The 57,671-nt window shown below is 44.9% G+C and carries 44 protein-coding genes, 2 tRNA genes and 1 other annotated feature (2 of these 47 cut by a window edge); of the genes, 30 read left to right on the forward strand and 16 right to left on the reverse strand.

Annotated elements, in window-relative coordinates:
- Positions 1-173 carry the final stretch of a CYTH and CHAD domain-containing protein gene (locus tag GVO60_RS13635; protein WP_159654940.1) on the forward strand. Its footprint begins 1,345 nt before the window's first position, so only the last 173 of its 1,518 coding nucleotides appear in the window; its start codon lies off the left edge, out of view; its stop codon occupies positions 171-173.
- 22 nt (positions 174-195) lie between these two features.
- Here GVO60_RS13635 and GVO60_RS13640 read toward each other — a convergent pair whose 3' ends face one another.
- On the reverse strand, positions 196-954 hold the full coding sequence (locus tag GVO60_RS13640) for a potassium channel family protein (protein WP_159654942.1): 759 nt from the start codon (positions 952-954) through the stop codon (positions 196-198).
- Between the two features lie 110 nt (positions 955-1,064).
- On the opposite strand from GVO60_RS13640, the gene GVO60_RS13645 reads away from it, so the two are divergent.
- The 3 genes from GVO60_RS13645 (at position 1,065) to hldE (ending at position 6,804) form a co-directional block, all read left to right on the forward strand.
- Positions 1,065-2,321 (forward strand): methyl-accepting chemotaxis protein, encoded by a 1,257-nt coding sequence (locus GVO60_RS13645; protein WP_159655379.1) that lies wholly within the window; start codon positions 1,065-1,067, stop codon positions 2,319-2,321.
- A gap of 110 nt (positions 2,322-2,431) precedes the next feature.
- Positions 2,432-5,281, forward strand: a complete 2,850-nt coding sequence (gene glnE / locus GVO60_RS13650) for a bifunctional [glutamate--ammonia ligase]-adenylyl-L-tyrosine phosphorylase/[glutamate--ammonia-ligase] adenylyltransferase (RefSeq protein WP_159654944.1) — start codon at positions 2,432-2,434, stop codon at positions 5,279-5,281.
- A gap of 92 nt (positions 5,282-5,373) precedes the next feature.
- Positions 5,374-6,804: a bifunctional D-glycero-beta-D-manno-heptose-7-phosphate kinase/D-glycero-beta-D-manno-heptose 1-phosphate adenylyltransferase HldE gene (hldE, locus tag GVO60_RS13655; RefSeq protein WP_159654946.1), complete on the forward strand. Its 1,431-nt coding sequence runs from the start codon at positions 5,374-5,376 to the stop codon at positions 6,802-6,804.
- Positions 6,805-6,918: 114 nt separating this feature from the next.
- Here hldE and arcA read toward each other — a convergent pair whose 3' ends face one another.
- On the reverse strand, positions 6,919-7,635 hold the full coding sequence (arcA, locus tag GVO60_RS13660) for a two-component system response regulator ArcA (RefSeq protein ID WP_159654948.1): 717 nt from the start codon (positions 7,633-7,635) through the stop codon (positions 6,919-6,921).
- Between the two features lie 326 nt (positions 7,636-7,961).
- Here arcA and GVO60_RS13665 point away from each other — a divergent pair, with 326 nt between their 5' ends.
- A complete protein-coding gene (locus tag GVO60_RS13665; protein WP_159654950.1) occupies positions 7,962-8,351 on the forward strand; it encodes a DUF3293 domain-containing protein in 390 nt (129 codons plus the stop codon).
- A gap of 30 nt (positions 8,352-8,381) precedes the next feature.
- Positions 8,382-8,867 (forward strand): putative 4-hydroxy-4-methyl-2-oxoglutarate aldolase, encoded by a 486-nt coding sequence (locus GVO60_RS13670; RefSeq protein WP_159654952.1) that lies wholly within the window; start codon positions 8,382-8,384, stop codon positions 8,865-8,867.
- A gap of 7 nt (positions 8,868-8,874) precedes the next feature.
- Here GVO60_RS13670 and GVO60_RS13675 read toward each other — a convergent pair whose 3' ends face one another.
- Positions 8,875-9,336 carry a hypothetical protein gene (locus GVO60_RS13675; protein WP_159654954.1) on the reverse strand — a complete coding sequence of 154 codons (462 nt, stop codon included), beginning with the start codon at positions 9,334-9,336 and terminating at the stop codon, positions 8,875-8,877.
- 255 nt (positions 9,337-9,591) lie between these two features.
- Here GVO60_RS13675 and GVO60_RS13680 point away from each other — a divergent pair, with 255 nt between their 5' ends.
- The 4 genes from GVO60_RS13680 (at position 9,592) to thrC (ending at position 14,481) form a co-directional block, all read left to right on the forward strand.
- Positions 9,592-9,687: a thr operon leader peptide gene (locus GVO60_RS13680; protein ID WP_159654956.1), complete on the forward strand. Its 96-nt coding sequence runs from the start codon at positions 9,592-9,594 to the stop codon at positions 9,685-9,687.
- Positions 9,623-9,741: a sequence feature (Thr leader region), on the forward strand. (Overlaps the previous gene by 65 nt.)
- Before the next feature lie 28 nt (positions 9,742-9,769).
- Complete coding sequence (thrA, locus tag GVO60_RS13685) at positions 9,770-12,229, forward strand: bifunctional aspartate kinase/homoserine dehydrogenase I (protein WP_159654958.1); 2,460 nt, start codon at positions 9,770-9,772, stop codon at positions 12,227-12,229.
- 15 nt (positions 12,230-12,244) lie between these two features.
- Complete coding sequence (gene thrB, locus GVO60_RS13690) at positions 12,245-13,201, forward strand: homoserine kinase (protein WP_159655381.1); 957 nt, start codon at positions 12,245-12,247, stop codon at positions 13,199-13,201.
- On the forward strand, positions 13,198-14,481 hold the full coding sequence (gene thrC, locus GVO60_RS13695; RefSeq protein ID WP_159654960.1) for a threonine synthase: 1,284 nt from the start codon (positions 13,198-13,200) through the stop codon (positions 14,479-14,481). Before thrB ends, thrC begins: the two co-directional genes overlap by 4 nt.
- 142 nt (positions 14,482-14,623) lie before the next feature.
- On the opposite strand, the gene GVO60_RS13700 is transcribed toward thrC, so the two are convergent.
- The 4 genes from GVO60_RS13700 to mtnN all read right to left on the reverse strand — a co-directional run bounded on the left by GVO60_RS13700 (position 14,624) and on the right by mtnN (position 17,816).
- Positions 14,624-15,244, reverse strand: coding sequence for a TRIC cation channel family protein (locus GVO60_RS13700; protein ID WP_159654962.1), 621 nt, complete (start codon positions 15,242-15,244; stop codon positions 14,624-14,626).
- Between the two features lie 73 nt (positions 15,245-15,317).
- Positions 15,318-16,139, reverse strand: coding sequence for a vitamin B12 ABC transporter substrate-binding protein BtuF (gene btuF / locus GVO60_RS13705; protein WP_159654964.1), 822 nt, complete (start codon positions 16,137-16,139; stop codon positions 15,318-15,320).
- Positions 16,140-17,093 (reverse strand): cobalamin biosynthesis family protein, encoded by a 954-nt coding sequence (locus GVO60_RS13710; protein WP_159654966.1) that lies wholly within the window; start codon positions 17,091-17,093, stop codon positions 16,140-16,142.
- A gap of 27 nt (positions 17,094-17,120) precedes the next feature.
- Positions 17,121-17,816 carry a 5'-methylthioadenosine/S-adenosylhomocysteine nucleosidase gene (mtnN, locus tag GVO60_RS13715; RefSeq protein ID WP_159654968.1) on the reverse strand — a complete coding sequence of 232 codons (696 nt, stop codon included), beginning with the start codon at positions 17,814-17,816 and terminating at the stop codon, positions 17,121-17,123.
- 247 nt (positions 17,817-18,063) lie between these two features.
- Between mtnN and rpsO the strand changes: the two genes are divergently transcribed.
- The 5 genes from rpsO to GVO60_RS13740 all read left to right on the forward strand — a co-directional run bounded on the left by rpsO (position 18,064) and on the right by GVO60_RS13740 (position 23,730).
- Complete coding sequence (rpsO, locus tag GVO60_RS13720) at positions 18,064-18,333, forward strand: 30S ribosomal protein S15 (RefSeq protein ID WP_005472830.1); 270 nt, start codon at positions 18,064-18,066, stop codon at positions 18,331-18,333.
- Between the two features lie 335 nt (positions 18,334-18,668).
- On the forward strand, positions 18,669-20,789 hold the full coding sequence (gene pnp, locus GVO60_RS13725; RefSeq protein WP_159654970.1) for a polyribonucleotide nucleotidyltransferase: 2,121 nt from the start codon (positions 18,669-18,671) through the stop codon (positions 20,787-20,789).
- Positions 20,790-20,919: 130 nt separating this feature from the next.
- On the forward strand, positions 20,920-21,837 hold the full coding sequence (gene nlpI, locus GVO60_RS13730; protein ID WP_159654972.1) for a lipoprotein NlpI: 918 nt from the start codon (positions 20,920-20,922) through the stop codon (positions 21,835-21,837).
- 101 nt (positions 21,838-21,938) lie between these two features.
- The gene (locus GVO60_RS13735) at positions 21,939-22,352 is read left to right on the forward strand and encodes a MarR family winged helix-turn-helix transcriptional regulator (RefSeq protein WP_159654974.1); all 414 of its coding nucleotides are present in this window, start codon (positions 21,939-21,941) and stop codon (positions 22,350-22,352) included.
- Between the two features lie 40 nt (positions 22,353-22,392).
- Positions 22,393-23,730 (forward strand): MATE family efflux transporter, encoded by a 1,338-nt coding sequence (locus GVO60_RS13740; protein ID WP_159654976.1) that lies wholly within the window; start codon positions 22,393-22,395, stop codon positions 23,728-23,730.
- 44 nt (positions 23,731-23,774) lie between these two features.
- On the opposite strand, the gene GVO60_RS13745 is transcribed toward GVO60_RS13740, so the two are convergent.
- The 3 genes from GVO60_RS13745 to GVO60_RS13755 all read right to left on the reverse strand — a co-directional run bounded on the left by GVO60_RS13745 (position 23,775) and on the right by GVO60_RS13755 (position 27,859).
- Positions 23,775-24,653, reverse strand: coding sequence for a U32 family peptidase (locus tag GVO60_RS13745; RefSeq protein WP_162596547.1), 879 nt, complete (start codon positions 24,651-24,653; stop codon positions 23,775-23,777).
- Between the two features lie 35 nt (positions 24,654-24,688).
- Positions 24,689-25,702 (reverse strand): ubiquinone anaerobic biosynthesis protein UbiU, encoded by a 1,014-nt coding sequence (gene ubiU, locus GVO60_RS13750; protein ID WP_159654980.1) that lies wholly within the window; start codon positions 25,700-25,702, stop codon positions 24,689-24,691.
- Between the two features lie 117 nt (positions 25,703-25,819).
- Entirely contained in the window at positions 25,820-27,859 is a 2,040-nt protein-coding gene (locus tag GVO60_RS13755) for a sensor domain-containing protein (RefSeq protein WP_159654982.1), read from the reverse strand.
- A gap of 198 nt (positions 27,860-28,057) precedes the next feature.
- On the opposite strand from GVO60_RS13755, the gene ubiT reads away from it, so the two are divergent.
- The 10 genes from ubiT to truB all read left to right on the forward strand — a co-directional run bounded on the left by ubiT (position 28,058) and on the right by truB (position 36,299).
- Positions 28,058-28,585 carry a ubiquinone anaerobic biosynthesis accessory factor UbiT gene (gene ubiT / locus GVO60_RS13760; protein ID WP_159654984.1) on the forward strand — a complete coding sequence of 176 codons (528 nt, stop codon included), beginning with the start codon at positions 28,058-28,060 and terminating at the stop codon, positions 28,583-28,585.
- The gene (locus GVO60_RS13765) at positions 28,569-29,072 is read left to right on the forward strand and encodes a GNAT family N-acetyltransferase (protein ID WP_159654986.1); all 504 of its coding nucleotides are present in this window, start codon (positions 28,569-28,571) and stop codon (positions 29,070-29,072) included. The genes ubiT and GVO60_RS13765 overlap by 17 nt, the downstream gene beginning before the upstream one ends.
- A gap of 282 nt (positions 29,073-29,354) precedes the next feature.
- A complete protein-coding gene (gene secG / locus GVO60_RS13770; protein ID WP_159654988.1) occupies positions 29,355-29,690 on the forward strand; it encodes a preprotein translocase subunit SecG in 336 nt (111 codons plus the stop codon).
- A 31-nt stretch (positions 29,691-29,721) separates the two neighbouring features.
- A tRNA-Leu gene (locus GVO60_RS13775) sits at positions 29,722-29,806 on the forward strand.
- A gap of 56 nt (positions 29,807-29,862) precedes the next feature.
- Positions 29,863-29,939: transfer RNA gene (locus GVO60_RS13780), tRNA-Met, on the forward strand.
- A gap of 210 nt (positions 29,940-30,149) precedes the next feature.
- Positions 30,150-30,605, forward strand: a complete 456-nt coding sequence (gene rimP, locus GVO60_RS13785; protein ID WP_159654990.1) for a ribosome maturation factor RimP — start codon at positions 30,150-30,152, stop codon at positions 30,603-30,605.
- Between the two features lie 24 nt (positions 30,606-30,629).
- On the forward strand, positions 30,630-32,117 hold the full coding sequence (gene nusA, locus GVO60_RS13790; protein WP_159654992.1) for a transcription termination factor NusA: 1,488 nt from the start codon (positions 30,630-30,632) through the stop codon (positions 32,115-32,117).
- 22 nt (positions 32,118-32,139) lie between these two features.
- On the forward strand, positions 32,140-34,830 hold the full coding sequence (infB, locus tag GVO60_RS13795) for a translation initiation factor IF-2 (protein WP_159654994.1): 2,691 nt from the start codon (positions 32,140-32,142) through the stop codon (positions 34,828-34,830).
- 111 nt (positions 34,831-34,941) lie between these two features.
- Positions 34,942-35,352 (forward strand): 30S ribosome-binding factor RbfA, encoded by a 411-nt coding sequence (gene rbfA, locus GVO60_RS13800; protein ID WP_159654996.1) that lies wholly within the window; start codon positions 34,942-34,944, stop codon positions 35,350-35,352.
- The gene (gene truB / locus GVO60_RS13805; protein ID WP_159654998.1) at positions 35,352-36,299 is read left to right on the forward strand and encodes a tRNA pseudouridine(55) synthase TruB; all 948 of its coding nucleotides are present in this window, start codon (positions 35,352-35,354) and stop codon (positions 36,297-36,299) included. The genes rbfA and truB overlap by 1 nt, the downstream gene beginning before the upstream one ends.
- 51 nt (positions 36,300-36,350) lie before the next feature.
- On the opposite strand, the gene GVO60_RS13810 is transcribed toward truB, so the two are convergent.
- The 5 genes from GVO60_RS13810 to gltB (GVO60_RS13830) all read right to left on the reverse strand — a co-directional run bounded on the left by GVO60_RS13810 (position 36,351) and on the right by gltB (GVO60_RS13830) (position 49,228).
- Positions 36,351-36,779 (reverse strand): DUF1499 domain-containing protein, encoded by a 429-nt coding sequence (locus GVO60_RS13810; protein WP_159655000.1) that lies wholly within the window; start codon positions 36,777-36,779, stop codon positions 36,351-36,353.
- 102 nt (positions 36,780-36,881) lie between these two features.
- On the reverse strand, positions 36,882-38,294 hold the full coding sequence (locus GVO60_RS13815) for a glutamate synthase small subunit GltD family protein (RefSeq protein ID WP_159655002.1): 1,413 nt from the start codon (positions 38,292-38,294) through the stop codon (positions 36,882-36,884).
- Positions 38,295-38,315: 21 nt separating this feature from the next.
- Complete coding sequence (gene gltB / locus GVO60_RS13820; protein WP_159655004.1) at positions 38,316-42,779, reverse strand: glutamate synthase large subunit; 4,464 nt, start codon at positions 42,777-42,779, stop codon at positions 38,316-38,318.
- Positions 42,780-43,211: 432 nt separating this feature from the next.
- The gene (locus GVO60_RS13825) at positions 43,212-44,681 is read right to left on the reverse strand and encodes a glutamate synthase subunit beta (RefSeq protein WP_159655006.1); all 1,470 of its coding nucleotides are present in this window, start codon (positions 44,679-44,681) and stop codon (positions 43,212-43,214) included.
- The gene (gene gltB / locus GVO60_RS13830; protein WP_159655008.1) at positions 44,681-49,228 is read right to left on the reverse strand and encodes a glutamate synthase large subunit; all 4,548 of its coding nucleotides are present in this window, start codon (positions 49,226-49,228) and stop codon (positions 44,681-44,683) included. Before gltB (GVO60_RS13830) ends, GVO60_RS13825 begins: the two co-directional genes overlap by 1 nt.
- Before the next feature lie 529 nt (positions 49,229-49,757).
- Between gltB (GVO60_RS13830) and mnmL the strand changes: the two genes are divergently transcribed.
- From mnmL to GVO60_RS13850, 4 genes are all read left to right on the forward strand, one after another.
- Positions 49,758-50,702 (forward strand): tRNA modification radical SAM protein MnmL/YtqA, encoded by a 945-nt coding sequence (gene mnmL / locus GVO60_RS13835; RefSeq protein WP_159655010.1) that lies wholly within the window; start codon positions 49,758-49,760, stop codon positions 50,700-50,702.
- Positions 50,703-50,767: 65 nt separating this feature from the next.
- Positions 50,768-52,516, forward strand: a complete 1,749-nt coding sequence (locus GVO60_RS13840; RefSeq protein ID WP_159655012.1) for a GGDEF domain-containing protein — start codon at positions 50,768-50,770, stop codon at positions 52,514-52,516.
- A gap of 117 nt (positions 52,517-52,633) precedes the next feature.
- On the forward strand, positions 52,634-55,000 hold the full coding sequence (gene arcB, locus GVO60_RS13845; RefSeq protein WP_159655014.1) for an aerobic respiration two-component sensor histidine kinase ArcB: 2,367 nt from the start codon (positions 52,634-52,636) through the stop codon (positions 54,998-55,000).
- A gap of 4 nt (positions 55,001-55,004) precedes the next feature.
- Positions 55,005-55,451, forward strand: a complete 447-nt coding sequence (locus GVO60_RS13850) for a hypothetical protein (RefSeq protein WP_159655383.1) — start codon at positions 55,005-55,007, stop codon at positions 55,449-55,451.
- Between the two features lie 82 nt (positions 55,452-55,533).
- Here GVO60_RS13850 and tolC read toward each other — a convergent pair whose 3' ends face one another.
- Positions 55,534-56,844 (reverse strand): outer membrane channel protein TolC, encoded by a 1,311-nt coding sequence (gene tolC, locus GVO60_RS13855; protein WP_159655016.1) that lies wholly within the window; start codon positions 56,842-56,844, stop codon positions 55,534-55,536.
- Between the two features lie 233 nt (positions 56,845-57,077).
- Here tolC and nudF point away from each other — a divergent pair, with 233 nt between their 5' ends.
- Positions 57,078-57,671: the 5' portion of an ADP-ribose diphosphatase gene (nudF, locus tag GVO60_RS13860; protein WP_159655018.1), read on the forward strand. 36 nt of this gene lie beyond the right edge of the window; only the first 594 of its 630 coding nucleotides appear in the window; its start codon is at positions 57,078-57,080; its stop codon lies beyond the right edge, outside the window.

Raw genomic sequence — 57,671 nt, forward strand, 5'->3', positions numbered from 1 at the left:
GCATTGATGACTTATTAAAGCTACGTACTTTGCAAAAGTTAGTGGAAAAACTTGAAGGCGAAGAGCGCGAGCAGCTAGAGCGTTGGTTATCTCGCCAAGAAAGTTCCATTCTACATGCGATGGAACAGACGAGAGTGATCTGCATTGAAGCCGAACCTTATTGGCAAGATTAATAAGCGATGTAAAACGGGAGCCTTAAGGTTCCCGTTTTTGTTGCTGCTCTATTTTATCCAAACGTCTAAGTATCTCATCTTGCTTTTCGACCAACTCAAGCAGCAAGCGTTCTTTGTTGACTGAGCGAGAGGTTTGCGATTTGGATGGCGAGGTGATCATTGAAGTGACTAAGCCTGAGATCATACCGAATAAGCCAACACCACAGACAATCAAACCTGCTGCAAGAATTCTTCCGCCATCGGTCACTGGGTAATGATCACCGTAACCTACGGTTGAGATTGTTACTAACGCCCACCACATGGCGTCTCCGCCGTCTTTGATATTAGCGTTCGGTGAGTGGCCTTCAATAAATAGCATCATACTGGAACCAATGGTTATGAGGATCACCATTAACAGCAATATCGAAGCCAGCGTCGTTTCGTGTTTGTTCTTCAATAACTGTTTGAAAACGCTACGACTGGAACGGATCACTAAGATGACTCTGAGAATTGAAAACAGTCGCGCATAACGCAGAGGTTCGATCATTGGCAAGCTAGCGAGAAAATCGATCCAGTGCCGTTTCATAAATTGCACTCTATTTGTCGACCGGATCAAATCTACACTCAGTTGCAGGATAAAAATGCTACAGATTAGAAAGTCTAAGCCGATAAGAACCTGTCGAGTTTCTGGCTTCAAGGGAAAAAACAGCAGGCCCGAGATCACAAATAACGCCATGAATGACAAGATTAGTGATAACAAGCTCATCGGTTTAGTATCGTCTTTGGTATTATCTCTATTCATACGAGGCTCGAAATAAATATCAGTGCAATCAGGGAGGGTGAGCGATCAATTTCAATCACTCTATTATAAAGCACTGAAAATACAAAATTAGACTTAGTGGAGAACCAATGATGACCAAAATGGCATTTAAACCTTGGGAACGTGTGATCACCGATGTTCGCCTTGTTCCTAAGATGGTCATGCTAATGGTGTTCAGTACCTTACTGATTATCAGCAAGCAGCTTTGGGATGCGAGTACTTTTTACGACTCTCTTCTCGCCGCGACTCAAAGCGTTGAAATTGCCCAAGAACATTATGAAAGCTACCTCGTCCAGGTGGTATGGCAAACCGGTATATTAATCGTTGTGTTTGTTGCACTGCTGATGTTCGCTGCACGCGTGATGTTACGCCAAACACAATACTTAAGTGACTCTATTAAGCTAATGGCGGACAAGAACCTGTCGATGCCAATTGAAATGCAGTGTAAAGATGAATATGGCGATGTGGCGCGTGAACTAGAGAAAACGCGAAAGCAGCTACAAGATATGATCAAGCTGCAAATCAGTGCATCTCAAGAACTGGCGGGCTTAACGGAAGTGATGACCATCAGCATGTCAGAGACGAAAGAGTCCGCGCAAGAAGAGTTCAATGAGATCGATCAGCTTGCGACAGCGATGAGTGAGATGACCTCGACGGTTCAAACTGTTGCTGGCCACGCACAAAGCGCCTCTTCACTGACAGAAAACGCTTCAAACCAAGCCGAAACTGGCCAACGTTTCGTACAAGATACCGTGCTTAAGATCAGTGAGCTTTCTAAAGACATCGCTGCTTCTGCGCAAGCGGTGAATGATGTGGAAGACAGTGTTGGGTCTATTGGTAGTGTGGTTGGAACGATTCAAGGTATCTCTGAACAGACTAACTTACTAGCTCTGAATGCGGCGATTGAAGCGGCGCGTGCCGGAGAGGCAGGCCGAGGTTTTGCGGTGGTTGCCGATGAAGTTCGTAACCTTGCTCAACGCACCCAACAAGCAACAGTCGAGATTCAAGAAATGATCTCTCAGCTACAATCGAGTGCGAACTCTGCAGTTGAGCTTATGGAAAAGAGTGTTGTGGAGGCCGCAGAAGGGGTTGATTTGGTAACTAATGCCGGCAGTGAACTGGATGGTATTGTGGGTCAAGTGAATCAAATCAATGATATGAACTTCCAAATCGCAACGGCGGCAGGCCAACAAAGCAGCGTGGCGGAAGAGATGAACCAGAACCTGACTAATGTTCGAGAGCTCGTCGAAGCCTCAGTAACCGTGGTGTCTGAACTTCTCGAAACCTCTGAGATGATGCAGCAAAACGCAGAGGAGCTCGATCAAAAGATCACTTCTTTTAAGGTCTAGCTTCTCAACTTACTGTTAATAAACGCCCACTCGCTACTAGTGGGCGTTTTTTATTGGTATAAATAGAGCATTACCGTTTCTAGACTGGTATTTCTATACAAGGAAGAATCATGCAACTGCCAGAAAGTCTTGCCCCAATTTCCCAATCTGCCCTCGACTCCCTTTCGCAAACTGATGCTTTAGAACATTGGCCGCAGCCTCTACGTGAACAGCTTAACTATGTGGCTGGCTTAAGTAAGTTTATCAGCGAGACGATCAATACTGACGAAAAACTGCAAGAAGTATTGCCGGAAATGTTGCTTGAAAACTCTCGTCATGAACAGTATCGAGAGCGTTTAGCGGGCCTATTGGAAGAATGCAGCGATGAAATGCAAGGCCACCGAGTGCTCAGACAGTTCCGCAATCGTGAGATGGTGTATATCGCTTGGCGAGACTTCACTGCTTCATGGGATTTGAAACAGAGTTTAGAGCATGTTTCTCAGCTCGCTGAGGCGATGATTGTAGAGGCGTACCAGTGGCAATATAAAGCCTGCTGTGCATTATGGGGAACGCCAACTAATGCGCAGGGTGAAGCGCAGCCGATGCTAATTATTGGTATGGGTAAGTTAGGTGGCGGTGAGCTGAATTTTTCATCGGATATTGATCTGATTTTTACCTATCCAGAAAATGGTGAAACACAAGGTGCACGTCGTAGTATCGCCAATGCTCAGTTCTTTACCCGTCTTGGCCAACGAATTATCAAAGCACTTGATCAGCAAACCTTTGATGGTTTTTGTTACCGCGTAGATATGCGTTTACGCCCTTTCGGAGATAGTGGCCCACTGGTTATGAGCTACGCAGCTCTAGAAGATTATTATCAGGAGCAAGGCCGAGATTGGGAACGTTACGCCATGATCAAAGCTCGTGTGATGGGGCGCGAGATGTACCCTGAGTATCAAGAATTGCGTCAAATGCTGCGTCCGTTTGTCTTCCGCCGCTATATCGACTTCAGTGCGATTCAATCTTTGCGCCGAATGAAGTCTATGATCAGCAGTGAAGTACGCCGTCGTGGTTTGAGTAATAACATCAAGCTAGGCGCTGGTGGTATTCGAGAAATTGAGTTTATCGCTCAAGTTTTTCAATTGATTCGTGGTGGTCGAGAGCCAAGTTTGCGTCAACGTGGTTTATTAGTAACGTTGGATGCGATTGAAGAGTTAGAACAGCTCAGCCAATCAGAAACAGGTCAATTGAGAGAGGCTTACCGCTATCTACGCCGATTGGAAAACTTACTCCAAGCGATGGCAGATAAGCAAACTCAGACACTGCCTGAAAATGATATAGAACAGTTACAGCTTGCTGTGGCGATGGGCTATTCCAATTGGGGTGAGCTACTGACCGATGTTCAGGGTCATATGGCCAACGTTCACAGTGTCTTTGCGAACCTGATCGGTGATGATGAGGAAGAGCAACAAGACATTGTCAAGCATTTTGTTGAACTGTGGGATATGGCAGCGAAGAAGGATGTGATTGAACATATTCTTGAGCATGATATTCAAGTGGAAGAGCCACAACAGATGGCGAATACCATTATTCAATTTAAGCAGGATCTCGCCAAAAAGACGCTTGGACCACGTGGTCGTGAAGTTTTAAACCATCTGATGCCGAAGATTTTTTCTGCCATTTATTCACATAAAGATGCGCAATTTGGCTTGCCTCGTGTTCTTCATCTTTTGCATCGAATCGTTACCCGGACGACCTATTTGGAATTGCTTGATGAGCACTCTGCCGCGTTAACGCAATTAGTCCGTTTATGTACTGCTAGTCCGATGATCTCAGAGCAGTTAGGTCGTTATCCGATCTTATTGGATGAGCTCATCGACCCCCAGCAGCTCTATAATCCGATTCCTCTAGAGAGCTACCGTACTGAATTACGCGATTTCTTAGCTCGCATTCCTGAGGATGATATGGAGCAGCAAATGGAAGCGCTGCGCCAGTTTAAGCAGATTTGTATTTTACGTATTGCCGCTGCTGACATTGCTGGTGTTTTACCTGTAATGAAAGTGAGTGATCACTTAACCTATTTAGCCGAAGCGATTGTAGAGTCGGTGGTTGGTCAAGCTTGGCTGCAAATCTCAGAAAAATATGGAGAGCCTACCCACTTAAAAGACCGTGATGGTAAAGGCTTTGCGGTAATTGGCTATGGCAAAGTAGGTGGTTGGGAGCTAGGCTACAATTCTGATCTGGATATTGTCTTTATGCACGATTGCCCAGTGACGGCTTACACCGATGGCAAAAAAGAGATAGATGGTCGTCAGTTCTATTTACGCTTGGCGCAGCGAATCATTCATATTTTCTCGACTCGCACGGCATCAGGCATTCTATACGAAGTGGATACTCGCTTACGCCCATCAGGGGCATCAGGTTTACTAGTGAGCCCAGCAGAGGCGTTTGACGAATATCAACATCAAGAAGCGTGGACATGGGAGCACCAAGCGTTAGTGCGAGCTCGGATGATTTATGGTGATGATCCTTTGCAGCACGCGTTTGCTAAGACGCGTCATGAAGTCCTTGGCCTAGAGCGGGATGAAGTGAAGCTTAAAAAAGACGTCGCAGAAATGCGCGTTAAAATGCGTGATCATTTAGGCGGCAAAAAAGCGGGGCGCTTTATGCTCAAACAAGACCCTGGTGGTATTACGGATGTAGAGTTTCTGGCGCAATATTTGGTACTTCGCTTTAGTCACGACAAACCTAAACTGACTCGCTGGTGCGACAATGTGCGAGTGTTTGAATCTATGATTGCTCAAGGTGTGATGGATGAAGATAAAGCGCTGGCATTGACGCATGCTTATACCGAAATGCGTAACCAGATCCACCACCGAAACCTACTTAATTTAGATGCTGATGTGGCAGAAGATAAGTTTATTGCTGAGCGAGAATTCGTGAGCAGTATATGGAACGAGTGGCTAACAGTTGAAGATTAAGCATAGATAACAAGATATGCGTTAAGGCAAGGGTTTAGGGCTGAAAAACGCTGTGCTAAACTCTGGCCAGAATTAAATTTTGGAGATCGACAATGAAACCAATCCTACCTAACTATAAGGATTCGGGTGTACTCGTCATTGGTGATGTAATGCTAGATCGCTATTGGTATGGGCCAACAGGGCGAATTTCACCAGAGGCACCAGTACCTGTAGTAAAAGTAGAAAACAATGAAGAGCGTCCAGGCGGTGCTGCTAACGTAGCCATGAACATTGCTTCTCTGGGTGGACACGCTCACATTGTTGGTTTAACAGGGATTGATGAACCTGCAAAAGTACTCAGCGAAACACTGACCGCACTTAAAGTGAAATGTGATTTTGTTGGTCTACCGAATTATCCAACAATTACAAAATTGCGTGTAATGAGTCGTGGTCAACAGCTGATTCGTTTGGACTTTGAAGATAAGTTTGAAAATGTAGATGCTGAGCTGATTTTAGACCGAATGGAGCAAGCACTGCCAAAAGTAAAATCAGTCGTATTGTCAGATTATGCAAAAGGCGCACTTGAGCACGTACAGCAGTTTATCCAAAAAGCACGTGCAGCGAACGTTCCGGTTTTTATTGATCCTAAAGGGGCTGATTTTGAACGCTACCGTGGTGCAACTTTACTCACGCCTAATATGGTTGAATTTGAACACGTTGTAGGCAAAGTAAAATCGGATCAAGAGCTGGTGGAGAAAGGTCTTCAACTGATTGAAGAGTTTGATTTTGAAGCTTTGCTGGTGACTCGTAGTGAGCACGGCATGACGCTATTGCGCCGCGGCCAAGAACCTTTCCACCTCCCGACTCAAGCGCAAGAAGTGTATGACGTTACAGGTGCGGGTGATACCGTAATTTCTGTATTAGCAGCGTCAGTTGCTGCTGGCAAGCCGCTTGATGAAGCTTGCGCGCTTGCGAACGCTGCCGCAGGGGTCGTCGTTGGCAAACTCGGTACATCAACGGTGTCTACGATTGAATTAGCGGAAGCAGTACACGGAAGCCAAGATACGGATTTCGGTGTCATTGGTGAATCAGCACTGATTGAAGCAGTTAAGAAGGCACAATCGAAAGGTGAGACCGTGGTGATGACCAATGGTTGCTTTGATATTCTGCATGCTGGTCACGTATCTTACTTAAACCATGCTGCCGAGTTAGGTGATCGCCTGATTGTCGCTGTAAACACTGATGAGTCGGTTAAGCGTCTTAAAGGTCCTGGTCGTCCGGTTAACCCTACAGATCGTCGTATGGCTGTTCTAGCGGGCTTAGGGGCGGTTGATTGGGTGGTGCCTTTTGGTGAAGATACGCCACAGCGCTTGATCTCTGAAGTACTACCGGATCTATTAGTAAAAGGTGGTGATTACAAACCTGAAGACATTGCAGGCGGTAAAGAAGTGATTGCTAATGGTGGAGCGGTAAAAGTACTTAACTTTGAAGATGGTTGCTCAACCACAGAAATTATTGATGCGATTAAAGGCGGTAAAGGTTAAACACTCATTTACCAGTCTAATTGAAAAAGCGCTCGTCATTGACGGGCGTTTTTTGTTTCCACCAACAAAAATGGAGCCTTATGGCTCCATTTTTAAATGACGTTAGCTGAATGCTTAGTCTTCTAGGTCACCACAGAAGCGGTAGCCTTCACCGTGGATCGTTGCGATGATCTCAGGTGTACCAGATACTGATTCGAAGTGCTTACGGATACGACGGATTGTTACATCAACCGTACGGTCATGTGGCTTCAGCTCACGACCAGTCATCTTCTTCAGAAGATCGGCACGAGTTTGAATCTTGCCTGGGTTTTCACAGAAGTGAAGCAGAGCACGGAACTCAGAACGTGGAAGCTTGTAACCATCGCCACTTGGACTAACCAGTGAACGGCTGTTGATATCTAAAACCCAACCGTTGAATACATACTTCTCAACGCTACGCTTTTCTTCTGTTACTGCACTTGCGTTCATTGAACGGTTCAGTAAGTTGCGTGCGCGGATAGTTAGCTCACGAGGGTTGAAAGGTTTAGTGATGTAATCATCTGCACCGATTTCAAGACCAAGGATCTTGTCAACTTCATTGTCACGGCCAGTTAGGAACATAAGCGCTACGTTCGCTTGCTCGCGTAATTCGCGTGCTAGCAGTAGGCCGTTCTTACCTGGAAGGTTGATGTCCATAATAACCAAGTTTACTTGGTTGTCAGACAGCACCTGGTGCATCTCTTCACCGTCACTGGCCTCAAAAACAGCGTATCCCTCTGCTTCAAAAATACTCTTAAGAGTGTTACGAGTTACTTGCTCATCTTCGACAATAAGAATGTGCGGGGTTTGCATTGGCGGTACCTAAACTTGTGAAAAAAATGTGCTAATGGAATAAATTTTAGGCAAAAACATAACATACAGGTAATGTGATGTTGATAATAAACCAAAGATTGTAAAAATACACTTTCTTTGATTGCCCGCCGTCCTTGGATTTTGCTTTATTACCTTGTGAGGCTCCAATTCCCCACTATTCCACTAGTCGTTGAGGCGGATTTTATAATGTTAACAGCATGCTAACAACGTAGAAGTGTTAATTCCAATCACTTTGTTGATTTATATCAAGAGTTAGGATGTAACAAATATTAATAGTATCAGGTAAATGTAAAACTGTTGGTCATATGATGATAGATGCGCAATTGTGGGCTAGTTATTTAGACCCTTACTTCCGCTTTGGGGCACCGATTCGGTGTGATTCTTTCGCCATTATTACGGCTTGGAACCCTGCGAGCAAATGGCAGTCTAACCAACAAAATGGAAGAAATAATCAGCAGTTACGCTTAGAAATAGACCATACTTACTTCATCGAAGTGTTGGTAGGTAATCAAGAATTCTCATGGGCAGAGGAAAGCTTTGCCACTGCAATGACACGCCACCAAGCGGTAGAGCTAGGGGCTAAATACGGACAAAACGCCATCTATTTTGTAGAAAAAGATCAGCTTTTTTTACTCTCATGTTTGGAAGATAAATCGGTAGTGCTGATTGGAGATTGGCGCTGCCGATGCAAGTGAAAGGATTTTTAAAAGACTCACGGAGGAAAAATGAAAGATATTACGCCGGATATTTGTGATCAGCACGAAGACAAAGTGACCCTGGTTGAACTGCCTTTGCATAATTTTGGTGCGAAAAGTGCGTTCTTTGGCGAAATTGTTACGGCTAGGTGTTACCACGATAACTCGAAAGTGCGAGAAATGCTCAGCCAAGATGGTACTGGAAAGGTGCTCATCGTCGACGGTCATGGTTCTTGCCAGCGTGCTTTACTTGGTGATCAACTCGCAATGTTGGCCATTGATAATCATTGGGAAGGGGTGATTGTTAATGGAGCCATTCGAGACGCTGGGGCGATTGCAGAAATGGAATTGGGTGTGAAGGCACTTGGCACTTGTCCATTTAAAACCGAAAAACGTGGTGCTGGTGATGTGAATGTAACCTTAACGATTCATAACCAGATGATTCAGCCGGGAGACTACGTTTACGCGGATTGGAATGGCATCTTGATGTCAAATGAAGCACTGAAATGGGACTAGGTTTCGCTTAGAAACGGAAACCTAAACCAAATTCAACCTCTTGCTGCCACTCTTGATAATCAAGGGTGGCATGCAAATCTAGATTTTCAGTCAGTCGTACTCGGCTAGATACCTCAGCAGAAACACCATTGTCACGCTTCTCTTCATTTGGAACTTCATTGCTGTATGAGTGCAGGGTACTTGATAAGGAGACTCGAGGAGTGACTTGGTAGCTAACGCCACTTAAAAAGCCTGTCTCATTAATTTTGTCACCATTGTTCAAACGAGCACCAACGTATAGGTCGATTTTATCGAATACGTTGTAAGAGTAGCCACCATCGACCTTCCAAGTATCAAAATCTTGTTGATCGCTGCCACTAGAAAGAAAAAGTTTATGCGGAGAGTTATCTTGTTGAGAGGGCAGTGGAGGTAACTCGGTTGCACCAATAGAGCCAGCAATAAATGCTGATAGGCATAGAATTATTTTCATGTGCCGCTCCTTATTCTTGGATTTTCTTCCACTGCAGAACTAATTAAAGCATAAAACTATTGGACTAGGTGCATTTTTTATATAGCCATTAGTTATTAGCTTATGTGCTTATAGTTTCATTGTTAATGTGAATGTTTAGGTTAACAATGTTGCAGAAGGTACTGTGAATCAAGCTCGGTCAAAACAAAAAATTAAAACTTTTCATTGACTCGAACTGAATAAATAGGTTAAACGTATGGGTAAGCAAACACACAAATGCAACAGTATTTAATTATGCAAAACCACAGCCTAGTAACAATGACCACAACCATTATTATTACCGACATCGCAATTGTTGGGGCAGGCTGCTAAGCGAAAGAAATTCAAAAAAAGGCCTGTATCCAACAAGATACAGGCCTTTTTTTATGCCGATTTAAAAAATTTGGAGGAAGGGATGCGAGTTTTAAAGTTTGGAGGTTCATCATTAGCGGATGCTGATCGTTTTTTAAGAGCGGCAGACATCATTGCTAATAATGCACAACAGGAAGAAGTGGCGGTTGTTTTATCGGCACCAGGAAAAACCACGAATAAATTGGTAGCTGTGATTGAAGCAGCGCTAAAAAATGGTGAAGCAGAATTACAGATCGCTGAGTTGGAAGATTCATTCCGCGATCTTTTTCAAGACATCAAACAGGTGCTGCCTAACGTAGATGGTGCCGGTTATGACAATCAAGTTAAAACATCACTCTCTCAACTGCGTCAGTTTGTGCATGGCATCAACCTTCTCGGCATGTGTCCTGATAACGTAAATGCACGCATCATCAGTAAAGGTGAGCGCGTTTCTATTCAGCTGATGAAAGCAGTTTTAGAAGCGAAAGGCCAAGCTGCGAGCTTAATTGATCCAGTGCATTACCTATTTGCGCGTGGTGAGCATTTAGAAGCGATGGTGGATGTTGATATCTCAACACAGAACTTCCGCCAAAACCCACTTCCAACAGGCCACGTAAATATCATGCCAGGCTTTACTGCCGGTAATGAAAAAGGTGAGATTGTTACTCTTGGCCGTAACGGCTCTGACTATTCGGCAGCGGTACTAGCTGCGTGTCTACGTGCTGATTGCTGCGAGATTTGGACTGACGTTGATGGGGTTTATAACTGTGACCCTCGCTTAGTTGATGATGCTCGACTGCTGAAGTCGTTGAGCTATCAAGAAGCGATGGAGCTTTCTTATTTTGGGGCATCGGTTCTTCATCCGAAAACAATCGCACCTATTGCTCAATTCCATATTCCTTGCCTAATCAAAAACAGCTTTAATCCACAGGGTGCTGGAACTTTGATCGGCCAAGATACTGGTGAAGATAACCTTGCCATCAAAGGCATCACAACGCTAAGTGATCTTACTATGGTGAACGTGTCAGGTCCTGGCATGAAAGGCATGGTAGGTATGGCAAGCCGAGTATTTGGCGCAATGTCAGCGGCAGGTGCTTCTATCGTACTTATTACCCAGTCTTCTTCTGAGTACAGCATCAGTTTCTGTATTGAAGCACAAGATAAAGCCATTGCAGAGCAAGCACTTGCGGATACGTTCGAACTTGAGCTTAAAGATGGTCTTTTAGAGCCAGTAGAGTTTATTGATGATGTTGCGATTGTGACGCTAGTCGGCGATGGTATGCGTACATTACGAGGCGTTGCTTCTCAATTCTTCTCATCATTAGCGGAAGTGAACGTTAACATCGTTGCAATTGCTCAAGGCTCATCAGAGCGCGCTATCTCTGCGGTTATCCCTGAAGATAAGATCTCTGAAGCGATCAAAGCGTGTCACGAGAATCTATTTAACTCCAAGCACTTCCTTGATGTTTTTGTCGTCGGCGTAGGCGGTGTTGGTGGTGAACTGGTGGATCAGATCAAACGTCAGCAAGCTAAGCTAGCGGAAAAAGGTATTGTGCTACGAGTTTGTGGTTTAGCAAACAGTAAAGGCTTATTACTTGATAGCGAAGGTCTACCGTTGGATCATTGGCGCGATCGCATGAAAGATGCCAGCGAAGAATTCAGCCTAGCGCGTTTGATCTCTTTGGTTCAGCGTAACCATATCATCAACCCAGTATTGGTTGACTGTACCTCGAGTGAAGCGATTGCGACTCAATATGCAGATTTCTTAGCAGCGGGTTTCCACGTTGTTACACCAAACAAGAAAGCTAACACAGCAAGCATGGCGTACTACCATCAGCTTCGCGATGTCGCTCGTAGCTCTCGTCGTAAGCTAATGTATGAAACAACGGTTGGCGCTGGTCTACCGGTAATCGAGAACCTACAAAACCTAATCTCTGCGGGTGATGAGCTAGAGCGTTTCACTGGTATTTTATCGGGTTCACTTTCTTACATCTTCGGTAAGTTAGATGAAGGTATGACGCTTAGCCAAGCAACAAATATTGCGAAAGATAACGGCTTCACTGAACCAGATCCTCGTGATGACCTATCGGGTATGGATGTGGCGCGTAAGCTTCTCATTCTTGCTCGTGAAGCAGGTATGAATTTAGAGCTTGAAGATGTGATTGTTGATCAAGCACTGCCACCAGGCTTTGATGACTCAGGTAGCGTAGATGAGTTTATGGCTCGTCTTCCTGAAGCGGATGCTTATTTTAAAGAGCAGTCAGCTAAAGCGGCCGAAGAGGGCAAAGTTCTACGCTATGTTGGTGAAATTGAAGATGGTAAGTGCCGTGTAAGTATTGCCGCTGTTGATGAAAATGATCCAATGTACAAAATCAAAGATGGTGAAAACGCATTAGCTTTCTACAGCCGCTACTACCAACCAATTCCATTGGTTCTGCGTGGTTACGGTGCTGGTACTGAAGTGACGGCAGCAGGTGTGTTCTCAGATGTAATGCGTACTTTAGGCTGGAAGCTAGGGGTTTAATCAATGAGTAGTGGTATGGATGTGGTGGTTTACGCCCCAGCGTCAATTGGTAATGTCAGTGTAGGTTTTGACGTATTAGGAGCGGCAGTTTCTCCTGTCGATGGTACCTTGTTGGGGGACCGAGTCCTCGTCAAATCAGGCAGTGAAGCTTTTAGTTTAAATACTGCAGGTGACTTCGTATCGAAGTTACCTGAAAACCCTAAAGAAAATATTGTCTATGATTGCTGGCGAGTGTTTGCTCGTGAGTTAGATAAAAAAGGCGTTGAGCTGCTACCGCTAGAAATGACGCTTGAGAAAAACATGCCGATTGGCTCAGGTTTAGGTTCAAGTGCGTGTTCGATTGTTGCAGCATTGGATGCGTTGAATCGATTCCACGGTCAACCACTGAATGAGACGGAACTTCTGGCTCTGATGGGCGAAATGGAAGGGCAAATCTCTGGCGGTATACATTATGATAACGTAGCACCATGTTACCTTGGTGGTGTGCAGTTAATGCTGGAAGAGCTCGGTATTATCAGCCAAGAAGTCCCTTGTTTTGATGATTGGTATTGGGTAATGGCATATCCAGGCATTAAAGTTTCTACCGCAGAAGCGCGCGAAATTTTACCTTCTCAATATCGTCGCCAAGATATCATTGCTCATGGTCGTCACTTAGCAGGTTTTATCCATGCTTGCCATTCTAATCAGCCGGAACTGGCGGCTAAGATGATCAAAGACGTGATCGCAGAACCATATCGTGAGAAACTGCTACCTGGCTTTGCTGACGCACGTAAATACGCGGCGACAGCAGGCGCATTAGCAACGGGGATTTCAGGAAGTGGCCCGACGCTCTTTAGCATTTGCAAAGAAAAAGATGTCGCTGAGCGAGTTGCTCGCTGGCTAGAACAAAATTACGTACAAAACGAAGAAGGATTCGTCCATGTTTGTCGTTTAGATAAGCAGGGTTCGATAGTGACAGGAAGTGAGCTATGAAGCTTTACAATATAAAAGAAAATGATGAACAAGTATCCTTTGGCCAAGCCGTTCGCCAAGGGTTAGGTCGTAACCAAGGCCTTTTCTTCCCATCTGAACTGCCTAAGTTTGATGATGTGGATGCGTTGCTAGCGGAAGACTTTGTTTCTCGCAGCACTAAAATTCTTTCAGCGTTAATCGGTGATGAGCTTGCAGAAGATCAAGTGAACTCAATGGTTGATGCTGCTTTTCAGTTCCCAGCTCCAATCAATCAAGTTAAAGAGGGCGTTTACGCTCTAGAGCTTTTCCATGGCCCAACTTTGGCGTTTAAAGATTTTGGTGGCCGCTTTATGGCTCAATCTTTGGCGGCAGTCTCTGATGGTGGAAAAATCACTATCCTAACGGCAACGTCTGGTGACACGGGTGCAGCAGTGGCTCACGCTTTCTACGGTATGGAAGACATCAATGTTGTGATTCTTTACCCGAAAGGCAAAATCAGCCCGCTACAAGAAAAGCTGTTCTGTACGTTAGGTAAGAACATCCATACTGTGGCCATCGATGGTGACTTTGACGCTTGTCAGTCACTTGTTAAGCAAGCATTTGACGATGCGGCTCTCCGTGAAGAGATTGGTCTAAACTCGGCTAACTCAATTAACATTAGCCGTTTGATGGCTCAGATCTGTTATTACTTTGAAGCTGCTTCTCAGCTGACTAAAGAGCAGCGCGAAAACCTAGTTATTTCTGTTCCAAGTGGCAACTTTGGTAATTTGACAGCCGGCTTACTTGCTAAAGCTCTGGGTTTACCAGTGAAGCGTTTCATTGCCGCAACTAACGAAAATGACACGGTTCCTCGCTACCTAGAAACGGGCAAGTGGGATCCAAAACCAACGGTTGCAACCACATCAAACGCAATGGACGTGAGTCAGCCAAACAACTGGCCGCGTATCGAAGAGCTTTGTCAGCTTAAAGGCTGGGGCTTGGATACGTTAGGCAAAGGCAAAGTGTCTGACGAACAAAGTGCAGAGTCTGTACGTGAGCTGAAAGCACAAGGTTATCTATGTGAGCCACATGGTGCGATTGCGTATCGCTTGCTTGATGAGCAGCTACAAGAGGGTGAAACAGGCTTATTCTTATGTACAGCACACCCTGCGAAGTTCAAGGAAGTGGTCGATGAGATTCTAGGTTCCGATATTGATCTTCCTGGTCCACTGGCGAAACACGCTGCAATGGAGCTTCTTTCTGAAGATCTAGCGAATGATTTTGATTTACTGAAAGATGTGCTTCGTCGAGCACAGAAGTAATCGATAAAGATTGAAGATTAAAAAGGTCACCTCGGTGACCTTTTTTGTTTCTGAGGGAAATTATCGAATTGTCATTCCATAGTGTGAGGATGGCAATAAAAATAAGGGGGTGACATTGTGCCAACCCTTCGTAATTTATCGCTCAACGATTCAATGCAAATGTCGGCAGAGATAAGTGCCAACGGATAGCACCAAGACGAATCAATAAGGTAGAGAAGACGCCTGCGAGGAAAGCGGTATCGCTATCATGCCCCATTGCCAATGCCGTTGTGTGGAAAACACCGCCAATGATACAGGCCGTCGCATACACTTCACTTCTCAGGACCATAGGCACCTCACGTGCTAATACATCTCGAATGATGCCACCACCACAGCCAGTGATCACGCCCATTATGACAGCGACCAAGGCAGAATCTTGATAAGCCATGGTTTTTTCTACTCCGATCCCAACAAAGACCGCTAAACCAATGGCATCACAGACAGGTAAGATCCACCAAGCAAGACGTTTAGGGCGCCGTACGATTAACATGGTCAGTAGACAGGTGATGAGAATCGTCCATAGATAGTTGGTGTCGGTAATCCAAAACACTGGCGTCGCGCCTAAGGCCATGTCACGGATGGTACCACCACCAATCGCGGTAACGCTGCCTAATACAGCAACACCAAACGGGTCCATTTTGAGTCTACCCGCGAGTAAAACACCGGAAATAGCGAAAACAGCGGTACCGAAAAGGTCGATACTATAAAGCAACATAGAGTCCATGTTACGAACATCTCTTACTTAAAAGTGGGAACAGAAAACGACCACGGATTGTACGAGATATCATGCGCAACCGTTAGCGTTTTTGGCGAACAGTTTCGAAATACTCACAAACTTGCTCAATCGCACCTAGCGTTCTTGGTGTTGGACGATTGAGCCAATCAGAATTTAAAGTCCAAACGTAATGGTTTTGGACAGCATCGAGCTGCTCTTGCCATTTTTGCCACATGTTGCCATTCTCGATCGCGTGCTCTGAAGTGAAGATGACCTCTGGGTTGTTGACTAATACTTGTTCGGCACTTACTTGAGGGTAGGGAGCTGAGCTGTTGGCAAAGATGTTTTCGCCACCACAGAACTCGAATACTTCGCTAGGCCATTTTCCTTGCGCGACGCTGATGATGGGATGCTGACTCAACTGATAAAAATAACGTACCGGCTTATCGGTTTGATAACGCTTTTTCATTGCTTGCAATGAAGCTTTGAACTCTTTGGCTACTTGTAGGCCTTGCTGCGGTTTATCCGCGTATTGGCTTAACTGCTCAATATTTTTCGCGATATCATCCAAAGAGGTGGTTTGTGAGTAGTAGATGTTAAATCCAAACTGCTTGAGTTTTTCGAGTTCTCGAGAAGGGTTACCAGCAGGCCAAGCTAAAATAAGGTCGGGCTGCAAAGCGATAATCCGCTCTATCTTTATCCCTTGGTAATTGGCTACTTTTTCAAGATGTTTCGCTTGTTCTGGGTAGTCGCTACGATCACTGACAGCAATTAACTTATCGCCCAAGCCAGCGGCATAGGCTATCTCTGTCGCATGAGGCGCTAAGCTGATCACTCTCTCAACTGAAGCTGCATAAGGGGTTGTTGTCAGTAATATTGAGAAAAGAAAGAGCAAGGTTCTCATTTAAATACCTTGATAGATAAGTGCCATGAGTAGGCTTTGAATTAGGATCCACGCGAGCATTCGCCATGCGAGAAGCTTCTGTAATTGCGCGATATGGAGTGCTGACGGAGCAATTCGTCCACCTAACTTTGCTCGCACCGCTTTCTTTCCGTCGTAAATAGCGGGTCCAGCCAGTGAAAGTTCCAATTTGGCGCCAACTGATACAATAAGCCAAGAGGGGCCAGGTAGTGGCCATGAGCCGGCTTGTTGCTTGAGCGAGCTGAAAACATATTGTGTACGTTGGCCTGCTGCAACCATCAAAGCGAATAGACGCAAAGGAACAAAATCCATCACGGCGACTGCTCTAATTGCAGGAATACCAAACGGGCTAAAGCGTTGGCGAGAAGGGGACCATGCTCGGGCTAGCTCAACCATCATTCGATAAATAAATGCGCCGATACCGCCACCGACCGCATACCAAAACATAACACCGACAACATTACGACCATAAGACATGATCAATGTTTCAGCGCCCGCTTTTCCTAGCCCTAGTAAAGAGAGCGGTTGGGTGTTTCGGTTAATGATGGGTTTAAGTAACATCCGAGCTTGTTCTTTATCTTCTCGAGCTAATGCCGCAACAAACTGAGCCGTGAACTTATCAGTATTGCGCCAATCGATCGCTAGCAGCAAAAACGCCAGTTCGAATAACTGTGGTTGCCACACCAAAGGTTTAAGGGCAATTAGCACAACCAGCATAGGGACAATCATCAGTAACCAAGCAAGCGTGCCTGAAATTAAGCTCTGATTATAGTTAGCGTTGGTGTTAACTTTGTCAGCCAGTTGCTCTGCAAACTTATGCCAAAGAATCGCGGGGTGTGCTTCGCGAGGGAAAGGAAGGATCAAATGACAAAATAGAGCGCCCCACAGTACGAGGAGCGCTCCATTTGAATAGAGTTGGTGAAACAAATCTTCCATGATTTCTCTTTATTGCTTTTGAGTCGCTTACTTAAGCAGTTCAACCATTTGGATGACCATTTCTGATGAGCTTTTTGCCGCTAAAGGTAGGAACTCATCAAAGCTCATGCCTGCTTCTTTGTCTGCAACGTCAGAAATGGCACGAACAACAACGAACGGTACTTTGAATTGGTGACAGGTTTGGGCTATAGCCGCGGCTTCCATTTCTACTGCAACAACCGATGGGAAGTGCTTACGAATGAAATCTTGGCGCTCAGCGCTGCATACGAATGCGTCACCAGTACAAATTAGGCCACGAACAGCATGCTTGTCTTCCATTTGAGATAAGGCTTTTTCTGCAACATCCATTAGTTTTTCATCAGCAATGAAAGCGGCTGGTTGCTGCGCCATTTGGCCCATTTCGTAACCAAATGCAGTCACATCTGCATCGTGGTGGCGTACTTCAGTAGAGATAACTACATCACCTACGTTTAAGCTTGAGTCGAAGCCACCTGCAGAACCAGTATTGATGATGACATCTGGCTGGTATTCATCAAGTAGGATAGTCGTGCCTACAGCAGCGGATACTTTACCAATACCTGACTGAAGCAAAACTACATCAACACCATTGATTTGACCTGAGAAGTAGGTACAGCCTGCTTTGTTTACTTCTTGGCGGTTTTCAATTGCTTGTTTAAGAATAGAAACTTCTTGTTCCATTGCACCGATGATGCCGATTTTCATATTGAATCCTGTTTATTCAATTAGCTATGTTTTGATGGTCTAAGTGTAACAGAAAAGATTTCGATGCGGGAACGCAGAAAAAGCAACCCTATTTCGAGTTTGAAGGTAACGGATAACAGCATTTTAAATGACTCAAAGAACCTATTGCTTAACTTCTAGACATCCCATATAATTCGCGCTTCGCGTAGCGGCTGAATCAGAGATTGGCTGCTACAAATTTAAACTTACTCTTATTTAGGAGAGAATTATGTCTCTGAATGCAGAAACTAAAGCAGCAATCGTTGCTGAATACGCTCAAACTGAAGGCGATACAGGTTCACCAGAAGTTCAAGTAGCTCTACTTACAGCTTCTATCAACCACCTACAAGGTCACTTCAAAGCGCACAAAGGCGATCACCACAGCCGTCGTGGTCTTCTACGTATGGTTTCTCGCCGTCGTAAGCTTCTTGATTACCTGAAAGGCAAAAACCTTTCTCGTTACCAAGATCTAATCAAGCGTCTAGGCCTACGTCGCTAATCAGCGGCTGCATAGAACAGTTTGTCGAAAAAGGGGCTTTTAGCCCCTTTTTTGTTGCCTGAAACTTAATTTAATTGCTATAGCTTAGCCAAATCCTTTTTAAGCCGTTATACTACGCACGGTAAAATTCCGCTATCGGAGTTTTGTATCCAAAAAAGCTCATTGCATTACAGTCACAACGTCGACCAAAAGGTCGCGACTATTAAAAGTGAATTCACTTATAGAGAGTATTAAGCAGTTCATTTTCACTAGTCGCGATTCGTAATGCCTTGAGTATCAATCAATATTCGCTGAGTTTCTTTATTTGTAAGGAAGCCCAGACACAAGGAATAACAATGTTCGAAAAACCAGTTGTTAAAACGTTCCAGTACGGTAACCACACAGTTACTCTAGAAACTGGCGTTATCGCACGTCAAGCTACGGCTGCAGTTATGGTTACTATGGACGATACAGCAGTATTCGTATCTGTAGTAGGTAAAAAAGAAGCAGTAGAAGGTCAAGACTTCTTCCCACTAACAGTGAACTACCAAGAGCGTACTTACGCTGCAGGTAAAATCCCTGGTGGCTTCTTCAAGCGTGAAGGTCGTCCATCTGAAGGTGAAACGCTGACTGCTCGTCTAATCGACCGTCCAATTCGCCCACTATTCCCAGATGCATTCAAAAACGAAGTTCAGGTTATTGCGACAGTAATGTCTGTAAACCCTGACGTTCAACCAGACATGGTAACAATGATCGGTACTTCTGCTGCTCTTGCTATCTCTGGTATCCCGTTCAACGGTCCTATCGGTGCAGCACGTGTTGGTCACATTGATGGTCAATTAGTACTGAACCCAAGCAACACTGAGCTAGAAACGTCTAAGCTTGACCTAGTTGTTGCAGGTACTGAAGGCGCTGTTCTTATGGTTGAGTCAGAAGCTGACAACCTAACAGAAGAAGAGATGCTTTCTGCAGTTGTATTTGGTCACGACCAACAGCAAGTTGTTATCAACGCAATCAACGAATTCGCAGCTGAAGTAGCAACTCCAGCTTGGGATTGGGTTGCTCCTGCTGAGAACACAGCGCTTGTAACTAAGATTGCTGAACTAGCAGAAACTAAGCTTGTTGAAGCTTACCAAATCACTGAGAAGATGGCTCGTTACGACCGTATTCACGCGATTGCTGCTGAAGTAAACGAAGTTCTTCTTGCTGAAGACCCAGAAGCAAACACGAAAGAAATTCACACTATCTTCCACGATCTAGAGAAGACAGTTGTACGTCGTAGCATCATCGCGGGTAACCCACGTATCGACGGTCGTGAAAAAGACATGGTTCGTGCGCTTGACGTACGTACTGGCGTTCTTCCACGTACTCACGGTTCTTCACTATTCACTCGTGGTGAAACTCAGGCAATCGTAACTGCGACTCTAGGTACGCAGCGCGATGCTCAAATCATCGACGAGCTAACTGGTGAGCGTAAAGACCACTTCCTACTACACTACAACTTCCCTCCATACTGTGTTGGTGAAACGGGTTTTGTAGGTTCTCCTAAGCGTCGTGAAATCGGCCACGGTAAACTGGCTAAGCGTGGTATTGCTGCAGTAATGCCATCAGTAGACGAGTTCCCATACACAGTACGTGTAGTATCAGAAATCACAGAATCTAACGGTTCTTCTTCAATGGCTTCTGTATGTGGTACTTCTCTAGCACTTATGGATGCTGGTGTTCCAATTAAAGCTTCTGTTGCGGGTATCGCAATGGGTCTAGTTAAAGAAGGCGACGACTTTGTTGTTCTTTCTGACATCCTTGGTGATGAAGACCACCTAGGTGACATGGACTTTAAAGTAGCAGGTACTAACGAAGGTATTACTGCACTTCAAATGGACATCAAGATCGAAGGTATCACTAAAGAGATCATGCAAATTGCTCTTAACCAAGCGCAAGGTGCACGTAAGCACATCCTTTCTGTAATGGATGAAGCGATTTCTGGTGCTCGTGAAGATATCTCTGAGTTCGCTCCGCGCATTCACACAATGAAGATCAGCGCTGAGAAGATCAAAGACGTTATCGGTAAAGGTGGTGCAGTTATCCGTGCTCTAACTGAAGAGACAGGTACAACTATCGAAATCGAAGACGACGGTACAATCAAGATTGCTGCAACTGAAGGTACAGCTGCGAAAGAAGCAATCCGTCGTATCGAAGAGATCACTGCAGAAGTTGAAGTGGGCCGTATCTACACAGGTAAAGTTGCTCGTCTAGCTGACTTTGGTGCATTCGTAACGATTCTTCCTGGTAAAGATGGTCTAGTTCACATCTCTCAAATTGCTGACAAGCGTGTTGAGAAAGTGTCTGACTACCTAGCTGAAGGTCAAGAAGTTCAAGTTAAAGTTCTTGAGATCGACCGTCAAGGTCGCGTTCGTCTAAGCATGAAAGAAGCTGTTGAGAAGACAGAAGAAGACAAGCCTGCTGCAGACGCATAATACCTTTTAGATAAGGGTATTCTGTTAATTAGCTTATTTAGCTAAAAGCATGTTATAAAGGGAGCATTACGCTCCCTTTTTTATTGCGGATTATACTAAGCACAATGCTTAGCTACAGGAGTACTTATTTGTGAAATGGTTTCAAACCGCGACACTTAGTCTTGCCTTATTAGTCACGGCTGGTTGTGCCTCTAATTCAAGTAACAATGCTGAATGGTTATACCCGCCAATGGCTGTGCCGTTGCAAGCCAGCGTACAGCAGGAAGTACAGATTGCGCGTTTAAGCCAGTTGCTGCAACGCCCCGATTTAACCAAAGAGGTTCGGGCAAAAATGTTGTATGAGCGTGGTAATTACTATGACAGCGTGGGTCTGCGAGATTTAGCTCGACTAGACTACAATCAATCCTTGTCACTAAACCCAGCTCAACCTGATCTGTTTAATTTGCTTGGGGTTTACTTTACTCAAGTGGGTGAGTTTGACGCTGCTTATGATGCTTTTGACTCAACGTTAGAGTTGGATCCGGAAAACTCTTACGCCGAACGTAATCGTGCTATTGCCTTGTATTACGGTGACCGAATAGAGTTAGCGCTTGAAGATATGGAAAGGCACTATAATCAAGAGCCTAGTGACCCATTTCGTGCGCTTTGGCTCTATTTGATTCAAGCGGAACTTGATCCTGCATTAGCGCGTCAAGACTTGGTGCTACGTTACCAGCAACGTGATGAGCAATGGGGTTGGGTTTTGGTTGCTATTACACTTGGTGATGTTTCAGAAGAGCAAGCGTTCAAAGCCATCCTAGCCGGAACGCGAGACAATACTTTACTTGCGCAGCGTTTGACGGAAGCTTATTTCTATTTAGGTAAGCGTTACCAGAGTGAAGGTGATTACGCGAATGCGATTTCACTATATAAACTGGCGATTTCATTCAATGTGTATGAATACGTTGAGCACCGTTACTCATTTATCGAGCTTACGCGAATCTACAATGATGTGAAGCAACAGCAGCTCGCGAAAGCGAAGCTAGAGCAGCAACAAGCATCGAACTAACTAGTTGAAATAGAAAAAGCCACTGCAAGCAGTGGCTTTTTTTGTTGCTAAATAAAATACTCGAACTAAAATAGTTAGCCTTGCTAACTAAGTGGTGTGTTATGACTCTTGAAAACAGCTTAACTGAGCTAGAACGATTCTGTGCTAAAGCGTGGCGTGTCCATGCGAAAGAAGATTCACTCTCTGGTCTTAGCTTTAATGAATATGATTATTTGCGAGTGATAGAAGAGCACCAAGAAGGGATACGTATTACGGATCTCGCCCAAGAGATGAAGGTAACTAAGCCCTCTGCATCCAATATGGTTGCACGGTTAGAAGGCAAAGGATTAGTCGCGCGTATAGCGTGCAATGAAGATGGACGTTCCAAACGAGTGATATTGACGGAACAAGTTATCCAAGATTTATCATTTGAACAGGTAGTGTATCAGAGCATGGCAAAATCGATGAACCAAAAGTTGACCAACGCTGAAGCGAATCAACTGGTACATCTATTAGAAAAAGCACTACAAAACTAATTTATCTATTTAGTTAGCCTAGCTAACTTATGGTGAGAGAATGCAAACTTCCATCTACAAACAATTTTGGCGTTATACCATTCCAACGGTAGCGGCAATGTTGGTCAATGGCCTGTATCAAGTTGTTGACGGGATCTTTATTGGTCGTTACGTCGGCGCAGATGGTCTAGCGGGGATCAACGTCGCTTGGCCTGTGATTGGCTCTATTCTTGGTATCGGTATGCTGGTGGGTGTGGGTACCGGGGCCTTAGTTTCGATTCGACAAGGGGAGCAAGATACACAAGGCGCGAAGCAAGTATTAGCGACAGGCTTAGTCTTGTTGTTTGCATTGACGCCAATTGTCTCTGGGATCTTATTCTTCTTTGCAGAAAACTTCCTGTATTGGCAAGGGGCTGAAGGGCGTGTATTTGATCTCGGAATTCAATATCTTCATATCTTGATTGGTGCGTGTGCGTTCACATTAGGCTCTATTGCCATGCCATTTTTGCTTCGCAATGATGATAGCCCAAACTTTGCTACTATTTTGATGGTGGTAGGTGCACTGATTAATATCGTGCTCGATTATCTGTTTATCGCTTGGCTTGATTGGGAGCTAACGGGAGCGGCGTTAGCGACAGCCATTGCTCAAATGGTGGTGACTGGATTAGGCTTATTCTACTTCTTTTCAGCAAAAGCAAAATTGCGTCTAAGCTGGAGCGAACTGAGACTGAAACTTGCCGCGATTCCACAGATTTTTGCTATTGGTACATCAAGCTTCTTTATGTACGCGTATGGTTCGATGATGGTTGCACTACACAATGCTTTGTTCTCTCAGTACGGTGACCAGTTGATGATTGGTGCTTACGCGATTTTGGGTTATATCGTAACGGTTTACTACCTAACGGCAGAGGGGATTGCCAATGGTATGCAGCCATTGGTGAGCTACAACCATGGAGCTCGGAACCAAGACAACATCCGTAAGTTATTGAAAGTGGCCATGTACAGTGCTGTATCTGTTGGTTTGGTGTTTGTGGTATTACTTAACCTGTTCCCAACGCAATTTATCTCAGTATTTAACAAAGGTAATGCTCTGTTGGTTGAATACACCGTATTAGGCATTCGTTTACACATGTTTGCTTTGGCGCTCGATGGCTTCTTAGTGGTAGCTGGTGCCTATTATCAGGCGATAAACAAGGGAAGCAAGGCGATGTTCGTGACGGTCGGCAACATGCTTATTCAGCTACCATTCTTGTATATTATGCCTAAGCTATTTGGTGTGCCAGGTATTTGGATAGCATACCCGCTATCAAATATTGCTCTTAGTGCAGTGGTTATCTATATGCTATGGAAAGATATACGACGCTTTGAAAACAAACCTGTGGAACAAGTTATCGCGTAAAAATAAAGGGCTCATTTGAGCCCTTTATTGTCTTTGAATATCTGCTAGATGTTTTTCACTTCTAGGCCAGCTAATTGGTGCCAATAGCCATTACATTGCCTTTGCGCAATTAGCATTGGCTTCTGTCCCGATTCGTTGGCGCGGAAATTGTCTAGCTCTGAGAAAGTATCAAGGCCAAGAGGACTTAATCGAACTACATCTACTAAACCTTTCATGTTTGGCAAATCGTTAATTAGGTTGTAGCAATAGCCAGATTGAGTTTGGATACCGTTTAGATTGAAAACCTCTTGCCCTTCTTGGCTACTGACTTGAATCCCTGTTGGATACTTAATGCAGCAAGTCTCACAATCATCTTTGGCTTTATTTTCAGCGCGAGCAGTAAAACAGCGAGCTGAATAGGCCAGTGGTAGATAACCGTGGCTGAACACTTCGACTTCAAACTTGTTCTTAATACCAAGCTCATCACACTGGGTTAATACCTTGCTTAACCATTCTCGAGACAGTTCAACTGGCATACACCAACGTGTCATGCCTTGCTTAAGAAACAAGTTCAGCGTATGAGCATTATAGGTATTCACCGCAGGGCCAACGACAAAAGGTACCTTGCTTTCAGACGCGAGTTGAATGGCTGATACGTCGTTAGCTTCAATCGCAAAGTCACCATTGTCGATGTACTTTTTCATGATGTTCACTTCACTTGGTGCTTCAAGCAGTGCCATGGTGGAGAGAACCACTTGTTTCCCCGATGTACTTAGCTCTTTAGCGATATCAAGCCAATGTTTTGGCTTCATCTCACGGCGCTTGGAGCAGACACTTTCACCGAGGTAGATGATATCAGCACTGCTTGATTGAGCTTGGTGGTAGAAATCTTCGACATTCTGTTTCGGCCAAAAGTAGAGCAGTGGGCCTAGTGCGTATTTCATGTTGTTTTCCATTGGATCCTCGACTGCTATCTGATCTACTGCCATTTACGGTGGTAAGCACCTAGGGTCGTTTGAGTGCCTTCCGATACGTTCGCTAATGTGGCATCCCAAGCCGCTTCTACTTGGTAAGCTTCAGGGTTGGCCAAGTAGCGATCAATAGCAGCGCGCCATGTGAGAGTGACTTGCTCAACGTAAGCAGGGCTGCGTTGACGGCCTTCAATTTTCACTGACGCGACGTTAGCGGCAAATAATTCAGGCAACATAGAGAGAGTATTTAGGCTCGTTGGCTCTTCTAAAGCATGGTAAGCCTTTGTTTGGCCTTCTAAATCTGCAGTAAAACGCCCTTTACACAATGTCGGGTAGCCTGCATTTTCGCCTTCGCTATAACGATCAATCAAAATATCATTTAGGCGAGACTCTAAGCCTTGTTCAGTTTCTTGCCAGCGAACGTATTTGGCTGGTGAGCAAGCGCCAACTGTATTTGGTGACTCACCTGTCATGTACGAAGATAAGTAACAGCGACCTTCAGACATGATGCACAAGCTTCCAAAAGCGAACACTTCAAGTTCTACATCACTGGTGATATTGCGTGATAACTGTTTAACCTGATGAATGGATAAAACACGCGGTAAAACAACACGTTTGACGTTGAAGTTGTTCTTGTAGAAATCGACTGCTGCCACATTGGTTGCTGAGGCTTGAACTGAAAGGTGAAGCTCTAAATCCGGGTGCTTACGAGCGGCATAATCGAGCACGGCAATGTCGGCTACGATCAGTGCATCGACACCATTGTCGGCTGCGCGATCGACTGCGTCAGTCCAACGTTCAAACCCATCAGGGTGGGCAAACGTATTTAGAGCAACGTGAATCTTCTTGTTGTGGTCATGAACATATTGAACGGCTTTTTCTAATTTTTTGCCGGTAAAGTTCAAGCCTGCAAAGTGGCGTGCATTGGTGTCATCTTTAAAACCGATGTACACCGCGTCTGCACCACAATCTATTGCAGTTTTTAGGGCAGGTAAGTTACCTGCTGGGCATAGGAGTTCCATTGCTCTTACCAAGACTGTCTCTTCAAAATTTGCTGAGCATTTTATGAAGAATTATGAATGGCAAATTTGATGTAAGGCAGGTTTGAGTGAGTTTCTTGGTCAAATACTCACTTGTGGTTAGTTTTTGTGGCGACGGTTTTGTGCAAACAGTTCTTCAACTTCGTGCTTTGGTTGCGGGCGATGAAAATGGAAGCCTTGGATCGAGTTACAGTTAAGGTTAGAAAGCAAGGTCGCTTGCTGTTGAGTTTCAACACCTTCGGCTACCACGGTAAGGTTAAGAGATTTGCCGAGATTAATGATGTTCTCAATAACGGTAACTTGTTTTGGCAGTGTATCAATGTCGGTGATAAACGCACGGTCTATCTTAAGCTCGTCAATAGGGAAGCGAGCGAGATAAGAGAGTGAAGAATACCCAGTGCCAAAATCATCGATTGAAAGTGAAAAGCCGAGCTTCTTGATTGCATTGAGCATCTGCAACGTGTGGTCACTGTCACTCATTACAGCACTTTCGGTTAGCTCGAAAGTAATACAGCTAGGGTCAAGCTCTGAGGTGCGTGTGAGCTTTTCCATGTAATCGATTAACTTAGGGTTACCAAATTGTTCTGGTGAGAGGTTGATCGCTACCCGCCCTGGCAGAATACCTTGCAGCTTCCAGCGTTTGACCGTGCTGAATACTTCACGCATTACTACTCGACCAAGATGTTCAATCAACCCCGCGCGTTCCGCGACAGGAATGAAAGCAGCTGGGCTAATGTAGCCTTCTACTGGGTGTTTCCAACGGATCAGAGCTTCAGCGCCATTGATACTAAAATCCCGTGCATTAACCTTAGGTTGATACCAAACTTCTAGCCCATTTTGTTGTAGAGCTTTTTGCAGTTCAATCTCAAGCCAAAGACGCATTCGCGCTTCTTTGTTCATTTGATCGTTGAACTTAATCAGTCGGTTACGCCCACGATCTTTCGCTTCATACATCGCGGTGTCGGCATTTTGCAATAAAATTCGTGCGTCATTACCATCACCTGGATAGGCCACGCTACCAATTGAACAGGCCAAGCGCTTACTGAAGTGATGAAGGTCAAAGGGTTGGTTGATCAGAGAGATAATGCGCTCGGAAAGCATTTCTGCCATGCGGTTATTCTCTGGCTCCGGCAGAATCAGACCAAACTCATCACCTCCTAAATGCCCTAATACCGCTTGCTGTGGTAGAAGACGCTTAAGACGAGATGAGACCTCTTTAATCACCTTGTCGCCAATGTGATGCCCTAATGAGTCATTGATATTTTTAAAGTTATCAATGTCCAGATAAAGCATGATTAGCGGAGTTTCATTATGGATAAGCTGCTCGAGTCGCTTGGTAAAACCGAAACGGTTGTATAGGCCTGTAAGGGAGTCGATATGAGCATCTTCACGGTTGGTCGCTGAGAGGAGTTTCGGCGCAGCTTCGGCATCTTGAATTAAGATTAGCTGCGAGTTGCTACCCAACACCATCGTGCTATCTGCGTTAAGTTGGACTCTTCGCTCGAAACCGCAGCGAGGACCAGTTAAGCACATCAAGGGCGCTTCACCCAACGTCGAGCTCAGCGATTCAGAAAAAACCGTTTTGGTTTTCTCATCGACAAATAGCCGAGAAAGACTATCTCCAAGGATATCTTGCGCCGATTCAAAGCCCAATAAGCGAATTGCAGCTGGATTAGCAGAGATAATGCAGTCATCTTCGACTAAGAGTAAGCCATCAGGCAATAGCGATGTTAAGGTCGAAAATCGTCCTTCAGACTCTTCTAAAGAGCGGATTAGAATGTGTTTTTCTGAGGTATCTATTGCGTGGAAGCTGACATGTTCGATGCCGTTGTCACCATTAATTGGCGATAGGCTGAAGTGAAGACTGGTTTCGAGGTCGTTGGCCCCTAGCGTAATTTCTGCCTCTAGAGATTCACCACCAAAAGCGCGTCGGTAATAGGGTTTAAGGAGGTTATAAAACTGCTCGCCTAATATTTGGCTGTCATTCATACCCACCAATTCAGATGCGGTTAAACCTGCGATATCACAATAGCGCCCATTAACCAAAGCATAGTTATGTTGGTTATCTAAAATGGCGAAAAAAAACGGACTTTTATCCGTTAGTTTTGTAAACCAGTGCTGAAGTTGTTGCGATAGCATCAAAGTGTTACCGATTTTCCCTAAATGCAGTGAAATCCATTGGGCTGTTGGATAGTTCTATTCGACTAATATAACTGGCATTGACCTGATATTAAAGAGTTACACGATATCGCGATTCTTTGATAAATGACAGGTATCGAGTTATTAACATCTACTATGATATCCAATTCTAGCTAACTAAAGTAACGGATAACTCGCGTGATTAACAAGATTCGCACCCAACTAGTTCAAAATGCCGCATCAATTTTGCGATCTCCAGTCCACTTATTACCTCAATCTGTACAAAAAAAAGCCTTATTAGAAGGGCTTAAAACCGTATTTAAAGAGGCGCTAGAAGATGGAGACTTTGAGTTTCTTGAAGATAAGTGGTTAAAGGTAGAAGTAAAGGATATGCAGCTGAGTTGGTACATCAGCTACGAAGATGAGCGCCTAGTAGTTGCGGATAAGCCAATGCAAGAAGATGTGGCGTTTCGTGGCAACTTAAATGATTTGGTTTTAATCTCTGGTCGTAAAGAAGATCCTGATACGCTGTTTTTCCAACGTCGTCTTTCTATTGAAGGGGACACTGAGCTGGGCTTAGAAGTGAAAAACCTAATGGATAGCGTTGATTTACAATCATTGCCGAAGCCGTTACAAACTTTGTTAAATCAACTAGCCGATTTTGTGCAGAAAGGCTTACAATCGCCAGCTACACAAAGTGAGGTAATTAATGCTTATTCGAACTGAAGCACCGGTTGATATTCTTGCCGTTGATCGACTATTAAAAACAGCTTTTGAAACAGAAGCTGAAGCGAACTTGGTTATGAGACTAAGAGAAAATGGCAATCGTACATTTTCGTTAGTGGCATGTACCGATGAAGGCGAAGTGATCGGCCACCTTTTCTTTAGTCCGGTAACATTAGACGGTGAAGACTTAAATTGGCAAGGTCTAGCACCTTTGGCTGTAAAAGAAGAATATCGAGGGCAAGGTATTGCTCAACAATTAGTTGAGGAAGCATTCTCTTCACTTTATGAGCTTGGTTATCCTGCTTGTGTTGTATTGGGCGACCCAGCTTATTATAGCCGTTTTGGTTTTGTTCCAGCTGAAACACATCAAATGCGTTGTGTTTGGGATGTGCCAGCAGGTGCGTTCCAAGTTAAAGAGCTAAAGCCTGAAGAGTTTACTGGACGTACTGGACTAATTGAGTATTGTCCTGAGTTTTCAGATTTATAGTCTGAGTTTTTGATACTTAAATATCAGGTAGAAGCCTTATATCTTAGGTATTTATGATAAAAACGTGCCGTGTCCTTTATTGATGCTCGGGTTTTGAAAAGGTTTTTGACCTTTTTTTGAGCGGTTGACACGTTTGCATGGTTTTTTTGCAAATTATCTCTTGTCAGCGTCAGAGCGTTTCGCTAGTATTGCTCGGCCTTCGGTAAGGAGGTCGCTAGCCTTGTTCTGAAAATTAATTTTCTGAGCGGCGCTGGCTCAACAATTTGGAACATAGGTGGAAAAATGTTTACAGTTCTACTTGTGATTTACCTGTTGGCAGCGGTTGGTGTAATCGGCCTAGTGTTGATTCAACAAGGTAAAGGCGCAGATATGGGAGCCTCATTCGGTGCAGGCGCATCAAACACAGTGTTTGGCGCAAGCGGCTCAGGTAATTTCTTAACCCGAATGACTGCAATTTTTGCAACAGCATTTTTCGTTCTTAGCTTAGTGCTTGGTAATATGTCTACACATAAAACTGAGTCACAATGGATTGACCCAACTCAAGGTCAAGTTATCCAGCAAGCTGAAGACGCAGTGAGTGAAGTTCCAGCACCTCAGGGTGATGAAATTCCTCAATAAGCTATTTTCTAGCTTTTAGATAGATTTAGCTGCCGAGATGGTGAAATTGGTAGACACGCCAGCATGAGGTGCTGGTGCCTTATGGTGTGAGGGTTCGAGTCCCTCTCTCGGCACCATTGATTTACAAACTTGTAAAACACCTTGGAGAGCGTATAATGCTCGACAAGTCGGACGCGGGGTGGAGCAGCTTGGTAGCTCGTCGGGCTCATAACCCGAAGGTCGTCGGTTCAAATCCGGCCCCCGCAACCAAATTCTTTCAGAGTTTGGGCAAGTTTGCGCGGTAGTAATACTGCGAGTTAGATGGCATAGATTTCATCTAACGTATCAGGGTCCAGCAACAAAAAACCCCGACTTTTCGGGGTTTTTTGTTATCTGAATTTTCCTAACTGGAAAATTTGGAGTGTTGCTTGGAATTTAAATTGGGCTTTGAGCCCTTTTTTTGTTTCTGGAGTGGTTTAAATGACTGGTTTAGAAAGACAACTTACTGAAATGCTTGAAGCTCCTGTAGCTGCATCAGGTTATGAGTTAGTTGGATTAGAATTTATTCGCGCAGGCGAGCATTCAACGTTACGTATCTTTATTGATAGTGAAAACGGCATAAACGTCGAAGATTGTGCTGAAGTTAGCCGTCAAGTTAGCGCAGTTATGGACGTTGAAGATCCAATCACGGTGGCTTACAACCTTGAAGTGTCTTCTCCTGGTTTAGAACGACCACTTTTCAAAGCAGCACACTATGAACAATTTATTGGTCACGAGGTAAGCATCGTTTTGAAAATGGCTGTAGGTAACCGCCGTAAATGGAAAGGCGTTATCCAAGCAGTTGATGGCGAGACAATCTCGGTTACTGTTGAAGGTAACAATGAAGAGTTTGCTCTTAGCAACATCTCAAAAGCCAACCTCATCCCTAAATTTTAATTAAAGTCTTAGAGGCTATTTAAAATGAGTAAAGAAATTTTAGCGGTAGTAGAAGCGGTATCGAACGAAAAAGCCGTACCTCGTGAACGTATCTTTGAAGCCCTTGAAATTGCTCTAGCAACATCAACTAAGAAAAAACACGAAATGGAAATTGACGTTCGTGTTGAAATCGACCGTAAGACAGGTGAATTCGAAACTTTCCGTCGTTGGGAAGTGGTTGAAGTTGTAGAAAGCCCAACTAAAGAGATCTCTTTAGAAGCGGCTCAATACGAAGATCCTGAACTAAATGTTGGTGACTTTGTTGAAGATGACATTGAGTCAGTAACGTTTGACCGTATTACGACTCAAACTGCTAAGCAAGTTATCGTACAAAAAGTACGTGAAGCTGAACGCGCACAAATTGTTGAACAGTTCATCGATAACGAAGGTGAGCTAGTTACAGGTGTGGTTAAGAAAGTTAACCGTGACACAGTTGTACTAGACCTAGGTAACAACGCAGAAGCGGTAATCCTACGTGATGACCAACTTCCTCGCGAAAACTTCCGTCCAGGTGACCGTGTTCGTGGCCTTCTTTACAAGGTTGCACCAGAAGCTCGTGGCTTCCAGCTATTCATTACTCGCTCTAAGCCTGAAATGCTAGTTGAACTATTCCGCGTAGAAGTGCCAGAGATCGCTGAAGAAATCATCGAACTGAAAGGTGCTGCACGTGATCCAGGCTCTCGCGCTAAGATTGCAGTTAAAACGAACGACAAACGTATTGACCCAGTGGGTGCGTGTGTTGGTATGCGTGGCGCACGTGTACAAGCTGTATCGGGCGAAATCGGCGGCGAGCGTATTGATATCGTGCTTTGGGACGATAACCCAGCGCAATTCGTTATCAACGCAATGGCTCCAGCAGACGTAGCGTCAATCATCGTTGATGAAGATGCTCACGCAATGGACATCGCTGTTGAAGCAGACAACCTAGCGCAAGCGATCGGCCGTAACGGTCAGAACGTACGCCTAGCATCTCAACTAACTGGTTGGGAACTGAACGTAATGACAGTTGAAGATCTTCACAAGAAACACGCTGAAGAATCTCAAGCTGCTATCGAAAGCTTCATGAAACACCTAGATATTGAAGAAGACTTCGCTCAACTGCTTGTTGAAGAAGGTTTCTCTACTCTAGAAGAAGTAGCTTACGTTCCAGTAAATGAATTACTAGAAGTAGACGGCCTAGATGAAGATCTAGTCGAAGAACTACGTAATCGCGCTAAAAATGCACTAACCACTCTAGCTCTTGCACAAGAAGAGTCTTTCGAAGGTGTTGAACCTGCAGAAGATCTACTTGCTCTTGAAGGTCTAGAGCGTGAGATGGCATTTAAACTGGCAGCTAAAGGTGTTGCAACACTAGAAGATCTAGCTGACCAGGGTATTGATGATATCGAAGGTATCGAAGGTCTAACCGAAGAACGTGCGGGTGAGCTAATCATGGCAGCTCGTAATATTTGTTGGTTCGGCGAAGACGCATAATTTTCAGCAAGGAGGAAGCGGCATGACACAAATTACTGTTAAGGCACTGAGTGAAGAAATTGGAACTCCAGTGGACCGCTTGATTGAACAACTTGCTGATGCTGGTATGAAGAAAGCGAGTAGTGATCAGGTTTCTGACGATGAAAAGCAGAAGCTACTGACTCACCTTAAGAAAGAGCACGGTGACACTTCAGGTGAAACTGAGCCTACTCGTTTAACGCTACAGCGTAAAACTCGCAGCACACTTAGCGTCAATGCTGGTGGCGGCAAGAGTAAGGATGTTCAAGTAGAAGTACGCAAGAAGCGAACTTATGTTAAGCGCAGCATTATCGAAGACGACGCAAAACGCGAGGCTGAGGAAGCAGCAAAGCGTGAAGCTGAAGAGCTTGCGAAGCGTGAGGCTGAAGAGCTAGCAAAACGTGAAGCTGCAGAGAAAGCACAACGCGAAGCCGAAGAGAAAGCGAAACGAGAAGCGGATGCAAAACGTGAAGCTGAAGAAAAGGCAAAACGCGTACAAGCTGATAAGGCTAAGAAAGACATGAATGCAAAAAATGCGGATGTTAATACGCAAGCTAAGAAAGAAGCTGACGAACTAAAACGTCGTCAGGAAGAAGAAGCGAAACGTAAAGCGGAACAGGAAGCAGCTAAGCTTGTTGAAGAAGCGCGTAAACTTGCTGAAGAAAACGAAGCTCGTTGGACTGAAGAAGAGAAGAAGAAGAAAGAGTTAGAAAACTCTGACTACCACGTAACTACTTCTACTTATGCTCGTGAAGCTGAAGACGCTGCTGACCGTAAAGAAGAAGGCGGTCGTCGTAAGAAGAAGAAAAAAGCTTCTGCTAACGATGACCAAGGTCGTGGCGGTCGTAATCAACGTGGCGGCAAAGGTCGCAACAACCGTGGCAAACTTGCGAAACCAAGCTCAATGCAGCACGGCTTCGATAAGACAGCGACAGTTGCTAAGCAAGACGTAGCTATCGGTGAAACGATTGTAGTATCTGAACTGGCAAGCAAAATGTCAGTGAAAGGTACTGAAGTCATCAAAGTGATGATGAAGATGGGCGCAATGGCGACTATCAACCAGGTTATCGACCAAGAAACAGCGGCTCTTGTTGCTGAAGAAATGGGTCACAAGGTAATCCTACGTAAAGAGAACGAGCTTGAAGAAGCAGTACTAGCAGATCGCGACAGCGACGCAATTGCTGAAGGCCGTGCTCCAGTTGTAACTATCATGGGTCACGTTGACCATGGTAAGACATCGACTCTTGACTACATCCGTAAAGCACACGTTGCTTCAGGTGAAGCGGGCGGTATTACACAGCACATCGGTGCATACCACGTTGAAACTGAAAACGGTATGATCACTTTCCTTGATACTCCTGGACACGCAGCGTTTACTGCAATGCGTGCACGTGGTGCTCAAGCGACAGATATCGTAGTTCTAGTAGTAGCGGCAGACGATGGCGTAATGCCACAAACAATCGAAGCAATCCAGCACGCGAAAGCGGCAGGCGTGCCTCTAATTGTTGCTGTGAACAAGATCGATAAAGAAGATGCAAACCCAGATAACGTTAAGAACGAGCTAGCTCAGTACGACGTTATTCCTGAGGAGTGGGGCGGTGAGAACATGTTCGTTCACATCTCTGCAAAACAGGGTACAAACATCGATGGTCTACTAGAAACGATTCTTCTTCAGTCTGAAGTTCTTGAACTTACAGCTGTTAAAGAAGGCATGGCTTCTGGTGTTGTTGTTGAATCTCGCCTAGATAAGGGTCGTGGTCCAGTAGCAACAGTACTTGTTCAATCAGGTACACTAAACAAAGGTGATATCTTACTTTGTGGTCAAGAGTACGGCCGCGTTCGTGCAATGCGCGACGAGAATGGTAAAGAAATCACTTCAGCAGGTCCTTCTATCCCTGTGGAAATCATCGGTCTATCTGGTGTGCCATCTTCAGGTGACGAAGCGACTGTAGTTCGTGACGAGCGTAAAGCGCGTGAAGTTGCAAACTACCGTCAAGGCAAGTTCCGTGATGTGAAACTTGCTCGTCAGCAGAAATCTAAGCTAGAGAACATGTTCTCTAACATGACAGCGGGTGAAGTTGCTGAACTTAACGTAGTACTGAAAGCTGACGTTCAAGGTTCTGTTGAAGCTATCGCAGACTCTCTACTGAAACTTTCTACTGAAGAAGTGAAAGTGAACATCGTAGGTTCTGGTGTTGGTGGTATTACTGAAACTGACGCAGTTCTTGCTGAAGCTTCAAACGCTATCATCCTTGGCTTCAACGTTCGTGCAGATGCTTCAGCGCGTCGTGCAATCGAATCAGCTAACGTTGACCTACGTTACTACTCAATCATTTACCAATTGATTGACGAAGTTAAACAAGCAATGGGCGGTATGCTAGCTCCTGAATTTAAGCAAGAGATCATTGGTCTTGCTGAAGTTCGTGACGTGTTTAAGTCACCTAAGCTTGGCGCAATCGCTGGTTGTATGGTTACTGAAGGTCTAATTAAGCGTAACAACCCTATCCGTGTACTACGTGATAACGTTGTTATCTACGAAGGTGAACTAGAGTCACTTCGTCGCTTTAAAGATGACGTTCAAGAAGTTAAGAACGGCTACGAATGTGGTATCGGCGTTAAGAACTACAACGATGTTCGCGTAGGCGACCAAATCGAAGTATTCGAAATCGTTGAAGTAAAACGTACTCTTGACTAATAGACTAAAATTATCTGCGTTATCTATTAGATAGGCAGTAATTGGTTGTTGAATACACCATGGGGGGCTGGCTTTGACCATCCCCCCATTCTTTCTAATAAGAGAAAAGATATGTCAAAAGAATTTAGCCGCACGCAGCGTGTATCGCAGCAGTTGCAAAAAGAATTAGCAATGATCCTTCAACGTGAAGTCCGCGACTCACGTTTAGGCATGGTGACGATTTCTGATGTAGAAGTGTCACGTGATCTTGCTTACGCAAAAGTATTCGTTACTTTTCTATGTGTGGGCGAGCAAACTCCAGAATCTTGTCTAGAAGCACTGCGTGAGCACGAAGTTCACATCCGCATGATGCTAGGTAAGCGTATTCGTCTTCGTCTAACACCTGAAGTACGTTTCTACTACGACAACACTTTGGTAGAAGGTATGCGTATGTCTAACCTTGTATCTGAAGTTGTGAGTGAAGATAAGCGCAAGCAACAAGACTCTGGTCGTGAAGACGAACAAGCTGGAGAAGACAGCTAATGGCTCGTCGTCGTAAAGGTCGTCCAATTAACGGCGTCATCCTTTTGGATAAGCCGACAGGCATTTCATCAAATGATGCTCTGCAGAAAGTAAAACGTATTTACTTTGCAGAGAAAGCGGGTCACACCGGTGCTCTGGATCCTCTCGCGACAGGCATGCTGCCAATCTGTCTTGGTGAAGCAACGAAGTTCTCTCAATTTTTGTTGGATTCAGACAAGCGCTACCGTGTGATTGCAAAGCTTGGTGAGCGTACGAATACCTCTGATTCTGATGGTGAAGTAGTAGAGACTCGTCCAATCGATGTTGATCTTGCTAAGTTAGAAGCGTGCATTGAAAAGTTTCGCGGTGAATCTGATCAAGTACCATCGATGTTTTCGGCATTGAAGTACCAAGGCAAGCCTTTGTATGAATACGCTCGTCAAGGCATCGAGGTTCCGCGTGAATCACGTAAGATCACTGTTTATGAAATCGTCCTTCATCGTTTTGAAGGTGATGAAGTAGAGATGGAAGTCCACTGTTCAAAAGGTACTTACATCCGCACGATAGTTGATGATCTTGGTGAAATGCTAGGGTGTGGCGCGCATGTAACTATGTTGCGACGCACGGCAGTTGCTAACTATCCGTATGAGAATATGGTGACGTTAGAGCAATTAAACGAACTGCTTGAGCAAGCTCATCGTGAAGAAAAAGCACCACGTGAATTGCTTGACCCACTGCTTATGCCAATGGATACCGCAGTTGAAGACTTACCTGAAGTCAATCTGAATGCTGAGTTAACTAACTTGGTTCAGCATGGTATGCCAGTGCAAGTGCTTGGTGCTCCAGAAGGTACACCACTGCGTATGACATCGGGTGATGAGCGTCTATTTATCGGTGTGGCAGAAGTCAACGCCGATGGCAAAGTCGCTCCGAAACGCTTGGTTGTGTTCCGTGAGGAAGCTGAGTAATCCCTGACCGTGATACAAAAAACCGAAGCGATTGCTTCGGTTTTTTTATACCTATTTAATTAGGTTATTAGCTTTAAGAAGCTCACGTAGCTGATCGGCTCTCTTACGATTGACTCCAAAATCGGAATAGCCGACACGTGATTCAGAACGGACTAACAATTGCCCTTCTTTTATGCGCAGTTCAAGATCGTCAACAAAACGCATGATTTTAGAGGTGCACTCAATTCTCAGATAGCCGTCATCTTTCACCGCGGTTTTTGCTCCTGAAAGTTGCAGAGCGACCGCTTCGATGGCATCGATATTAGCGTCGGCTGTTATTTCGAATGGGGCAATTTGATACTTCTCACGTGTGTCTTGAGTTGAAACACAGTTAGGTTTATCACCACAGGGTGACGAGGTTCGATCTGTCATTGTATCGACTCCTTGGCTACATGCTGTTAAACCCAACAAAGTGATGGAAAGGAGAGCGGCTTTCTTCATGTTGAATTCCTAGTATCTTGTTGTTCTAATATAAGAATCAATTATATGGTTCAAATAAAAAAAGGATCCAATCTTTGAATCCTTTTGTGAGATGCGTGCTTTTTAGATGTCGAGGTAATCTAAGATACCTTCAGCAGCTTTACGTCCTTCGTCAATGGCCGTTACGACAAGATCAGAGCCTCGCACTGCATCACCACCAGCAAAGATCTTTTCATTAGTGGTTTGATACATAAACTCTTGCTTTTGTGGTGCTTTGATTCGCCCCCATTGATCCAGTTCTACGCCATAAGGTTCTAACCAAGACATTTGATGCGGTTGGAAACCAAAGGCCATGATGACTACATCTGCTTCTAGTACATGTTCGCTGCCTTCAACTGGTTCTGGTCTGCGACGTCCAGCGTCATCGGGTTCTCCGAGCGCTGTTTTAACCACTTTCACGCCACTCACGTTACCTGATGCATCGACTTCAACACCTAAAGGCTGCAAGTTAAACTTAAAGTTCACACCTTCCTCTTTGGCATTTTTCACTTCACGACGAGAGCCTGGCATGTTGGCTTCATCACGGCGGTACGCACAGATAACATTGCTAGCGCCTTGACGAATAGAGGTTCGTACACAGTCCATTGCGGTGTCACCACCACCAAGTACCACGACTTTTTTGCCTGCCATATCGATGAAGGGTTTATTATCTTTTAGATCCATCACTTTGTAAGTGTTAGAAATAAGAAATGGCAACGCATCATACACGCCTGGGGCATCTTCATTGGCAAGACCGGCACGCATCGATTTATAAGTGCCGACACCTAAAAATACAGAGTCGTATTCATCGACTAACTCTTGCATCTGAACATCTTTGCCAACTTCAACGTTGAGGCGAAACTCAACACCCATATCACTAAAGACGCGGCGACGATTTTCCATTACGCCTTTCTCTAATTTGAAGGAAGGGATACCGAAGGTGAGTAGGCCGCCAATTTCAGGATAGCGGTCAAACACAACGGGTTTAACACCGTTGCGAACTAAAATATCGGCTGCGGCGAGGCCTGCAGGACCTGCACCAATAATCGCGACTTTTTTATCTGTCCACTCAACGTTTGACATGTCTGGCTTCCAACCCATTTCAAACGCTTTGTCGGTAATGTACTTTTCGATATTACCGATAGTGACGGCACCAAAATCCTCATTGAGGGTACAAGAACCTTCACATAGACGGTCCTGTGGACAGACTCGGCCACATACTTCAGGCAAGCTATTGGTTTGGTGAGAAAGCTCAACTGCTTCTATTATGCGCCCTTCGTTGGCTAACTTTAACCATTGAGGGATGTAGTTGTGTACAGGGCACTTCCATTCACAATATGGGTTACCACAATCTAGGCAGCGATCTGCTTGAGCGGTTGCTTGCTGCTTAGTAAAAGGCTCATAGATTTCAACGAATTCAATCTTACGAATTTTAACTGGTTTCTTCGCAGGATCTACACGTTGTACGTCGATAAATTGGTATACGTTCTGGCTCATGATTCAAACATCCTCCATGATTTACTGGGCTTGAACGCGTAGTTCTGCTGCGCTACGACTTTGGTGGCCAAGCAGAGTATTCAAATCTGCCGCTTGAGGTTTCACCAGATAGAACTTCGGAATCCATTCGTCAAAGTTCGCTAAGATATTCTCGGCGTGAACTGAACCGGTCTCTTCTAAGTGCTCAGCAATCAAACCACGCAAGTGTTCCTGGTGAATGTAGAGATCAGACAGAGCAACAGCTTCAACCGACTCTTGATTGACGCGACCTTGGAAGTCTTCATTTTGATCTAAGACGTAAGCAAAGCCTCCGGTCATACCCGCACCAAAGTTAACGCCTGTCGCACCGAGAATCGCGACAATACCGCCTGTCATGTATTCACAAGCGTTGTCGCCTGCGCCTTCAATAACAGCAATGGTGCCGGAGTTACGAACGCCAAATCGCTCGCCTGCGGTTCCGGCTGCAAATAATTTACCGCCAGTTGCTCCGTAGAGACAGGTGTTGCCGATGATGGTCGCATCGTTACAAGTGAAGGCCGTACCTTGGTGAGGTTTGATGCTGATCTTGCCGCCTGCCATGCCTTTGCCGACGTAGTCGTTCGCATCACCCGTGAGGTAAAGCTCTACGCCACCGGCATTCCAAACACCGAAGGATTGGCCTGCAGTACCGTCTAAGTGCAATTTGATTGGTGAGGCTGCCATGCCTTGGTTCCCATAGCGTTTAGCTATTTCACCTGATATGCGCGCACCAATAGAGCGGTCGGTATTGATTACGTTGTAGAAGAAATCTGCAGATTGCTTCGCTTCGATGGCGCTGAGGGCATCATCAAAAATCTTTTGGTTCAGCTCTGCTTTATCGAATGGAGCGTTTGGCTCAGTCCAATAAACAGGGTGACCTTGTGGAGAAACGGGCGCTTCAAGAATACCTGAAAGATCAAGTTTGCTCTGTTTGGCTGTCATGCCTTCGACGGTTTCGAGTAAATCAGTGCGACCAATCAAATCAGTCAGCTTTTCAACACCCAGTTCAGCAAGCAATTCACGTACTTCATCGGCCAGGCCAACAAAGTAGTTCATCACCATTTCTGGCAGGCCTTTAAAGTACTCTTTGCGTAACGTGTCATCTTGAGTGGCAACACCAGTCGCACAGTTATTTAAGTGACAGATACGTAAGAACTTACAACCCATAGCAACCATAGGCGCTGTACCAAAACCAAAGCTTTCAGCACCGAGAATTGCCGCTTTGACAACGTCTAGTCCAGTCTTTAAGCCACCATCGACTTGCAGACGAATCTTATGACGGAGTCCATTAGCAACCAATGCTTGTTGCGTTTCCGCTAGGCCAAGTTCCCATGGGCTACCAGCGTATTTCACTGATGTTAGTGGGCTCGCAGCGGTGCCGCCATCATAACCAGAGATGGTAATTAAATCGGCATATGCTTTAGCAACACCCGTTGCAATCGTGCCAACTCCTGGCTCGGAAACAAGTTTCACCGATACTAATGCTTTCGGGTTGACCTGTTTTAAATCGAAAATGAGCTGAGCTAGATCTTCAATTGAATAAATATCGTGATGTGGTGGAGGGGAAATTAACGTCACTCCTTGCACTGAGTAACGAAGTTTAGCGATTTCTGCCGTTACTTTGTGCCCTGGAAGCTGTCCGCCTTCACCCGGCTTAGCACCTTGCGCGACTTTGATCTGAAGAACATCCGCATTGGTGAGGTAGTGTGGTGTGACACCAAAACGACCTGATGCAATTTGTTTGATGCGTGAGTTACGCTCGGTTCCAAATCTACGTGGATCTTCGCCACCTTCGCCAGAATTAGAGTGGCCTCCTAAACGGTTCATCGCGGTTGCTAGTGCTTCGTGTGCTTCTGGACTCAGAGCACCAATCGACATTGCTGCAGAATCAAATCGTTTGTAGAGTTCGGTATTCGGTTCGATGGCTTCAAGCGGCAGTGGTTTCTCTGACTTTTTGAGCTTTAACAGATCGCGCAGCATTGCCACTGGGCGTTCATTCACTTGCTTAGCGAAGCTTTTATAGTCAGACGCATCACCAGATTTGACCGCTTGTTGCAAGGTGCCGACCACATCTGGGTTATAAGCGTGATATTCACCACCGTGGACATATTTAAGCAGGCCGCCATGCTCAATCGATTTACGTTTTGCCCATGCTTTGCGAGACAAATTAAATAGATCTTGTTGGAAGTCTTCGAAGTTCGCACCTTGGATGCGAGTTGTTACCCCCTTGAAGCAGAGCTCAACGACCTCTTGGTTTAGGCCGACTGCTTCGAACAGCTGTGAACATCGGTATGATGCAACGGTTGAGATACCCATTTTCGACATGATCTTGTACAGACCCTTATTGATGCCGTATTGGTAGTTTTGCATCACTTCGCGGTAGCTTTTCTCTAAGCCACCATCGTCGATCATCTTACCTAGCGCTTCGTAAGCCAAGTATGGGTAAACCGCAGTCGCACCAAAGCCGAGTAAAACGGCAAACTGGTGTGGGTCACGGACAGTTGCCGTTTCAGCAATGATGTTGGCATCACAGCGAAGGTTAGCTTTAATCAATCGAGATTGAACGGCACCAACGGCCATGGCTGCTGGAATAGGCAGTTTGCCTTTGACCAATGGGCGATCAGACAGAATGACAAGTACCGTACCTTCGCGCACGACTTGCTCAGCTTGATCACAAAGATCGCTCAGTGCTTGTTTCAGATCTTTCTCAGCAGGATCGTAGTTGATGTCTAAAATGGTGTTACGGTAGTGATCATCGTTAAGCTCAAGCAACTGCTGCATGTCAGAGTAGAGCAGTACAGGCGAGTCGAAGGTGACTCGATGAGCGTGACCATCGGTTTCACAAAAGACGTTCATCTCTTGACCAACACTGGTCGCGAGTGACATTACATGCTTTTCACGCAGTGGGTCAATCGGAGGGTTGGTGACCTGAGCAAACTTCTGGCGGAAGTAGTCTGTGACTAGGCGTTCTTTCGATGAGAGGACCGCCATTGGAGTATCATCCCCCATGGAACCGACAGCTTCTTGGCCCATATCGCCCAGAACTCTTAGCACTTGGTCGACTTCTTCATTACTCATTGCATACTGCTTTTGATAGGTCTTAAGCAGATTGTCATCGAAATTACGCTCACCAACTTGATCATCAGATAAGTCTGAGAATGGCGTCAGTTTGTGGACGTTGTTTTCCATCCACTCACGATATGGGTGACGTCCTTTAAGATCATTATCGATCTCGCTTGATTGCCATAATTTACCGCGGCGTGTATCGACAACGAGCAGTTCACCAGGCCCAACACGACCTTTTTCTGCGACTTCATCTGGCGCGTAATCCCAAATTCCGACTTCAGAAGCAAGGGTGATTAGCTTGTCTTTGGTAATAACATAACGTGCAGGGCGAAGACCATTTCGATCTAAGTTACAAGCGGCATATCGACCATCGGACAAGACGATCCCCGCAGGACCATCCCACGGTTCCATGTGTTTGGAGTTGAAGTCATAAAATGCGCGTAGATCAGCATCCATGTCTGGGTGGTTTTGCCATGCAGGTGGAACAAGCATGCGCATCGCACGGAAGATATCCATGCCACCCGCTAAGAACAGATCCAACATATTGTCTAAACTTGAAGAGTCTGAGCCAGTTTCATTAACGAATGGCGCTGCACTGTGTAGGTCGGGTAATAAAGGTGATGAGAACTTATAAGCGCGCGCTCTTGCCCACTGACGGTTGCCCTCAATGGTATTGATTTCACCATTATGCGCTAAGTAACGGAACGGTTGTGCCAGTGGCCATCTTGGTTGAGTGTTTGTAGAAAAACGCTGGTGGAACAAGCAGATAGCAGACTCCATGCGCAGGTCCGCTAAGTCCAAATAAAACCTTGGTAAGTCGGCAGGCATACAAAGGCCTTTGTAGACCATAACCTGTGTCGAGAGGCTACAAATGTAGAACTCTTTGTCTTCGGTGATCTGTTTCTCAATGCGTCGGCGAGCGATATAGAGGCGGCGTTCGATGTCACGTTCGCGCCATCCAGCCGGTGCAGAAATGAAGACTTGTTGAATATTCGGTAATGAATCTGCTGCAATCGGACCAAGCACTGCAGGGTTGACCGGTACATCTCGCCAGCCTGCAACGGTTAATGTTTCTTGAGCCAGTTCTTTGTTAATGATCTCTTTTGCTATTTGAGCATTAACTGGATTTTGGCTGAAAAACACCATGCCTACAGCATATTGTTTGCCAAGTTTAAAGCCATTTTCTTCGGCGATTAAACGCAGATATGAGTCCGGTTTTTGCAGTAAAAGGCCACAACCATCACCGGTTTTTCCGTCGGCAGCGATACCGCCACGGTGAGTCATTCTATCCAGTGCCGAAATGGCAGTACGGACTAATTTGTGGCTTGTTTCACCTTCCATGTGTGCAATCAAGCCAAATCCACAGTTATCTTTTTCAAGACTTGGATCATAAAGAGCCATTGCAATTCTCCCTTTGCTTCTCTGTCATTTTAGACAGAACTACCAACATCAAAAGGGTTGGTATGTATGACTAACTATGCGTTCTAATTGTTATAATTCGTATAAATATTCACTAAAGTTACTTAGAACAGTTAACAAATTTAGATAAATTCATTTTCATCGACTTCACAACGTATAGCTTATTATAAAAAAGGTCAAGTTCTTGGTAGAAAATCACGCCAAGATGCGATTTACCACTGAATACGCTGCAATACTCTTTATTATTCAGATGCTTATATTTTTAATTGTTACAATTTTGCAACAAAAGGGTGCTAGGGAAATAAAAAAGACCAGCACAAAGTGCTGGTCAACTAGGAAAGTTTGGAAGGAATGATTGTTTATCTACAATCCTCTAGGATCTATGCAATCAAGCTAGATCCTAGAGTTAAAGGGCTAAGCTGATAACATTAGAGAGTCAGCTTTGGCTTCTAGGTTGGAGCCACCCATTAGGTATTGGTCAATAGAGATTGCGCACTCGCGGCCTTCGTTGATACAGCGTACCACCAAAGATTGACCTGTACGCATATCACCTGCAGCGAAAACGCCTTTTTGGTTAGTTGCAAAACCTTCAGTCGCGACGTTACCGCGATCATCCAGTTTGATGTCCAGTTGAGCAAGTACACCTGTTGGTTCTGGGTGTAGGAAGCCCATCGCTAGGAATGCCATGTCACATGGAATAACACGCTCCGAGTTTGCTACTTCTTCAAATCCAGGACGCTCACCTGGTTTTGCATCTTGCCAAACGATATCAGCAATACGTAAACCCGTTACTTCACCCTTGTCGTTACCGATAAACTCTTTGGTCAAAATATTCCAATGGCGATCACAGCCCTCCTCGTGTGAAGTGGTTGTTTTCATGATCATTGGGTATTGAGGCCAAGGCATATTAGCAGGACGTTTCTCTGGCGGAATCGGCATGATCTCTACTTGAGTTACGCTTGCTGCTTTATGGCGGTTGGACGTACCCACACAGTCAGAACCTGTATCACCACCACCGATAACCACAACATGTTTACCTTTCGCGTGAATTTCTTCACCTTTCAGATCCATGCCATTGGCACGGCGGTTGTTTTGACCAAGGAATTCCATTGCGAAGTGAACACCTTTCAGTTTGCGACCAGGAACTGGTAAGTCGCGAGGAACTGTTGAGCCTCCTGTCAGCAGCACAACATCAAACTCTTGGCGAAGTTGCTGAGCATTTACGTCTACACCAATGTGTTGATTCACTTTAAACTCAACACCGGCTTCTGCCATTAGGTTGACCTTACGATCAATCACATCCATACCCAGTTTGAAATCTGGGATACCAAAACGTAGTAGGCCACCGACTTTCTCATCGCGCTCAAAGACAGTGACTGAGTGTCCAGCACTGTTTAGCTGCTCAGCTGCGGCTAAGCCAGCTGGTCCCGAGCCGATGATAGCTACAGTTTTTCCAGTACGAGAACGTGGTGTTTTTGGTTTTGCGTACCCTTCTCGGTACGCAGTTTCGACGATAGTCTTCTCAATGTTACAGATAGTGATTGGATCTTGGTTGATCCCAAGAACACATGCGCTTTCACAAGGAGAAGGGCAGACACGACCAGTAAACTCTGGGAAGTTGTTGGTAGAGCTTAGAATGTTCCAAGCCTCTTCCCAGCTATCACGATATACGGCATCGTTAAACTCAGGGATGATGTTACCAATCGGACAACCGCTGTGACAGAAAGGAACACCACAGTCCATACAACGAGAAGCCTGAGTATTAATCTTGTCACCAAACTCTTCGTTAAGGACGAACTCTTTGTTGTCTTCGATACGAACCGAAGGGTCGAGCTTCTTAGGAAGCTCACGACCATGTTCTAAAAATCCAGTAGGCTTACCCATTATACTGCCTCCACTTCTTCCGTTTGTGCTTGCTCAGCTTCTGCTTTACGTTTTTGAAGAACCGCTTTGTAATCACGCGGCATAACCTTAACCAATGAGGTTAGGCTTGCTTCAAAGTTGTCTAAGAAAGATTGGGCAACTTCACTTCCTGTGAATTGAACATGCTTGGTTAGCATATCTAGTAGAAGATCTTTATCTTCTTGCTCGATTGGGTCTAGGTCGACCAGTTCTGGGTTAAGCTTAGTTTCGAAATCACCGGCTTTATCCCAAACGTAAGCAACACCACCACTCATACCTGCGGCAAAGTTACGACCTGTAGAGCCAAGGATGATAGCTGCGCCGCCCGTCATGTACTCACAACCGTGGTCACCAACACCTTCAACAACGACTTTTGCCCCAGAGTTACGAACACAGAAACGTTCACCAGCCATACCGCGGATGAAAGATTCACCAGAGGTTGCACCGTAGAAACAAACGTTACCTACAACAATGTTGTCTTCAGCAACGATAGAGGATTTAGCATCAGGGTAGAGCACTAGCGTACCGCCAGATAAACCTTTACCCCAGTAGTCGTTCGCATCACCTTCCACTTCGAACTTCACGCCCTTAGCAAGGAAAGCACCGAATGACTGACCTGCACTACCGTTGAACTTAACGTTCATTGGTTGCGGCAGACCTTGGTCTTTGTAAACCTTAGAGATTTCGTTCGACAGCATGGTACCTGCAGAGCGGTCTGTGTTGATAATAGGGAATTCAGCGTTTACTGCTTCACCTTTCTCAAGCGCTGGAATAGCCGCTTGAATCAACTTACGATCCAGAACCTCTTCTAGGTTGTGGTTTTGCTCTGTTTGGTTGTAAACACCATCTTCTTCACGAGCTTGTTCAATGTGAAGAACAGGAGTTAGGTCTAGGTTCTTGTATTTCCAGTGGCCGATATCTTCACGAACTTTTAGTTTGTGAGATTGACCTACCATCTCATCGATAGTACGGAAACCTAGCTCAGCCATCACTTCACGTAGACCTTCTGCCATGTATTGGAAGAATGTCACAACGTCTTCTACGCGGCCATCAAAGCGCTCACGTAGCGTTTTGTTTTGCGTTGCGATACCAACTGGACAGGTATTTTTATGACACTTACGCATCATGATACAACCTTCAACAACAAGTGCTGCAGTTGCTACGCCCCATTCTTCAGCGCCAAGCAGTGTTGCTACTGCTAGGTCACGCGGAGTTTTCATCTGACCATCAGACTGAACCACGATACGGTTACGTAGGCCATTCTTTAGTAGAGTTTGGTGTGTTTCAGCTAGACCAAGCTCCCAAGGCAGACCCGTGTGACGGATTGAAGACATTGGTGATGCACCTGTACCGCCATCAAAACCAGCAATCAGTACAACGTCAGCTTTCGCTTTCGCAACACCTGAAGCGATGGTACCAACACCCGCTTCCGATACTAGCTTCACGTTAACGCGGCCAGCACGGTTTGCGTTCTTCAAATCGTAGATTAGCTGAGCCAAATCTTCGATTGAGTAGATATCGTGGTGTGGTGGTGGAGAGATGAGACCAACGCCCGGAGTCGAGTGACGCGTTGCACCGATCCAGTCATCCACTTTATCACCTGGTAGTTGACCACCTTCACCTGGCTTCGCGCCTTGAGCCATTTTGATCTGAATTTCATCAGAGTTAGTTAGGTAGTAAGACGTTACACCAAAGCGGCCAGAAGCAACCTGCTTGATTGCAGAGCGTTCCCAGTCTCCGTTTTCTTTGCGTTCGAAACGAGCTGGATCTTCACCACCTTCACCCGAGTTCGATTTCGCGCCAATGCGGTTCATAGCAACTGCTAGCGTTGAGTGCGCCTCGTAAGAGATCGAACCAAACGACATTGCACCTGTTGCGAAACGCTTAAGAATGCTTTCGATTGGCTCGACTTCTTCAAGTGGGATTGAACCTGCTGGATTCTTAACAAAGTCTAACTGGCTACGTAGTGTTGCCGCGTTATCGCCTTGGTCATCAACGGCTTTCGCGTACTTCTTAAACTGAGCGTAATCTTTATTGCGCGTCGACTCTTGAAGAAGAGAAATGGTTTCAGGGTTGAATAGGTGTTTTTCACCACGCTGTTTCCATTGGTAAACACCGCCCACATCAAGAACTTGAACTGGAATTTCACGTGTCGGGTAACCTACGCGGTGACGGACAAGCACTTCTTTAGCGATGTCGTCAATGGTAAGGCCTTCAATGCGGGAAACGGTACCTGTGAAGTATTTATCAACCACAGATTTACTGATACCTAGAGCTTCGAAGATCTGTGCGCCGTGGTAAGACTGTAGCGTTGAGATGCCCATTTTAGAGAAGATCTTCAATAGGCCGCCGTTAACACCTTTACGGTAGTTATCGAAGTACTCTTTGGTCGATACGTTTGGATCTAGTTTCTTCGTGCGTTGTAGCTCAACAATTGTCTCAATCACTAAGTATGGGTTAACTGCATTAGCGCCGTAACCGACTAGAGTCGCAAAGTGGTGCGTCTCACGTGCATCACCTGTTTCAACCACAATGTCACACTTCGCACGTAGACCCTTGCGGATCAAGTGGTGGTGAACCGCGCCAACCGCAAGCATTGCAGGAATCGCAGCGTGGTTAGAGTTAACCGCTCGGTCTGTAAGAAGAATGATTGAGTAACCATCAACAACAGCGTCTTCTGCGTATTGGCAGATGCGCTTAAGGGCACGTTCAAGCTTGCCTTCGTCTTCATTCGCTTGGAATACGATATCTAGCGTTTTCGCTTGAAGGTGTTCGTTATCAATTGCGCGCAGTTTTTCTAGTTCAGAGTTAGAAAGAACTGGCGATTCAAGTTCCACTTTTTGACAGTGCTCTGGTGTTTCAGCCAGTAGGTTCTGGTCCTTACCTAGGTAAGTATTCAGAGACATCACCATACGCTCACGGATCGGGTCGATCGGCGGGTTGGTTACCTGAGCAAATAACTGCTTGAAGTAGTTTGAAAGGTGCTGAGATTGGTGCGATAGAATCGCTAGCGGCCAGTCGGCACCCATAGCTGAAAGTGGCTCATAGCCAGTTTTCGCTAGAGGTAGAATGATTTCGTTCACTTCTTCTGAGCTCACACCAAAAGATTGCTGCTTGTGCAGAAGTTTCTCAGGTGATGGTTGGCTGAATTCATTGCTCGCATCTGGCAGTTTATTCAGGCTCAGAAGGTTATCTTTAACCCACTGTTCGTATGGCTGTGCATTAGCAATACCATCTTTCACTTCTTCATCTGAAATGATGCGGCCTTGCTCTAGGTCAGCAACGAAAATACGACCTGGTTGAAGACGACCGCGGAACTCAACGTTCTCAGGTTCAATTTCAACCACGCCAGACTCAGAAGCCATCACTAGGAAGTCATCTTTAGTCACTGTGTAGCGAGAAGGGCGTAGACCATTACGGTCAAGTGTTGCACCTACTTGAACACCATCAGTAAAACATACTGATGCAGGGCCATCCCAAGGTTCCATCACATTCGCGTGGTACTGATAGAACGCGCGACGAGTTGGGTCCATGTTTTTGTTTTCTTGCCATGCTTCAGGGATCATCATCATCAGAGCATGTGGCAGGCTACGACCAGAAAGAACTAGGAGCTCAAGTGCCATATCGAAGTTAGATGAATCCGAGCTGCCTTCCTGACAAATTGGAAGAAGCATGTCGATCTCTGCTTGAGTAAACAAGTCAGATTCAATGATCGCTTCACGTGCTTTCATCCAGTTCAAGTTACCACGAACCGTGTTGATCTCGCCGTTGTGCGCGATGTAACGGAATGGTTGAGCTAGACGCCAGCGTGGGAATGTATTGGTAGAGAAACGAGAGTGAACCAGCGCAAGCGCGGTAACCATCGTTGGGTTTTGTAGATCTAGGAAGTATTGAGGTACTTGCTCAGTTGTTAGCTGGCCTTTGTACACCAAGGTTTTGTACGACATTGAGTTGATGTAAAAGTCATCACCAATGTTCGACACGCTTTCTAGACATACGCGAACTGTGTAGTTACGCAGAACGTACAGTTTGCGCTCTAGCTCTTCTGGTGTGGTACCAGGGCCGCCAGTAACAAACACATGCTCAAATTGAGGCTCTGTACTAAGTGGGTCAGCACCGATCATTGAGTTATCGGTTGGCAGTACGCGGTAGCCAATCACTTCTAGATCAAGGCGTTTCGCATTGCGTTCTAAAATATCACGACACTGTGCGCGTTTGTGTTCATCTTTAGGGAACAACACAACACCCACGCCGTATTTTTCAAAAGAAGGTAGCTTAAGGCCAAGCTTTACCGATTCTTCCAAAAGAAATTCATGAGGTTTTTGCAGCAAGATACCAGCACCGTCACCAGAACATGGGTCACAGCCTTGACCACCACGGTGTTCCATGCGGGCAAGCATATCAAGTGCTTGAGTTACTACGTCGTGCGATTTGCGGTTTTTTAGGTGAGCAACAAAACCGATACCACAAGCGTCGTGCTCCAGTTCTGGAGTATATAGACCTTGTGATCTTTGCTCTCTATCTACCATGGATACATCCTTCCAGTTCAAATAGGCGCAATTGGGCTAGTCGAAACTAGTTTCTACGTCCTGTCCTTTATTTTTATGATTCGAAGCCGACCTAGGTTGGTGGCTTTGATTCCATTCCGTATCTCGCAGGAAAAATATTGCGAGAAAAACAATCCTTGGTGAAATCCGTTTTTTTTATTTCACTATCTAGTGAATTATATAGGTGGGGGTAGGAAAACACCGACGTTTAAACGATTTTAGCTGTAATAAAAAATACAAAAATACGCAAAAACTGTAAGTATCCTACAATTTACTTAGGTCGAAATGCAATCAAAACTCGAGCTTGTTGCGCAATTTTTTCGTCGTTTAAATGGAGTTTATGTTTAACTTTTGCTTAACATTTTGCTTGAGGCACGTTCTTTTTGCATGTTTATTGACTTTGCTTAATCAATCGCACGTTTAAAACGGATACATTTCTCCCTCGATTTTTTTCATTTCTGTAATTTAATTACATTAATCTTAATGATATCCATTTGCATTTGAGGGCAGCATGCAGCTACACGAATTGGTCAATACCATTGGGCAAGATTTACAACGACGCTATGGCGAAAAAGTGCATAAGTTGACTTTGCATGGTGGATTTAGTTGCCCAAACAGAGATGGCACGATTGGTCGCGGTGGCTGTACCTTTTGTAATGTTGCGTCATTTGCTGATGAAGAAGCGCAGGTCAAAAGTATCCATGATCAATTGATTGATCGCGCTGGTGAAATCAATCGCGCAAAACGTTATTTAGCTTACTTTCAGGCATACACCAGTACTTACGCAGAAGTGCAAGTATTGAAAAATATGTACGAAGAAGCGTTGAAAGCGGCGGATATTGTCGGTTTATGTGTGGGAACAAGACCTGATTGTGTGCCTGACGCGGTTTTGGATTTGTTGGCCGACTACGTAAAGCAAGGTTATGAGATCTGGCTAGAGTTAGGTTTACAAACAGCCAATAATCAAACTCTTAAGCGAATTAACCGTGGTCATGATTTTGAATGTTATGCGGAGATCACTCAACGAGCGCGAGCTCTGGGTATCAAAGTTTGCACCCACTTGATTGTTGGTTTGCCAAAAGAGACGCGCGACGACAATATTCTCACGATGCAAAAAGTGATTGATGTTGGTACTGATGGCATCAAATTGCATGGTTTGCATATCGTTGAAGGTAGCACAATGGCGAAAGCGTGGAAGGCCGGTAAACTTGAAGCGCCTGAGCTAGAAGAGTATGTCGAGACTGCGAGTCATTTGATTCGAATGACGCCTCCTGAAGTGGTTTATCACCGCGTGTCTTCTGCGGCGCGACGTCCTACCTTATTGTCGCCTTTGTGGTGTGAAAACCGTTGGTTAGCCATGACGGAAATCGGTCGAGCATTAAATCGTGAAGGCGCTCAAGGCTCACTATTAAATCAACCGTTTATATATTCAAAACCATTAATAAAGGCAGAATAACTGTCTATAAGCTGATATCTTAGTATTCTTATAACTGATAATAATATTTGAGATTGAGTGAATAGATGGAGCAGCTACTCGTATGGTTGTGGGATACCTCACATGGACATGGTTTTGATCTGGTAGTCATCCTATTGTTTGTGTTGGCTGCTTTCCGCATTTATTCACGTTTTCAGCGCCACCTAGAACAGTTGCTACAAGATACTCCGATTGCGTCATTGATGATTGATATAAAGAACAACGAGCTACTGCTGGCTAACTCAATGGCGAAGCAGTGGCTCGGAGTGCGCAAAGTCGGTAAGGCCTATCTTCTTCCTCAAGCATTTAGTCATTCACTACGCGAAACCTTAATCAATCAACTGGAATCGGAGTCCCCTCAATCTTTTACATTTGAATGGCGCGTTTCGCAAAATTGCTCTATTCAATTGGATGTTACCGGACGTAAAAGCCTTTATCGTGGTCGAATCGTTTGGTTGGTCTACCTTAATCCCCACCAGAGTACTCCGGCAGAATTTCAGCAAGAGATGCAGTCTCTTAGAATCTATAAAAGCGCATTTGATAACCTGTCAGAGTTAGTCTTCATTAAAGACAATCACGGAGAGATCGTGTCAGCCAACCGTGCTTTTCAACGCTTTTGGCAAGATAGATTTGAAGAAGGCGCTGCGGATATTGAAGGGACAATTCAGGGGCGAGCGAGCAAACGGCGCTGGACTATTACCCCTGATGGTCGCAGCTGCCTGTTGGAAACCCACCAAACTGTTTTGCTTTCAGCAGAGGGAAGTAAGATTGGATCGCTTGGGATCAGTCATGACGTGACCGACTGGCATAACATGCAGCGCAACTTACGTGATGAAATGGACAGACGTAAAGATACCGAAGTTGCCTTAGCACAAAGGGATACTATCTTGCAGAACATTTTGGTTTCAAGCCCTGACTCCATCGGAATCTTCAATGAAAATATGGTCTACCAAGCGTGTAACAAGCCATTTGTGAAAGCTTTGGGAATCTCTGAAGTAGATGAATTGATCGGTAAAAGGCTGCAAGATGTGATCCCTATGGATTCTTATTCACGTCTATCTGAAACCGATAAAAAGGTCTTATATGAAGGTAAATCATTACGTTACATTGATCGTGTGATCAGTAGTAATGGTGATTTTACATGGTATGACGTAGTGAAGTCGCCATTCAGGGATCCTGCATCTGGAACCAATGGTGTGCTGATCATGGCTCGTGATGTATCCGAACGTTATTTGGCTGAGCAGAAGTTGGAAGAAGCCAACCAAGAACTCGAGCGTCTTAGCTTCATTGACAGCTTAACTCAGATCTCCAATCGCCGTCGCTTCGACGAGCAGTTAGAGACGTTATGGCACCTGCACTGTCGAGAGCAAAAGCCATTGACTGTTATGTTATGTGATATCGATTATTTTAAAGGCTTTAACGACTTTTATGGCCATCAGCGTGGCGACGATGCTTTGGTACAAGTTGCTAAGGTATTTAGAAGTGTACTGCCACGTTCAAGTGATTGTGTTGCGCGTTATGGTGGTGAAGAGTTTGGTTTTATTCTTCCCAACACAACAGTTGAGGGAGCGAAGAAAGTTGCTGAGCGTATTCATCAGGGTGTAGCCAAGCTTGCCTTAACTCATGAGAAATCGGGAGTCTCTGATGTCGTCACTGCCAGTATTGGTTTGGCTTCTTTAACGCCAAGACCGCTAGATCAAAGTGATACCATTGTGGCGTTAGCTGACAGCGCTTTGTATCAAGCAAAAGCGACTGGGCGCAATCAAACTTGTGTACATCACACATCAGAAAATTAACTCGATAACGTTTAGGATTCTTTTCGCTGTCATTAGGGAAAACAGGTAATATTGAAGGTGTTCATCCAAGCTATTGTTTAGGTTGATGTTACCTCTTATTTCCTTTCGGAGCTCTCAATGAAGCCGATAAAAAACCTCGCTCAATACTATGTCGATCTGCTTGTTAAGCTGGGCATTTTACGATTTTCCATCCTTCTTGCTTTAGCCCTTGTTGCGTTAGCAGTTGTCGTTCAAGTTGGTATCACTCTGGTACTAAGTGGCCATGTCGATGATATTGATATTGTTCGCTCCGTCTTCTTTGGCTTATTGATCACCCCTTGGGCCGTTTACTTTTTATCCGTCGTTGTTGATCAACTGGAAGAGTCACGCCAACGCTTATCTAAATTGGTCTCTAAACTGAAAGACATGCGTTCTCGTGACCAAGAGTTGAACAATAAACTCCAGCAAAATATTTCTAAGTTAAATCAAGAGATCGAAGAGCGGATTAAAGCTGAAGAGGCCCGTGAAGAAGCGATGAAAGACTTAGAGAATGAGGTTTATCAACGTGAGCGAACTCAGCTTGAGCTGGCTGAACGTACCGCGCTGCTTCGTTCATTTATCGATGCTTCTCCTGATTTGATTTACTACCGAAATGCCGACGGTGTTTTCTCTGGTTGTAACCGTGCGATGGAAGAGTTGACTGGTAAAAAAGAGAGCCAGTTAGTGGGCCTAACTCCTTGGGATGTTTACAGTAAAGAAGTCGCACAGCAAATTGTTGATACCGACGAACGCGTCTTTGCTGACAACCAAGCGCTGACCTATGAACAATGGTTAGAGTATCCAGATGGGCATAAGAACTACTTTGAACTGCGCAAAGTGCCTTTCTATAGTAAAGATGGCCGACATCTAGGTTTGGTTGGCTTTGGTCGTGATATTACTGAGCGAAAACGTCATGAAGAGTCACTTGAAAAAGCCAGTCGGGATAAAACCACTTTTATCTCAACGATTAGCCATGAGTTGAGAACACCGCTGAACGGTATTGTTGGCTTGAGTCGTATGCTACTCGATACGCAGATGACCGACGAACAGCGCAGCCACATGCAGACAATCAACGTCAGTGCGATCACCTTAGGTAATATCTTCAACGACATTATTGATATGGATAAATTTGATCGTCGTAAGCTTGAGCTTTATCCGTCCGCGCTAAATTTTGAAAACTTTGTCGCTGAGATGGAGAGTATCTCTGCATTGATGGCATCACAAAAAGGGCTTCGTTTTGACCTAGAGCGTTTGAGTTCACTACCATCATCTATTGAAGTTGATGCAACTCGTCTACGTCAGGTGCTTTGGAACTTGGTGAGTAATGCGATGAAGTTCACCAAAGAAGGCGGGGTAGTGATGACCGTCAGCGCCGAAGTTGAAGAGAGTTACGCCAATATCACTATGGAAGTGGAAGACAGTGGTATCGGTATCCCTGAAGGGGAGCTCGATAAGATTTTTGCCATGTACTATCAAGTTAAGTCAGGCAAAGACAATCTGCATGCCGTTGGTACCGGTATCGGTTTGGCGGTATCTAAGCAACTGATCAATATGATGGATGGCGATATTACCGTGAGCAGCGAAGAGGGCTTTGGCAGTACCTTTACTGTGACGATTCGAGTTCCACTAAGCGAAGAGCAACCACAGCTAGAAGTTGAGCCGACATCTCAGAAAGAACTGAATATCTTTATGGTTGAGGACATAGAGCTAAATATTACGGTCGCACGTTCGCTACTTGAAAGTATGGGGCACGAAGTGTCTGTTGCGATGACAGGTCAAGATGCGATTGAAATGTTTGATCCAGAGATTTATGACCTAGCTTTCTTAGATATTCAATTACCTGATATGACAGGTTTTGATGTGGCAGATTTTTATCGCCGGACTTACAAAGACTTACCTCCGCTGGTGGCTTTGACTGCAAATGTTTTGAATAACAAAGCTGAATACCTTGAGAAGGGCATGGATGATGCGATCAGCAAGCCGCTCTCAGTTACCGATGTACATAATGTTATTGCCAAGTTCACTTCGGACGAACCGTTGCAGCCATCAGCAGCGCCTATCAGCAAGCCGTCATCTGATACTCAAGAGGGGGGGGAGATTTATGCTCGGCTGCTTGATTTAGATATGTTGGAATCGTATGTAGGTATTGTTGGTACAGCACCGGTGTTGGATAGCATCACAATGTTTGAAGAGATGATGCCAGGTTACCTGCAGTTATTAGATTCTAATATGACGGCTAAGCATCAAGAAGGCATTGTTTCTGAAGCGCATAAAATCAAAGGTGCGGCAGGTTCTATAGGTTTGAAGCACATACAAAGTGTCGCGCAAAAAGCACAATCACCGGATCTTCCAGCTTGGTGGGAGAACATTGATGATTGGGTGGAAGAAATGAAAAATGAGTATCAGTATGATATACAGATACTAAAAGAGTGGTTAGAGCAGCAGCAAACGAAACAGCAAGGGTAAGATGATGAAAAAAGTGGCATTGTTATCGCTAGGTGCAGCATTACTGGTTGGGTGTGCAACTCAACCTGTTGTGTGGGAACAACCGAATCAAATTACGGTGGAGCAGGCAACCGTGGAGCTTAAGAGCAATCTTTGGATCAATAAGATGCCAACAATTGGTGAAGTGCAAGAGAGCAACTTACATGGCGCATTGTACCTTGAATCGGACAAAGCACTACCTGCAGAGCTTGATGTAGAAAGTATTTCAATTAAGCAGGGTGATGAAAGCTGGGTCATAGACGGTGATCTTTTAGAGCTGCGTACGCACAATCAAAATCAATGGGAAGTGGCGTTTGTTTGGCAGTTTGCTATCGACCCTGAGCAACCTGTTGATGTGGCTTTGCAACTAACTATTAATAATCAGCAAGATTGGTTGGTCGAAAAAAATGTTAAAATCGATACGGTTTACTAAAACAAACTAACCCTAAGTATGAACTCGAGACAAAAAAAATAGCTAACGGTGACGTTAGCTATTTTTTTAGGAACAATCTTACTTATTTCTTGGCTGTTTTAAGGCCTGCGTTGATGTCCATAATGTCTTGTTCGCTTAGTGTACCTACGGCTTGACGTAATTGTAGAACACTTAGGATATAGTCGTAACGCGCGTTAGATAGGTTCTTGTTTGCATCATATAGACGACGTGTTGAATCAAGAACATCAACGATGGTACGAGTACCTACATCAAAACCAGCTTCTGTGGCTTCAAGTGCTGATTCTGCTGACACTACCGTTTGCTCGTAAGCACGTAGTGCACCGATTGAAGCACTGATGTTGTTATTAAATGCGCGAACATCTTTCACAACGCTACGGTATTGAGCTTCAAGATCTTGGCTTGCAGCAACATAGCTGTATTCAGCCTGCTTAGTTTGCGAACTGATGTTACCACCTGTGTAAAGCGGTACTGCTAGGTTAACACCAACACTAAAGTCAGAAGCATCGCCTTCAGAGAAGTTGTTGCTGTTACGCTCGTCACCATAGTTATAGCCACCATCAAGAGTTAGCGATGGTAGGTGACCAGAACTTGCCAGTGAGATTTGGTCTTTCGCTACGTCTTGAGCAATACGAGCTGATAGTAGGCTTAAGTTTTGCTGCTGCGCTTCTTCAATTAATTGGTTAATTGGCGTTTGAGTACGAGTCGCTGAGAAACGTTTAGTATCTAACACGTCTAGAGAAGCGTGCTCTTGACCTGTAATCTCACGTAGACCTTCGTAGCTGTTGATTAGGCTGTTCTCTGCAAGAACTTCATCTGCCAGTACTGCATCATATTGTGCTTGCGCATCGTGTACGTCAGTGATTGCAGATAGACCTACTTCAAAACGCTGTTTTGTCTGTTCTAGTTGACGACCAACAGCCGCTTTTTCAGCTTGAACAAAGACTAGGTTATCTTGAGCGCGAAGCACATCAAAGTAAGCTTGTGATACTCGTAAGATTAAAGCCTGTTGAGCCGCTGCATAAGAAGCATCAGCTTGACGAGCGCTTTTCTCAGAGACATCAAGTGTTAACCAGCTCGAACGTTGGTAAAGCTCTTGCGAGAAGTTAATACCTGCCGTGAGCTTATCGCTATCACGAGAATCTACATCACTACGGTTAATGTTGTAGCCAGCATTTAAGGTGATTTGTGGCAATAGACTAGAGCGGCTAGAAGTTACGGCTTCGAAAGCGGCATCACGCTGCGCTGCGGCACTCAATAGTGTTGGATCATTTTCTTTCGCTTGATTGTAGATCTCAGCGAGTGTGTCAGCAAAAGCGTTGGTACTCATGCTGCCTAATGCTGCACTGATAAATAGTGGAAGCAGTTTCTTCATAGGTCCTATTCCTGCCAATATATGAAAAGGGTTACTGTTCAAGAGTTTACCCCATACTGATGTGAATTCGTGCAAAACTTTGCATTTTTTTACACTTAACTGTCCGACTGTGCAATATATTTAATTACTCAATTTAACTATTAATATAAAAATTATATAAAAAGTTGAGCCATATCCTTGGAAGTTAAGCTTTTGTCTGAGTAAACTATAAGATTCACTCAGCGAGGTGCCAAATGCAACCATCTGACAAACCACAAGGTGAGTTTACTCCCCAAGATGTGGAAATAATCTCAAAAGAGACACTTTTCAAAGGTTTCTTCAGCATGATTAAGTATCGCTTTCGACATAAGTTGTTTGAAGGCGGTTGGAGTCAGCCTATAGAAAGAGAAATGTTTGAACGTGGTCATGCTGCTGCGATGTTGCCGTATGATCCTGTGACCGATCAGGTGGTGATTATCGAGCAGATTCGAGTGGGTGCACTTGAACATGCTTCACCGTGGCAGATGGAAATCGTTGCTGGCATCATTGATAGTGGTGAAACCGCTGAAGACGTCGTTAGACGTGAAGCTGTTGAAGAGGCTGGTATCGAAGTCGCTAATTTAGAAAAAGTGACTTCTTATTATCCTTCTTCTGGTGGCTGCTCAGAAATGCTGGATGTGTATGTCGGAAAAGTCGATGCATCAACCGCACAGGGCGTTCATGGTTTAGACTATGAAGGTGAAGACATTAAAGTTCACGTCATTAGCCGGGTGGAGGCTTATGAATGGGTACTGAATGGAAAATTTGAAAATGGAGCTTCTATCATTGCTTTACAATGGTTACAGCTC

Origin of the sequence: Vibrio atypicus, from assembly GCF_009811315.1 — a bacterium.
Lineage (GTDB): Bacteria > Pseudomonadota > Gammaproteobacteria > Enterobacterales > Vibrionaceae > Vibrio > Vibrio atypicus.

Bases quoted from the DNA above. Each gene is read 5' to 3' on its own strand.
- btuF (WP_159654964.1), bottom strand. From the start codon at position 16,139: ATGAGAACCTTGCTCTTTCTTTTCTCAATATTACTGACAACAACCCCT.
- GVO60_RS13735 (WP_159654974.1), top strand. From the start codon at position 21,939: ATGACTCTTGAAAACAGCTTAACTGAGCTAGAACGATTCTGTGCTAAA.
- truB (WP_159654998.1), top strand. From the start codon at position 35,352: ATGGCTCGTCGTCGTAAAGGTCGTCCAATTAACGGCGTCATCCTTTTG.
- GVO60_RS13740 (WP_159654976.1), top strand. From the start codon at position 22,393: ATGCAAACTTCCATCTACAAACAATTTTGGCGTTATACCATTCCAACG.
- GVO60_RS13675 (WP_159654954.1), bottom strand. From the start codon at position 9,336: ATGAAAATAATTCTATGCCTATCAGCATTTATTGCTGGCTCTATTGGT.
- tolC (WP_159655016.1), bottom strand. From the start codon at position 56,844: ATGAAGAAACTGCTTCCACTATTTATCAGTGCAGCATTAGGCAGCATG.
- nusA (WP_159654992.1), top strand. From the start codon at position 30,630: ATGAGTAAAGAAATTTTAGCGGTAGTAGAAGCGGTATCGAACGAAAAA.
- GVO60_RS13640 (WP_159654942.1), bottom strand. From the start codon at position 954: ATGAATAGAGATAATACCAAAGACGATACTAAACCGATGAGCTTGTTA.
- thrA (WP_159654958.1), top strand. From the start codon at position 9,770: ATGCGAGTTTTAAAGTTTGGAGGTTCATCATTAGCGGATGCTGATCGT.
- GVO60_RS13700 (WP_159654962.1), bottom strand. From the start codon at position 15,244: ATGGACTCTATGTTGCTTTATAGTATCGACCTTTTCGGTACCGCTGTT.
- thrB (WP_159655381.1), top strand. From the start codon at position 12,245: ATGGATGTGGTGGTTTACGCCCCAGCGTCAATTGGTAATGTCAGTGTA.
- pnp (WP_159654970.1), top strand. From the start codon at position 18,669: ATGTTCGAAAAACCAGTTGTTAAAACGTTCCAGTACGGTAACCACACA.
- gltB (WP_159655004.1), bottom strand. From the start codon at position 42,779: ATGGCTCTTTATGATCCAAGTCTTGAAAAAGATAACTGTGGATTTGGC.
- GVO60_RS13670 (WP_159654952.1), top strand. From the start codon at position 8,382: ATGAAAGATATTACGCCGGATATTTGTGATCAGCACGAAGACAAAGTG.
- GVO60_RS13710 (WP_159654966.1), bottom strand. From the start codon at position 17,093: ATGGAAGATTTGTTTCACCAACTCTATTCAAATGGAGCGCTCCTCGTA.
- GVO60_RS13840 (WP_159655012.1), top strand. From the start codon at position 50,768: ATGGAGCAGCTACTCGTATGGTTGTGGGATACCTCACATGGACATGGT.
- GVO60_RS13665 (WP_159654950.1), top strand. From the start codon at position 7,962: ATGATGATAGATGCGCAATTGTGGGCTAGTTATTTAGACCCTTACTTC.
- rpsO (WP_005472830.1), top strand. From the start codon at position 18,064: ATGTCTCTGAATGCAGAAACTAAAGCAGCAATCGTTGCTGAATACGCT.
- hldE (WP_159654946.1), top strand. From the start codon at position 5,374: ATGAAACCAATCCTACCTAACTATAAGGATTCGGGTGTACTCGTCATT.
- arcA (WP_159654948.1), bottom strand. From the start codon at position 7,635: ATGCAAACCCCGCACATTCTTATTGTCGAAGATGAGCAAGTAACTCGT.
- gltB (WP_159655008.1), bottom strand. From the start codon at position 49,228: ATGGTAGATAGAGAGCAAAGATCACAAGGTCTATATACTCCAGAACTG.
- GVO60_RS13850 (WP_159655383.1), top strand. From the start codon at position 55,005: ATGAAAAAAGTGGCATTGTTATCGCTAGGTGCAGCATTACTGGTTGGG.
- GVO60_RS13810 (WP_159655000.1), bottom strand. From the start codon at position 36,779: ATGAAGAAAGCCGCTCTCCTTTCCATCACTTTGTTGGGTTTAACAGCA.
- GVO60_RS13745 (WP_162596547.1), bottom strand. From the start codon at position 24,653: ATGAAATACGCACTAGGCCCACTGCTCTACTTTTGGCCGAAACAGAAT.
- GVO60_RS13680 (WP_159654956.1), top strand. From the start codon at position 9,592: ATGCAACAGTATTTAATTATGCAAAACCACAGCCTAGTAACAATGACC.
- infB (WP_159654994.1), top strand. From the start codon at position 32,140: ATGACACAAATTACTGTTAAGGCACTGAGTGAAGAAATTGGAACTCCA.
- mtnN (WP_159654968.1), bottom strand. From the start codon at position 17,816: ATGAAAATCGGCATCATCGGTGCAATGGAACAAGAAGTTTCTATTCTT.
- rimP (WP_159654990.1), top strand. From the start codon at position 30,150: ATGACTGGTTTAGAAAGACAACTTACTGAAATGCTTGAAGCTCCTGTA.
- ubiU (WP_159654980.1), bottom strand. From the start codon at position 25,702: ATGGAACTCCTATGCCCAGCAGGTAACTTACCTGCCCTAAAAACTGCA.
- rbfA (WP_159654996.1), top strand. From the start codon at position 34,942: ATGTCAAAAGAATTTAGCCGCACGCAGCGTGTATCGCAGCAGTTGCAA.
- secG (WP_159654988.1), top strand. From the start codon at position 29,355: ATGTTTACAGTTCTACTTGTGATTTACCTGTTGGCAGCGGTTGGTGTA.
- GVO60_RS13645 (WP_159655379.1), top strand. From the start codon at position 1,065: ATGACCAAAATGGCATTTAAACCTTGGGAACGTGTGATCACCGATGTT.
- thrC (WP_159654960.1), top strand. From the start codon at position 13,198: ATGAAGCTTTACAATATAAAAGAAAATGATGAACAAGTATCCTTTGGC.
- GVO60_RS13815 (WP_159655002.1), bottom strand. From the start codon at position 38,294: ATGAGCCAGAACGTATACCAATTTATCGACGTACAACGTGTAGATCCT.
- mnmL (WP_159655010.1), top strand. From the start codon at position 49,758: ATGCAGCTACACGAATTGGTCAATACCATTGGGCAAGATTTACAACGA.
- glnE (WP_159654944.1), top strand. From the start codon at position 2,432: ATGCAACTGCCAGAAAGTCTTGCCCCAATTTCCCAATCTGCCCTCGAC.
- GVO60_RS13825 (WP_159655006.1), bottom strand. From the start codon at position 44,681: ATGGGTAAGCCTACTGGATTTTTAGAACATGGTCGTGAGCTTCCTAAG.
- arcB (WP_159655014.1), top strand. From the start codon at position 52,634: ATGAAGCCGATAAAAAACCTCGCTCAATACTATGTCGATCTGCTTGTT.
- GVO60_RS13755 (WP_159654982.1), bottom strand. From the start codon at position 27,859: ATGCTATCGCAACAACTTCAGCACTGGTTTACAAAACTAACGGATAAA.
- GVO60_RS13765 (WP_159654986.1), top strand. From the start codon at position 28,569: ATGCTTATTCGAACTGAAGCACCGGTTGATATTCTTGCCGTTGATCGA.